Source organism: Stenotrophomonas sp. PE591, assembly GCF_018320795.1.
GTDB classification, from domain to species: Bacteria; Pseudomonadota; Gammaproteobacteria; order Xanthomonadales; family Xanthomonadaceae; genus Stenotrophomonas; species Stenotrophomonas maltophilia.
Genome location: NZ_JAAOKO010000011.1, coordinates 57672 through 113151 on the forward strand (window position 1 = coordinate 57672; position 55480 = coordinate 113151).

51 protein-coding genes and 1 pseudogene (1 of these 52 running past the window's edge) are annotated in these 55480 nt (G+C 65.6%); 25 read left to right on the forward strand and 27 right to left on the reverse strand.

The window, feature by feature from the left end; all coding sequences use genetic code 11:
- Nucleotides 1–308: 308 nt before the first annotated feature.
- Together JLDANKMP_RS19855 and JLDANKMP_RS19860 are read left to right on the forward strand one after the other, a co-directional pair.
- Entirely contained in the window at nt 309–2627 is a 2319-nt protein-coding gene (locus JLDANKMP_RS19855) for a TonB-dependent receptor (RefSeq protein ID WP_212561924.1), read from the forward strand.
- Between the two features lie 121 nt (nt 2628–2748).
- Nucleotides 2749–3135, forward strand: a complete 387-nt coding sequence (locus JLDANKMP_RS19860; RefSeq protein WP_212561925.1) for a hypothetical protein — start codon at nt 2749–2751, stop codon at nt 3133–3135.
- A 196-nt stretch (nt 3136–3331) separates the two neighbouring features.
- On the opposite strand, the gene JLDANKMP_RS19865 is transcribed toward JLDANKMP_RS19860, so the two are convergent.
- Nucleotides 3332–4831 (reverse strand): YifB family Mg chelatase-like AAA ATPase, encoded by a 1500-nt coding sequence (locus tag JLDANKMP_RS19865; protein WP_012481486.1) that lies wholly within the window; start codon nt 4829–4831, stop codon nt 3332–3334.
- 262 nt (nt 4832–5093) lie between these two features.
- On the opposite strand from JLDANKMP_RS19865, the gene JLDANKMP_RS19870 reads away from it, so the two are divergent.
- Nucleotides 5094–5852, forward strand: a complete 759-nt coding sequence (locus JLDANKMP_RS19870; RefSeq protein ID WP_212561926.1) for a carbon-nitrogen hydrolase family protein — start codon at nt 5094–5096, stop codon at nt 5850–5852.
- A 99-nt stretch (nt 5853–5951) separates the two neighbouring features.
- On the opposite strand, the gene JLDANKMP_RS19875 is transcribed toward JLDANKMP_RS19870, so the two are convergent.
- The 4 genes from JLDANKMP_RS19875 to JLDANKMP_RS19890 all read right to left on the reverse strand — a co-directional run bounded on the left by JLDANKMP_RS19875 (nt 5952) and on the right by JLDANKMP_RS19890 (nt 10453).
- Nucleotides 5952–8651, reverse strand: coding sequence for an XVIPCD domain-containing protein (locus JLDANKMP_RS19875; protein WP_212561927.1), 2700 nt, complete (start codon nt 8649–8651; stop codon nt 5952–5954).
- Between the two features lie 41 nt (nt 8652–8692).
- Complete coding sequence (locus JLDANKMP_RS19880) at nt 8693–9355, reverse strand: DUF1629 domain-containing protein (RefSeq protein WP_212561928.1); 663 nt, start codon at nt 9353–9355, stop codon at nt 8693–8695.
- A gap of 100 nt (nt 9356–9455) precedes the next feature.
- Entirely contained in the window at nt 9456–10007 is a 552-nt protein-coding gene (locus JLDANKMP_RS19885; protein ID WP_249337018.1) for a cold-shock protein, read from the reverse strand.
- Nucleotides 10008–10096: 89 nt separating this feature from the next.
- Nucleotides 10097–10453: a hypothetical protein gene (locus JLDANKMP_RS19890; protein WP_212561930.1), complete on the reverse strand. Its 357-nt coding sequence runs from the start codon at nt 10451–10453 to the stop codon at nt 10097–10099.
- 630 nt (nt 10454–11083) lie between these two features.
- Here JLDANKMP_RS19890 and JLDANKMP_RS19895 point away from each other — a divergent pair.
- The 5 genes from JLDANKMP_RS19895 (at nt 11084) to JLDANKMP_RS19915 (ending at nt 14752) form a co-directional block, all read left to right on the forward strand.
- Complete coding sequence (locus JLDANKMP_RS19895; RefSeq protein ID WP_212561931.1) at nt 11084–11686, forward strand: DUF998 domain-containing protein; 603 nt, start codon at nt 11084–11086, stop codon at nt 11684–11686.
- 55 nt (nt 11687–11741) lie between these two features.
- Entirely contained in the window at nt 11742–12107 is a 366-nt protein-coding gene (locus JLDANKMP_RS19900; protein ID WP_099605010.1) for a hypothetical protein, read from the forward strand.
- A gap of 965 nt (nt 12108–13072) precedes the next feature.
- Nucleotides 13073–13525 carry a hypothetical protein gene (locus JLDANKMP_RS19905; RefSeq protein ID WP_123959156.1) on the forward strand — a complete coding sequence of 151 codons (453 nt, stop codon included), beginning with the start codon at nt 13073–13075 and terminating at the stop codon, nt 13523–13525.
- Nucleotides 13525–14043 carry a hypothetical protein gene (locus JLDANKMP_RS19910; protein ID WP_099605007.1) on the forward strand — a complete coding sequence of 173 codons (519 nt, stop codon included), beginning with the start codon at nt 13525–13527 and terminating at the stop codon, nt 14041–14043. The genes JLDANKMP_RS19905 and JLDANKMP_RS19910 overlap by 1 nt, the downstream gene beginning before the upstream one ends.
- Before the next feature lie 262 nt (nt 14044–14305).
- Nucleotides 14306–14752, forward strand: coding sequence for a DUF4279 domain-containing protein (locus JLDANKMP_RS19915; protein WP_212561932.1), 447 nt, complete (start codon nt 14306–14308; stop codon nt 14750–14752).
- Here JLDANKMP_RS19915 and arr read toward each other — a convergent pair.
- Nucleotides 14745–15179: an NAD(+)--rifampin ADP-ribosyltransferase gene (gene arr, locus JLDANKMP_RS19920; protein WP_212561933.1), complete on the reverse strand. Its 435-nt coding sequence runs from the start codon at nt 15177–15179 to the stop codon at nt 14745–14747. The two genes, JLDANKMP_RS19915 and arr, sit on opposite strands and share 8 nt — an antisense overlap.
- 126 nt (nt 15180–15305) lie before the next feature.
- Nucleotides 15306–15557: an accessory factor UbiK family protein gene (locus tag JLDANKMP_RS19925; protein ID WP_005411375.1), complete on the reverse strand. Its 252-nt coding sequence runs from the start codon at nt 15555–15557 to the stop codon at nt 15306–15308.
- A 155-nt stretch (nt 15558–15712) separates the two neighbouring features.
- Here JLDANKMP_RS19925 and JLDANKMP_RS19930 point away from each other — a divergent pair, with 155 nt between their 5' ends.
- On the forward strand, nt 15713–16051 hold the full coding sequence (locus JLDANKMP_RS19930; RefSeq protein ID WP_005411374.1) for a P-II family nitrogen regulator: 339 nt from the start codon (nt 15713–15715) through the stop codon (nt 16049–16051).
- A gap of 137 nt (nt 16052–16188) precedes the next feature.
- Here JLDANKMP_RS19930 and JLDANKMP_RS19935 read toward each other — a convergent pair whose 3' ends face one another.
- Nucleotides 16189–16836, reverse strand: coding sequence for a hypothetical protein (locus JLDANKMP_RS19935; RefSeq protein WP_249337019.1), 648 nt, complete (start codon nt 16834–16836; stop codon nt 16189–16191).
- 117 nt (nt 16837–16953) lie between these two features.
- Nucleotides 16954–17613: an RIO1 family regulatory kinase/ATPase gene (locus tag JLDANKMP_RS19940; protein ID WP_212561934.1), complete on the reverse strand. Its 660-nt coding sequence runs from the start codon at nt 17611–17613 to the stop codon at nt 16954–16956.
- 435 nt (nt 17614–18048) lie between these two features.
- Here JLDANKMP_RS19940 and JLDANKMP_RS19945 point away from each other — a divergent pair, with 435 nt between their 5' ends.
- On the forward strand, nt 18049–18954 hold the full coding sequence (locus JLDANKMP_RS19945; RefSeq protein ID WP_024957655.1) for an aspartyl/asparaginyl beta-hydroxylase domain-containing protein: 906 nt from the start codon (nt 18049–18051) through the stop codon (nt 18952–18954).
- Between the two features lie 118 nt (nt 18955–19072).
- Here the strand turns inward: JLDANKMP_RS19945 and speE are convergent, their stop codons facing one another.
- Nucleotides 19073–19924 (reverse strand): polyamine aminopropyltransferase, encoded by an 852-nt coding sequence (speE, locus tag JLDANKMP_RS19950; RefSeq protein ID WP_049480036.1) that lies wholly within the window; start codon nt 19922–19924, stop codon nt 19073–19075.
- 191 nt (nt 19925–20115) lie between these two features.
- Here speE and speA point away from each other — a divergent pair, with 191 nt between their 5' ends.
- Both speA and JLDANKMP_RS19960 read left to right on the forward strand, forming a co-directional pair.
- Entirely contained in the window at nt 20116–22005 is a 1890-nt protein-coding gene (gene speA, locus JLDANKMP_RS19955; protein WP_033834863.1) for an arginine decarboxylase, read from the forward strand.
- 37 nt (nt 22006–22042) lie between these two features.
- Nucleotides 22043–22363, forward strand: coding sequence for a DUF6122 family protein (locus tag JLDANKMP_RS19960; protein WP_005411369.1), 321 nt, complete (start codon nt 22043–22045; stop codon nt 22361–22363).
- Between the two features lie 727 nt (nt 22364–23090).
- On the opposite strand, the gene JLDANKMP_RS19965 is transcribed toward JLDANKMP_RS19960, so the two are convergent.
- Genes JLDANKMP_RS19965 through JLDANKMP_RS19975 form a run of 3 tightly spaced genes read right to left on the reverse strand, consistent with a single transcriptional unit; the run spans nt 23091 to nt 25356 of the window.
- Entirely contained in the window at nt 23091–24410 is a 1320-nt protein-coding gene (locus JLDANKMP_RS19965; RefSeq protein WP_212561935.1) for a HAMP domain-containing sensor histidine kinase, read from the reverse strand.
- Nucleotides 24407–25066 carry a response regulator transcription factor gene (locus tag JLDANKMP_RS19970; RefSeq protein ID WP_212561936.1) on the reverse strand — a complete coding sequence of 220 codons (660 nt, stop codon included), beginning with the start codon at nt 25064–25066 and terminating at the stop codon, nt 24407–24409. Before JLDANKMP_RS19970 ends, JLDANKMP_RS19965 begins: the two co-directional genes overlap by 4 nt.
- Complete coding sequence (locus JLDANKMP_RS19975; RefSeq protein WP_012481470.1) at nt 25066–25356, reverse strand: PepSY domain-containing protein; 291 nt, start codon at nt 25354–25356, stop codon at nt 25066–25068. Before JLDANKMP_RS19975 ends, JLDANKMP_RS19970 begins: the two co-directional genes overlap by 1 nt.
- Before the next feature lie 157 nt (nt 25357–25513).
- On the opposite strand from JLDANKMP_RS19975, the gene JLDANKMP_RS19980 reads away from it, so the two are divergent.
- Nucleotides 25514–25948 (forward strand): PepSY domain-containing protein, encoded by a 435-nt coding sequence (locus JLDANKMP_RS19980; RefSeq protein WP_212561937.1) that lies wholly within the window; start codon nt 25514–25516, stop codon nt 25946–25948.
- 153 nt (nt 25949–26101) lie between these two features.
- Here JLDANKMP_RS19980 and JLDANKMP_RS19985 read toward each other — a convergent pair whose 3' ends face one another.
- The 3 genes from JLDANKMP_RS19985 to JLDANKMP_RS19995 all read right to left on the reverse strand — a co-directional run bounded on the left by JLDANKMP_RS19985 (nt 26102) and on the right by JLDANKMP_RS19995 (nt 28425).
- Nucleotides 26102–26584 (reverse strand): hypothetical protein, encoded by a 483-nt coding sequence (locus tag JLDANKMP_RS19985; protein WP_005411364.1) that lies wholly within the window; start codon nt 26582–26584, stop codon nt 26102–26104.
- A 126-nt stretch (nt 26585–26710) separates the two neighbouring features.
- Nucleotides 26711–27919, reverse strand: a complete 1209-nt coding sequence (locus JLDANKMP_RS19990) for an FAD-dependent oxidoreductase (protein WP_212561938.1) — start codon at nt 27917–27919, stop codon at nt 26711–26713.
- 11 nt (nt 27920–27930) lie between these two features.
- Nucleotides 27931–28425: a lipocalin family protein gene (locus JLDANKMP_RS19995; protein ID WP_212561939.1), complete on the reverse strand. Its 495-nt coding sequence runs from the start codon at nt 28423–28425 to the stop codon at nt 27931–27933.
- Between the two features lie 182 nt (nt 28426–28607).
- On the opposite strand from JLDANKMP_RS19995, the gene JLDANKMP_RS20000 reads away from it, so the two are divergent.
- Nucleotides 28608–28856: a hypothetical protein gene (locus JLDANKMP_RS20000; RefSeq protein ID WP_005414723.1), complete on the forward strand. Its 249-nt coding sequence runs from the start codon at nt 28608–28610 to the stop codon at nt 28854–28856.
- Nucleotides 28857–29194: 338 nt separating this feature from the next.
- The gene (locus JLDANKMP_RS20005) at nt 29195–31624 is read left to right on the forward strand and encodes a DUF3772 domain-containing protein (protein WP_050426961.1); all 2430 of its coding nucleotides are present in this window, start codon (nt 29195–29197) and stop codon (nt 31622–31624) included.
- Between the two features lie 35 nt (nt 31625–31659).
- Here JLDANKMP_RS20005 and JLDANKMP_RS20010 read toward each other — a convergent pair whose 3' ends face one another.
- Nucleotides 31660–33765 (reverse strand): phosphoglycerol transferase I, encoded by a 2106-nt coding sequence (locus JLDANKMP_RS20010; protein WP_212561940.1) that lies wholly within the window; start codon nt 33763–33765, stop codon nt 31660–31662.
- Between the two features lie 244 nt (nt 33766–34009).
- Nucleotides 34010–35665: pseudogene (locus tag JLDANKMP_RS20015) on the reverse strand (AarF/UbiB family protein); the annotation flags it as partial.
- A gap of 198 nt (nt 35666–35863) precedes the next feature.
- Between JLDANKMP_RS20015 and JLDANKMP_RS20020 the strand changes: the two are divergent.
- Entirely contained in the window at nt 35864–36790 is a 927-nt protein-coding gene (locus tag JLDANKMP_RS20020; protein WP_212561941.1) for a DUF808 domain-containing protein, read from the forward strand.
- Nucleotides 36791–36897: 107 nt separating this feature from the next.
- Here the strand turns inward: JLDANKMP_RS20020 and JLDANKMP_RS20025 are convergent, their stop codons facing one another.
- Nucleotides 36898–38436 (reverse strand): GGDEF domain-containing protein, encoded by a 1539-nt coding sequence (locus tag JLDANKMP_RS20025; protein ID WP_212561942.1) that lies wholly within the window; start codon nt 38434–38436, stop codon nt 36898–36900.
- A 106-nt stretch (nt 38437–38542) separates the two neighbouring features.
- On the opposite strand from JLDANKMP_RS20025, the gene JLDANKMP_RS20030 reads away from it, so the two are divergent.
- From JLDANKMP_RS20030 to JLDANKMP_RS20040, 3 genes are all read left to right on the forward strand, one after another.
- Nucleotides 38543–39178 carry an NAD-dependent dehydratase gene (locus tag JLDANKMP_RS20030; protein ID WP_212561943.1) on the forward strand — a complete coding sequence of 212 codons (636 nt, stop codon included), beginning with the start codon at nt 38543–38545 and terminating at the stop codon, nt 39176–39178.
- Complete coding sequence (locus JLDANKMP_RS20035) at nt 39178–39885, forward strand: YafY family protein (RefSeq protein WP_212561944.1); 708 nt, start codon at nt 39178–39180, stop codon at nt 39883–39885. The genes JLDANKMP_RS20030 and JLDANKMP_RS20035 overlap by 1 nt, the downstream gene beginning before the upstream one ends.
- A gap of 194 nt (nt 39886–40079) precedes the next feature.
- Nucleotides 40080–40466 carry a VOC family protein gene (locus tag JLDANKMP_RS20040; protein ID WP_212561945.1) on the forward strand — a complete coding sequence of 129 codons (387 nt, stop codon included), beginning with the start codon at nt 40080–40082 and terminating at the stop codon, nt 40464–40466.
- Nucleotides 40467–40502: 36 nt separating this feature from the next.
- On the opposite strand, the gene JLDANKMP_RS20045 is transcribed toward JLDANKMP_RS20040, so the two are convergent.
- From JLDANKMP_RS20045 to pdhA, 5 genes are all read right to left on the reverse strand, one after another.
- The gene (locus tag JLDANKMP_RS20045) at nt 40503–41453 is read right to left on the reverse strand and encodes a hypothetical protein (RefSeq protein WP_212561946.1); all 951 of its coding nucleotides are present in this window, start codon (nt 41451–41453) and stop codon (nt 40503–40505) included.
- Between the two features lie 269 nt (nt 41454–41722).
- Nucleotides 41723–43114, reverse strand: coding sequence for a dihydrolipoamide acetyltransferase family protein (locus JLDANKMP_RS20050; protein ID WP_005411350.1), 1392 nt, complete (start codon nt 43112–43114; stop codon nt 41723–41725).
- Entirely contained in the window at nt 43111–43464 is a 354-nt protein-coding gene (locus tag JLDANKMP_RS20055; protein ID WP_212561947.1) for an SH3 domain-containing protein, read from the reverse strand. Before JLDANKMP_RS20055 ends, JLDANKMP_RS20050 begins: the two co-directional genes overlap by 4 nt.
- Before the next feature lies 1 nt (nt 43465).
- Complete coding sequence (locus JLDANKMP_RS20060; RefSeq protein WP_005414714.1) at nt 43466–44533, reverse strand: alpha-ketoacid dehydrogenase subunit beta; 1068 nt, start codon at nt 44531–44533, stop codon at nt 43466–43468.
- On the reverse strand, nt 44526–45608 hold the full coding sequence (pdhA, locus tag JLDANKMP_RS20065; RefSeq protein WP_005411347.1) for a pyruvate dehydrogenase (acetyl-transferring) E1 component subunit alpha: 1083 nt from the start codon (nt 45606–45608) through the stop codon (nt 44526–44528). Before pdhA ends, JLDANKMP_RS20060 begins: the two co-directional genes overlap by 8 nt.
- 335 nt (nt 45609–45943) lie before the next feature.
- On the opposite strand from pdhA, the gene JLDANKMP_RS20070 reads away from it, so the two are divergent.
- The 4 genes from JLDANKMP_RS20070 to JLDANKMP_RS20085 all read left to right on the forward strand — a co-directional run bounded on the left by JLDANKMP_RS20070 (nt 45944) and on the right by JLDANKMP_RS20085 (nt 50606).
- On the forward strand, nt 45944–46819 hold the full coding sequence (locus tag JLDANKMP_RS20070; protein WP_005414712.1) for a tryptophan 2,3-dioxygenase family protein: 876 nt from the start codon (nt 45944–45946) through the stop codon (nt 46817–46819).
- Nucleotides 46820–47000: 181 nt separating this feature from the next.
- Nucleotides 47001–48500 carry an oligopeptide:H+ symporter gene (locus JLDANKMP_RS20075; protein WP_109337540.1) on the forward strand — a complete coding sequence of 500 codons (1500 nt, stop codon included), beginning with the start codon at nt 47001–47003 and terminating at the stop codon, nt 48498–48500.
- 19 nt (nt 48501–48519) lie between these two features.
- Entirely contained in the window at nt 48520–49125 is a 606-nt protein-coding gene (locus tag JLDANKMP_RS20080; RefSeq protein WP_212561948.1) for a thioredoxin family protein, read from the forward strand.
- A 341-nt stretch (nt 49126–49466) separates the two neighbouring features.
- The gene (locus tag JLDANKMP_RS20085; RefSeq protein WP_212561949.1) at nt 49467–50606 is read left to right on the forward strand and encodes a hypothetical protein; all 1140 of its coding nucleotides are present in this window, start codon (nt 49467–49469) and stop codon (nt 50604–50606) included.
- A gap of 31 nt (nt 50607–50637) precedes the next feature.
- Here JLDANKMP_RS20085 and JLDANKMP_RS20090 read toward each other — a convergent pair whose 3' ends face one another.
- Both JLDANKMP_RS20090 and JLDANKMP_RS20095 read right to left on the reverse strand, forming a co-directional pair.
- Complete coding sequence (locus JLDANKMP_RS20090; RefSeq protein WP_212561950.1) at nt 50638–51693, reverse strand: PDDEXK nuclease domain-containing protein; 1056 nt, start codon at nt 51691–51693, stop codon at nt 50638–50640.
- A gap of 375 nt (nt 51694–52068) precedes the next feature.
- A complete protein-coding gene (locus JLDANKMP_RS20095) occupies nt 52069–52563 on the reverse strand; it encodes a MarR family winged helix-turn-helix transcriptional regulator (RefSeq protein ID WP_043034279.1) in 495 nt (164 codons plus the stop codon).
- Between the two features lie 129 nt (nt 52564–52692).
- On the opposite strand from JLDANKMP_RS20095, the gene hppD reads away from it, so the two are divergent.
- Together hppD and hmgA are read left to right on the forward strand one after the other, a co-directional pair.
- Nucleotides 52693–53805 (forward strand): 4-hydroxyphenylpyruvate dioxygenase, encoded by a 1113-nt coding sequence (gene hppD / locus JLDANKMP_RS20100; RefSeq protein ID WP_005411340.1) that lies wholly within the window; start codon nt 52693–52695, stop codon nt 53803–53805.
- An 85-nt stretch (nt 53806–53890) separates the two neighbouring features.
- Complete coding sequence (gene hmgA / locus JLDANKMP_RS20105) at nt 53891–55189, forward strand: homogentisate 1,2-dioxygenase (RefSeq protein ID WP_212561951.1); 1299 nt, start codon at nt 53891–53893, stop codon at nt 55187–55189.
- Nucleotides 55190–55273: 84 nt separating this feature from the next.
- Here hmgA and JLDANKMP_RS20110 read toward each other — a convergent pair whose 3' ends face one another.
- On the reverse strand, nt 55274–55480 hold the end of the coding sequence (locus JLDANKMP_RS20110) for a hypothetical protein (protein WP_212561952.1). The gene runs 330 nt beyond the window's last position; the window shows 207 of its 537 coding nt (coding positions 331–537); its start codon lies off the right edge, out of view; its stop codon occupies nt 55274–55276.

Consider the following 55480-nt stretch of genomic DNA (forward strand, 5'->3'; position numbering starts at 1 on the left):
AAGCGCCGACCAAGCTCGGCCCCCACCACGCCGAAGCTATACCCACGTATAACCCACCCATCCCTATCGCCATCGGCGCTGTACCACCGCGCAATGGCGAATGCGGCAGACCGATGCAAGAATTTCGCACGTCGAAATCACGCCATCGAATTCTGAGGCAGATGATCGTCTTCCTCTGCAACTGACCGGCGCGCACTGCGCCGTCACTCCCTCAACGCAATCGCATCGCCAGCCAGGGCGCCGACACCGGTGCTGCAACGCGCTGGGCGTGCGCCTGCGCCGCTCTCTCCTGCACCCTGGATCTGCCCATGAACACCCCACCCACGACGCGCCTCGCCCTGGCCATCATCGCGGCCATCACCGCACCTGCGTACGCCGCAGACACGCACGACGCCGCGCTCGACACGCCCACCACGCTCAACGCCCTGCAGGTGATCGCCACACCGCGCGGCGCGGCCGTTGCACCGACCCAGGTGGTCGGCCCCAACCGTTACATCATCAAGGCAGACGACCTCGACGCGATGGTCACCGGCAACAACGGCCTGGCGATGCTGAAGCAGGTGCCCGGTGCCAGCTACACCGCTACCGACGGGCTGGGCCTGGATATCTCGGCGACCAGCCTGTTCGTGCGCGGCTTCCGCATGAACGAAATGGGCATCACCTTCGAAGGCGTGCCGCTGAACGACAACGGCTTCCTCTCGCTCACCGGCACCAGCGTGGTGAACGTGGGCGTGCCCGATGGCATCGGCGCGATCACGGTCAGCCCCGGTGGCGCACCGGTCAGCGTGTTCTCCAGCAGCGTCAACGGCGGCAGCCTGGAATACCGCCTGCGCGAGCTGCAGGACACGCCCAGCCTGCGCGTGAAGCAGGGCGTGGGCAGCAACAGCACGCTGGTCACCACCGTATCCGGGCAGAGCGGCCAGCTCGGCGAGCATGGCCCGAAAGTGCTGGTCGACCTGCAGCGTGTGTCCGCCGACAAGTACCAGGGCGAGGGCACGCAGAACTTCCTGCGCGGCGACCTGAAGCTCCAGCAGGACGTCGCCTGGGGCGATTTCACCGTGTTCCTGTCAGACAGCGAGGCCAAGGTCTGGGGCTACAACAACATCTCCTTCGACATGATCCGCAAGCTGGGCTGGAAGGCCGACATCTTCTACCCGGACTACGCTTGGGCGTATTACGTGGCCTCGCCGGAGAATGCGGACAAGTCCTGCGGCGCCTACACCTGCGGTGAGCTGTCCGAACTGATTCCGTACGACACCGGTCAGATCACCCGTGACCGGGTGTCTTCGATCAGCCATCGCTTCCAGATCAGTCCGGCGCTGAGCGGCAACGTGCAGTTGTACAACGCCAACAGCCACACCCAGGCCACGCTGACCGACCCGACCGTACCGTCGCCCAACGGCGCGCCGTTCTCCGAACAGGTGCAGACACCGCGCCTCAACCGGCTGGGCGGCATGCTCAACCTGCAGTTCGAGGCGGGCGCGCACACCTTCACCGCCGGCTTCTGGCAGGAGAAGAGCAAGGCCGCAGCCAAGACCGAGTGGTACCAGCAGCCGCTGCTGGGCGAGGGCCTACCACTGAAGGCCACCGGTCCGTTCGATGTGTATGGCCCCGCGTTCAAGACCGACAACGCGTCGAGCTGGGTCACCCGCTCGCGCCAGTTCTACCTGCAGGACGACATCGTGCTGAACGACACACTGAAGCTGGGCGTTGGCTTCAAGGCCGTGGACTTCCGCACCAGCGGTGGCGGCCTCGGTGACGCCAAGGATCGTCCGGTGAACGGCACGCTGCGCGCGAAGAGCAACTTCCTGCCGCATGTCTCGTTGTTCTGGAGCCCGACCGAATCCACCGATGCCTTCATCGACCTGGCCAACACCATGAACGGCTATCGCGTTGCCCAGCGCGGCAACATCGGCTACACCGCCTCGGCATGGACCATCACCGACCAGGAAGAGTTCGACCGCGTGGCGGGCACGCTCCGCCCGGAGAAGAACTGGAACCTCACCGTGGGCGCGTCGCATCGCTTCGATCGGCTGACGATCACCGGCGATGTGTTCTACAACGACATCCGCAACCGACTGCTGTCGGCGGCCATCGGCACTCAGTTCGCACAGATCAACACCGTGCGGTTGATGCCGAAGATGCACGTGATCGGTGCCGACCTCGGCATCACCGCCGACCTGACCGACCACCTGCAGTTCTACCAGGGCGTGGCTGTGGCCCGTTCCTACTACGACAGTGACTTCGTGGTGGGCGACACGGTGTACCCGATCAAGGGCAACGCCCAGCCGGGTTACCCGCAGATCTCGCTGGTCAGCGACCTGTCGGCGCATTTCGGCGATTGGCGTTTTGGTGCCACCAGCACCTCCTACCTGCGCCAGCCCTTCACCTACGAGAACGACATCCGCGTGCCGACGTTCTGGCAGGTCAATACCTATGCCGCCTACCGCTTCGGTACGGACAGCGCGGTGCCCGGCCTGGAGCTGCGGCTGGACGTGAGCAACCTGTTCAACCGCCACAACATCGGCACCGCCACCATCGCCGGCTCGTCGTTCTCGGGGGATTACCAGACCCTGCAGCGCAGCGCGCCACGGCAGCTGATGTTCAGTACCTCGATGACGTTCTGAGGCAACGAAGGCCGGGGTCAGAGCCCTTTGCACGGCAAAGGGCTCTGACCCCAAAACCCGCCCGGAAGCCCGCCTTGCGCAAACAACAGGGATTTTCTGGCAACGACGCAAGGTTCCCACAATGTTGCTGGGTCATCCTGTTGGCATGGCACAGCACAACCCGCGAACCCTGCTGTTCGGCATCCGGGGCCCAGGACGGCCCCGGCAGGCGCTGTCCGTGGCGCCTGTGATCGACCTGCAGGCCGAGTACCAGTTCTGGCACGTCTACGAGCGCGTGGTCCGTCCGTTGCCCGGTGGGGGGCTGCGGCTGGCCTGGCTGGTGTGCCAGAAGGTGTACCGGGACCGGTGGCAGCACCCGGAGGACAGCGACGAGGCGGCGTTGTCGCGGGTGCTGTTTGGCGGGAACATGACGGCTGACCGGGCGTCGGAGCTGGCGGAGCTCCATGCGCTGGTCAGCCGTCGGGTGGCGCTGCTGGCGAAGCGTGGGCGGGTGGATTCCGCTGCGTGATGCGCGGGGGCGGCATTAGCGCCGCCAGGCGGCCATGACCCGCTCCGGCACCATCGCACCATCCGTCGCCATGACCCGCTCCTGGTAGAGTCGACTGTTAGTCGACTGCTCTTCGCGTCGGCCCACCAGGAGACCGCGCTTCGCGCGCGAGTCGACTAACAGTCGACTCTACCAACGACCACTCGGGACGGTGCTTCTAGGGCTTTCCCCGGTCCAGCTGCCGGTAGCCAATGGCCTCAGCCAGATGCGCTGTCTGGATCACCTCGCAACCCGCCAGATCAGCAATCGTGCGCGCCACCCGCAGAATCCGGTGCATCGCACGTGCCGAAAGCTGCAGACGCTCGATGGCCTGCTCCAACAGATCCTGATCGGCCTCGCTCAGCTTCGTGCACGCCCGCAGCGCCGCTGGCGGCAGATGCGCATTGAGCGCGCCACGCGCCTGCTGCCGGGCGTGGGCGGCTTCCACCCGTGCGCGTACCGCAGCACTGGGCTCACCCAGCGGCGTGCTCTCCCGCAGCTCCACCGCGTCCATCCGCGTCACGCCGATATGCAGATCGATGCGGTCCAGCAACGGGCCAGACACCCGCGCGCGGTAGCGATTGATCCGTTCGTCGCTGCACAGGCAGCGGTTGCTGCGGTCACCGGCCCAGCCGCACGGGCAGGGATTCATCGCGGCCACCAGTTGGAACCGCGCGGGGTACTGCACGCTGCGTGCCGCGCGGGCGATGCGGATGTGGCCGGACTCCAGTGGCTCGCGCAGGGTCTCCAGCGCGCTGCGGTTCCACTCTGGAAGCTCATCAAGGAAGAGGACTCCATGGTGGGCCAGTGATATCTCACCGGGGCAGGGCGGGTTGCCCCCACCTACCAGCGCCGCCGCACTGGCACTGTGATGCGGTGCCCGAAAGGGCCGCTGCCGCCACCGTCGCGGGTCCAGTCCTTCGCCACTCACCGATGCAATCGCGGCCAGCTGCAGCGCCTCAGTCTCTTCGGTATCCGGCAACAGGCTGGGCAGGCGCGAAGCCAGCAGTGTCTTGCCGCAGCCAGGACTGCCGATCAACAACAGATGGTGCCCACCGGCGGCAGCCACTTCCAATGCGCGTCGTGCATGCGCCTGCCCGCGCACGTCGGCCAGATCGGGTAGTGGCAACGGTGTCGTGTCCACGCGTTCCACGGGCGGCAACAGGCGCGGATTGCCCAACCCGGCGCAGCACTCCAGCAGCGTACGCGCTACACGCACATCGGCGTGCTCGGCCAAAGCTGCCTCTGCGGCATTCCCTGGCGGTACCACCAGAATGCGCCCGGCTTCGGCCGCCGCAATCGCGGCCGGCAGTGCACCGGCCACCGGCCGCAGCTCGCCGGTCAGCCCCAGCTCGCCCAGAAACTCGTATTGAAGCAGCGACTGTGGATCGACCTGGCCGCTGGCCGCAAGAATGCCCAAGGCAATCGCCAGGTCGTAGCGCCCACCTTCCTTGGGCAGGTCGGCGGGCGCCAGATTCAACGTGATGCGCCGCTGTGGAAAGTCGAAGCGTGCGCAGAGCAGGGCGGCACGCACGCGCTCGCGGGATTCGCGCACGCTGGTTTCGGCCAGGCCCACGATCTGGGTGACAGGCAGGCCGCCAGAGAGATGCACTTCCACCCGCACCAGCGGGGCATCGACCCCGGCGCGGGCACGGCTGTGGACCAGCGCCAGGCTCATGTGTGGTTTCCTGCGGATGGATGTTTGATGGTGCGGCAGGCATTCGGCACGGCGCCATCGGGCATTGCGGGTGAAACGGCTAGGGGGATTCCGGTCAAGGGCGATCCTTCGCTCTGAATAGTCATCGCTGCGCATCAGGAGTCGCCTCGCTGAAGCGTCAAAATCGCGCCTCGATCCCCGATGGATGCACTCAACCGGCGGTTGCATAATCAGCGTACGAGGCGGTTCTTGCTTCAGCCTGCGTCTGAGTAGAGAGGATGGAATGAAGATTGTTGCAGCACAGATGCGATCAGCTCCTGGCGACATCGATGGCAATATCGAACGGCACGTGCACTTCATTGAACGGGCCGTCTCGTGTGGCGGTGCGGCGGTCTTCTTTCCGGAGATGTCGCTGACCGGCTATGAGCCACGGTTGGCCGAACAGCTGGCAATGACCCCAGATGACGCGCATCTGGAGGTATTCCAGTCTCTGAGCGATCGGCACCAGATTCTGGTCGCAGTCGGCGGGCCGTATCGCGGCAACGATGGGCCGGAGATCGGCATGTTCGTCTTCCGCAGCGGTCAGGCACCGGCTGTCTACACCAAGCAGATGCTGCATGCCGACGAACTGCCTTATTTCAAGGCAGGAACCACGTCCCTGTCAGTAACCCTTGGAGAGGAAATTCTTGTCCCCGCCATCTGCTTCGAGTCGCTACAGATGGAAAGTGCATTGCGGGCCAAGGACGCGGGAGCGACGGTCTACGTTGCCAGTGTTGCAAAGAACATGATCGGTATGGAGCGGGCTCACCGCCACTACGCAACAGTCGCGCGGGAGCTTGGGATGAACGTGTTGGTATGCAACGGCGTGGGCCATGCCGATGGATTCGAGATGACGGGAGGGTCTGCAGCCTGGGACAACAGTGGTGCACTCAGATGCAGCGCCGGAACTGGAGACGAGGCATTGGTGGTGTATGACCTCGCAGATCAGAGCGGTAGTGCCGTGACACTCCCAGCAATGGGCACGCTCGGGAGTGCGGGCTAACGCCCGGAAGGCTTGAGATGTTCGGAGGGAGCATTCGCCTGATTCCGGCCAGGCAGGAACCCTGGCGTTCTCATGAAGAACCCAAGCGTCACGTTGCCATCAACCCAACCGCGGCCCCTGCCGGCTCTCTTCCTGCTGCCGTTCCTGCGCTTGCGCCAGCTGCTGCGACTGCTCCCGGTCCTGAGCGCCGAGGCTCCGGTTGGCCGCTGCATACTGCTGCTCCGGTGCGACCGCCAGGGCCTCCTGTGTTGGCATCTGCACCCGGTTGGCGGCGGGGTCCGATGACGCGCCCGGTCCTGAGCGCGTCACGAACAGCGTGGAGCCCGCAGCATGGGCTTCGGTGGCTTCGCTCAGTGCCATGTCTACTTTGTCGCTGGGCTTGAACCCGGCGTCTGCCGCAAGCCGGTAGGCGCTGGCCAGCAGGCGGTCGCTGTTCTGGTCCCACGGCTTGTTGTTCTTCTCATCCAGCATGGCTACCGACGAGCGCAGCTGCTCCAGCAACCCACTGCCATCTGGGCGCAGGGCCGTGCCGTGGCGCCGGTCTACGTCAGCGTCGTGCTGCGTGGCAGGCCTGGAAGTGTGTGGCGGCGATGCACTCGGTGCGGGCTCAGGTGAAGTTGGCGCGCGCGGCAGGGCATCCGCGGGCTGCTGCTCCGCAGTCGAGCGCTGCACGTGTGCCTGGGCAATCTCCTGTGGCGTGGTGACGCAGACGATCTGCATGCGCTCGTCATCTTTCCCGGCCAGTGTGGCCAGCGAGCCATCCTTCTGTACCTGCAGCATGAACGTACCGAAGTCGGGCACGGCGCGAGCGTGATCCTGGGCAACGGCGGCTACGGCGTCATCAATCTCTTCGGCACTGCGCACAATGCCGGCACTACGGTAGGCGTCCACCACCTGACTGCGCAGGCCGTATTCGGTTGGCGTGGGGTTGGCCCGGGCGATGTCGGCCATGGACGTCAGCTCCTGTACGCCGGCCTGCTGGCTCTGGCGCGTACGATTGAGCTCCTCGACGATGCTGCCCTCGGCCGGGTTGGTGCCATACACCCAACCCGGCGTTTGCCACTGCCCGTTGGCATCCTGCGTGTACTTCTCGCCGTTGGAAGCGCGCAGGGGCTGCGTCTGGGTCAGCGCGTTGGTGATCACCTCCGGTACCGGCTCAATGGTGGCGAACTCGTGCCAGTTGTACTGGTTGAACGCCACCTGGTAACGGGCGGCAAGCGCCTCCGGCGTGTTCAAGGCGTTCTGGGCAATGATGCGCTGCGATTCCCGTTCCAGTTGGCCCGATTTTTCCGGGCCGACAGGCACGCTGTAGTCAAAAGGGACGCGTCCATCAATCATCGCGTGGATGGAGAGGTTCCATTCGCCGTTGTGCGGATTGCGCACGTAGTGGCGGTTGGTTTCAAACGGCTCGCGCGGCGGCGCGCTCTCGCCGCCTGCATCAAGCTTGAAGGGGTTCTGCGGCTTGGGCAGGTTGGCCATGCCCAGTGAATATGAGTCGTTGGCGGCCTTGTAGTTCAGCTCATCCAGCAGCCGGCCACCGGCGACCATGGTGGTCTCGCGGTAGCTTCCGTCGGGTTGCGGCGTGCGCACGCTGCGGCTCCAAGTGGCCTTGGCATCTTCCGGATCGCGGCTCCATTCGTTGCCGCTGCGGTCCACCTGGGTGTAAACCGCTTTCTTGTCCTGGTACTGCGCCCAGTACTCACCGCCGAAGCCACCGGCCACGCCGCCCAGCAGCCCGGTAGCCAGCGCACCTGGCCCAGTCCACGATCCGGTGAACAATCCGTACCCCGCGCCCAGCAGGAAGCCGCCACCGAAGCCGCCTGCAGTGCGCCCCACGAAGTGGGTGGCCGCAGATTTTGCGCCGGCGTTGTTGCCTTCGCTGTGCAACTCGGCCACGCGGTGGCCGGTGATGGCGAAGTCCACCGCCAGTGCGGCAACACCCGCAGCCCCGAGTACGCGTGCGCCGGTAATCTGTCCCCGCGCGGTGGCAGCTTCGGCGGCGCCTTCCGCAGCGCCAGCGCGCCCAGCAGAGCCGGCCAGTTCCGGAGCGGTGGTTGCCGGGCCAGGGCGCACGATGGTCAGTGGCATCTCCGGGTTGAACGCCGTACGCACGCGGGCCGCGGTGTGCTCGCTCAGCGGCAGGCGGCCGCCCTGGTTGGCCTCCTGGATTGCGGTGCCCAACGATGCGCGGCCCCCCCAGCGCTCGCTCAGGGTGGAGTTGCCGGATTGGTCGATGGCATCCAGCGCCGCCGTCACGTTGGCTTCGGAGTGGATGACGCCGCGCCAGCGCAACTCGGACGGGTTGAGGGTCTTCAGTTCCGCAATCTGCGCGGCGTGGGTGCGCTGGTAGCCGTCCAGATCGGCGAAGAAGGTGCGGATCCTGGCGTTGGCTTCGGCCGGGGTCATGTTCTCCGGCGTGTTGGTGACCAGGTCGCCGTTGAGGATGCCGGCGCGAAGCGTGAACTCCAGGTTCTGGATGCGGGCAGCCATACGCTCGGCGGCGGCAGCGCGCACATCCGGCGCAGAATCCTTCGCCAACAGCGCTCGGCCATCGTAGGTTTCTGCGAGGTCGTCGAGAACGAACTTCAGTTGATCCGAGTACGCACTCAACGGGCCGCCCGAGTGCGGCGATATACCCAACCGGGTTGCCAGCGCGGGGTTCGCGGGCAGGTTGAGGATGTTGTCGGAACCGTGGAGCGTGAAATGACCACTCCTGGCAAGCGACTTCAGCAGCTGGCTTTGTTCGAACGCATTCTGTTCGATCAGATGGTGTCCCTGGAAAACCGGTGTGTCGGCCATGCGCACCACCTCATTCAAGAATCCGTTTGAAGGCGCTCGTCCTAGAGATCGGCTACGTCGCGCAGCCGTACGCCGGAGAAGTTGGCGGCATTCAATGCATCAAAAATCGCGCGGTCGCAGATGGGCGGTGCGCCCATACGATCCTGGCGGAAGATATGGGCATCGCCCACAACGTCCTGTTTGAACACCAGGCTGGCGCCGCCGACAAGGCTGTAAAGCTTCTCGTCCTCGCCGGTCTGATAATTGTGGTCGAGCTTGATTCTCACGCGGGACGAGGCTTCATCCAGAGCGTCGAGCCTGCGCAGCACATTGCCCAGGTAGTACTGAGGCCCGGGGCTGCCGTCGGCAAGGCTGAAGTCGCAGGCCACAAAGGCAAACGCCTGGGGGTCCATCTGCTCAAATAGCTGCTTCAACGGCTCCGACACAATCCAGATGCCAGCGAGCTCTTCCAGATCGCGTGGCATTGCGCCCTTCTCGGGCACATGAACCAGGTGGGGGCGCTCCGGATACTGGCCTGGCGTTCCATCAGGACGCGAGATGACATTCATCCCCGGATCGATCAGCTTGTCTTCGTTGGCGATCTCTATACCGGGTACCCCGCCGTTGCTCAGCAAGCCTGCGTCGATCAGGAAGAATTCGCCCTTGTGGGATGCGGCTTCGGCTGAAACTTCAGTGGCGGTCGATTCGGTCACGGGGGCTTCCATCATGGATGCGGGGGCAGAACGGGAAAAACCGTTGAGCCGATGCTAGCGGGGCTTCTGCGCAGCCACAAGTTGCGCCGAAACGGTGCCGAGGGCACGTGATTCACGCGGCTCTTTTGGAATTTCGGAACAATGCCGAGGATGATGCAGCCATTCCTTCCACTGCCTGCAATGGTCTGCTGGATAGGCGGAATGACGAGGGAGATTCCAGCCGAGGGTGGCCTGGGTCCCTGAACACGCAGCGCTGGTCATCAGGCACCGACCTGTCAAGGCGCCCAAGCCGTGCCTCAACCCACGAAGGCCCCGCACTTTCCACCAGCAACCGCCCCTGGCTCTGGTGCAGATCCAGCCAACGCTCGAAGCTGGTGCGCAGACGCTCGATGTCCGGCGCCCGCCACCGTGCATCGGTAGGCATGCGGATCAGCACGCGCGAGGGCGCGTTCTCCACGTCCATCACCAGCACGCCCTTGCACCGGATCTCGAAGGACGTCGCCCCGGCATGGCGCGCGTGCAGTTCAAAGCCCTCGTGGGCCTTCGCGGTCACAAAGCCAAGCGCATCACTGTGCAGCAAGCGGTAATCGGCCGGCTGCAGCTTCTGGTAGGCCCACACCTGATCGCCCGCAGGGTCGGGCCACCCCATCCACACCGCCGCCATGATCGAGGCGCACACCGCCGCAGCGGCAAGGCCGTGGTTCTTCATTTGTCACCCCAGACACAGGTAGAAACGTACGCGCCAAAACGCGCTCAGTCCTTGGGCCGTATCCGTTCGTGGATGAACGCGGTAAGCGCCAGATCGGCCATCACCAGCCCCTCCATCATCCGGTCGCCCACGTACTGCTCAGGCTCACCGTTCTGGCGCGTGCGTTCGGCCGCCAGCAGGATCTCCTGCACGATGCGCTGGCCGGTGAGCGCGCAGTCGGCGTCGGACAACGCCATCTGCCGGCTGCGCAGGTGATGCCGCTCGGGCCAGGCCTGGCCGTCGGCCGCCGCGCCCGCACCGATGGCGTGCAGGATGGCGATGAGGCTGTTGGGATCCAGGGCAGGGGCGGCCGAGGGCGCTTTCTGGACCGGGCGCGGGGGAGGGGAGTGCGGCGTGGTCATGGCAGGCTCCGTGCAAGCAGGCAGAAGCCGCCACCGATAAAGGTGGCGGGCAGAGCGTGGCTCGAAAACCGGTTGCTAGACAAAGCCGGCGGGCACGAGGCCCCCACGCCCCGCCCGCCATAGCCGGCAGACGGATTGCCAGCCGGCACCACGCGCGGTGGTGCCGGCTGGCAAGCGCAAACTTACGTCTAGCAATCCGGGTTTTCGAGTCCCGACCACCGATGCACGGTGGCGCAGTAACGATTACCTGCTGTTGTTCGGAATGCCAACGGGTAGGGGTCAATGCCGCCAAAACCCGAGACGCTTTTGGCATTGTCGCATAGCCCAGGATGCGGCGAGAGCCTTGGCGTGCTTGGCGCAGCGGCACTTCTGGAACGGAGTCGTCAGAACCTTCGGTCAGAGATGTAGGGTGCGGCAAATGCGACAGCATTGGTCCGACGGTCGCTGATGGATGCCGCGTATTTCGCCTCCATGCGTGAGTGACTTTCTGCCTATTGACCCCGTGGGGCGTCACGCAGAATCTGACTACCGTTGTAGTCACCAGGAACTGTCCTGCCCGCAGCAGGAAGGTTCTGCGGCGTTTGAACGGACTCCACCCACTGGCGCAGGCCGCTACAAGGATCACTGGACGTGTTACGCCGCAATCGACTTCTTCTGTCTGCGGGTCTGCTCCCGCTTCCGTGGTTCCTGTTCTGGACCAGCGTTGCTGCCCTGTTCGCGCCGGGTTACAACCCGCTTGCCCAGCACGCCAGCGAGCTGCTGCAGGCGCCAACGCTTGCAAGCATCTGCGGCAGGATTGCGGCTATCGGCTCCGGTATGGGCTTCGTGGCGTTCTCAATCGGGGTATGGCGGGAGTCCGGTCGACGGATTGCCGTGGGTGCGATCTGCTGGATGATCTTTGGCATCTCCATGCTGACCAACGGGCTCTGGCCCATGGGCCATCCGATGCACGGCTTCTATACCATCGGTATCGCAAACATCATTGCACCGGCGATGTCGCACATCGAATTGAGCGCATGGTCTGCCAACCGACGGGCGTACGCCGTGACCGCTGTGGTGAGCATCGGGGGCATCGTCTATCTCTGGTTGAACGTGGTGGGGGCGGATCCGGAGGGGTACAGGGGGCTGACACAGCGCCTGTTCTCGTCGATCAACTCGCTGTGGCCATTCCTGGTTGCGCTGTACTTGGTGCGAAGGGGGGCAAGCGCGCTGAAGGCGCAGCCTGCGCTTTGAGGGAAAGGCATGCAGGCACATGGACGACTATTAAGCGTGCGGAGTTGAGAAGAGGATGAGGATTTTTCGTCGCCAACTGATCTACGTTCAGGTGCACCAGGACCATTTTATTGCGCGCTTGGTCGGTGGAGACAGGACCATCCGCCGCCAGTGTCACGCCCTTGGCAATCGCGCGGGTCCGATCAAGGACTTCTCGATTATCGGGCCCCTGCTCAAGGCGATCTTCTCGGAACTCCTGCCTGGGTTCTCTTTCGTCAAGCCCTGGGGGCTTCTGCACTTTGATCCGGTGGAGTATCCGATCACGAAGGAAGAGCTGGCCGGATTCCAGAAGGCTGCCATGCGAAGCGGTGTGAGCTTCTGCTTTCTATCCACGTGGGAGCAGCGGCATGAAGACAAGGATTTGTTGGAAATGTTCAAGTAGGGCCGACTCGGAAGTTCTTTCAGCGTCAGGCCGCTTCGTGATTGGGCGTGGTTGAGATACTGCGAGCGTCCGCTCCTGGCCGCTAGAAGACCTGCTGGCCCCGACGTCGCGATCAGAATGCTAGCGTCCGCTTTCGACCAAAGGCGGACGTGCATCTGCTGAGGTCTTCAGCACTACTTCTCGGTCTAGGTATACGCCGGCTTGTTTGCCTGACGGGACCAACCTAAGATCGAGCTATATTAAAGGTAAGGCGCGCTATACGGTGCTTGTGGGCAAATCGTATAGCCGGACCCACGGGTCCGCCTTTTGGGTAGTGGCGGCTATGGAGGATCAATGGGCTCACTTGAGGCACGGATACATCAAGGTCGCTATGACACAGAAAGGGAACTGCTCAATCTGCGCACCAATGCTCTCGCAAAAGATCGGCCCGACATTGTTGACGCAGTGAATCAGCGACTCAAGAGATTTCATCCAAAAATCTATCAGCGCCTAGTCGGTCCGCTCCGTGACAGAAGGCGTGATTCAAAGTTCAAGTGCTATTGCAACAACCCCAGAAGCTTGAGTGACGTTTGCAAAGACATCATTGCCAGAAGTGTCCATCCTCATTGCCTCACCTGCGATGACTGCTGGCAAGAAGACTTATGTGTTGCATGGGGGTACTACGGCTGGTCAACTAGGATCATAAGCAGGGCGGAATGGGATCTACTCTGCGACGAGCGAGCACAATACAAGTTCGTCGAATAGCTGCCTAAGACTCATTCAAGCCTGCGCAACTTCGTGAAGCGACCCAGTTCAGGCGTTGAATGATCGCTTCTGGCTGCTGGGAGATGTGGGAAATTGATTAGGGAGAGGCATGTCTTTTGTTGAGAAATTCTGATGCCGATCTGAGCACGTCGGGACAGGCAGGTGCACGTGCTTATTCGGGGGCGATTAAGCGAGGCTGCATTGGCGATTGGGAGAGTATGTTGAAGAAGAAATATGAGGTTGACGGTACGTGGTACCACGGCGGGGCATTGTCATCTATTCAACAGATTGCGGCGAATAAGATCGATACGAAGCTCGGCGGGGGGGAACTGGGACAAGGCTTCTACATAGGTAATTACGGACATGAGGCCAGTGCGTGGGCGCGGCACGTCGCAAAAGATCAGAAGCCGTCCGTAGTCGAGCTGAAGGTGAGCAGCTTTGGGGCCTCAGGCCTGACGAAGCGAGAGCTGAGCTGGTTGCTCGCTAAGGAATGCTCGATCAAGATTGCGAAGGCGGATAGGCGGCGAACGCACGTTTTTGGAGTTGATGTCGTGGCCGCGCCGATCGTTGGAAAGAACTTTAAGGATACGCCGACCCAGTTGAAATGGGAGGGCGCGAAATCCGCCTCGTTTCTGAATTCGCTACAGGTCAGTAAAAGGATAACCAAACTTTGATGAGTAGCGCGAACCGGGTTTTCTATTTGATACCAAAGCGCCGCGGCTATGGAGAGGATGTGGATTTGTTTCTGCCTCGCGATCTGGTCGCTCAAGAAAGCGGGGAGATATTGCCCTCGCTCGGCTTCGGTGTCTTCGCATTTCTGCGTAGCGAGCGCCATCGCGGCAAACCACGGCATCTGTCGTTTCCGGCGGTGTTCGGGTTTGGTGAAGATTCGCTGGTGGTCGAGCTGAAACTCCAGTCTGACTATCTAAAAGCGGGTACAGGAAGTGGTAGCCGATTCTCGTTCGTCCAAGACGAGGAAACTCGGGGATTCGATATCGATGCGTCATTTGTCGCTCGTAAATTTCCACCGAATTTTCGGCTCGCCGGCACGGCGGCGAGCCTCGCCGGCTACAACCTCTGGGCGTTGATCCCGGAAAGCCGGGAATACCTCGAAGCGCTTTGGATAGAACGGGAATTCTATTTGACTGGACATGGGGCCATGGACGACGGCCGCGATTCCTTGAGCGGCTAGTCACGTTGGCATATGAGTGAGCCTCGTTCCCCCATGACGCTGCTGTCTATGATTCAAGCCCGGATCGAGCGACGCGTTGAATCCATGCACGTCGAGTACGACTGTCTGCTTCCAAACTCTTGGTGTGGCCGCGGGCTTGCTTGCTTTTTTCTGAGCGGACATGCTCGTGAACGATGCGTATTTCTGCTTCTGGCCGATAGCTGAACTGGCGTCGATAAGACGTACAGATTGGAAGAGATTCCGAAGGGACAACTGGATTCCCATGTCAGCATTCGATCATTCCCTGGTAACCCTCCGATTCTTCGGAGACGGCCTCCTGCCCGAAGAAGTCAGTGCCTTGCTCGGAGCGACTCCAGCCGCATCGCATCACAAGGGCCAGGAACTCAGAGGCAGCCGATCAGGCACCGTGCGTATCGCCAGGACTGGAAGCTGGCAACTTGATGCGGAGCGTCGTGAGCCTGAAGATCTGGACGCTCAGATCTTCGAGATCCTCGATCAACTCACCGGCGATCTCGCCGTATGGCAGGCTCTGGCACGCTTCCGGCCTGATCTGTTCTGTGGCCTTTTCATGGGCAGCAGCAATGATGGTGTCTCGCTTTCGCCTCGCGCGCTGCTCGCCTTGGGTGAGCGCGGCATTGAGCTCGGGCTGGACATCTATGAAGCCGATGAAGAAGTGCGCAACGCCCAGCGCCAGCATGCCATCAGTTGATGATCTCCCCACTCCCCGAAGCAACGAACGCCTTCAACTGCCGAACGAACTCCGCGTCGTAGGCTTCCCACTCCGCAATCTCCCCAACCACCCGCAACGGCTGCGCACTCCGATACGACCGCGTCGGGTTCCCGGGAAACTTCTTGTTGGTCACATTCGGATCGTCTTCAAACGGCCCGGTCGGCTCCACCACATATACGCGCGGCCGTCCTTCGCCCCTGGCCATCTCCGCAGCCAACCCGGCGCCCTTGGCAATCGTGGTGAAGTAGATGTGGTTCATCACTACGCTGTCGCGATAGTTGGAGCGGAAGCCCGCGCTCAGCAGCTCGCCCACCGCCAGATCAGCGCGGGTGCCGTGATAGAACGGCCCGGCGACCTGGTCGCAGGTGTCATGCGAAACGGGTGTCCATTCGGTGTCCTGTGCCATCGGCACTGCCCCTCTCTGCCCTGCCGGATCGACAGGCCGGCGAGTCTAGGGCGTCCGGTGGGCCTTGCTGCAAGGGCCCATCCGGGAAATAATCTGTAAACGGGAGGCGCAGTCCGCCTCCTTTTTTCATTCTGCGGCGCCGCGCCCTTCCAGCTCGCGCACGGCGGTTTCCAGCGCATCCAGCTTTTCGCGGGTCTTCAGCAGCACGGCGCGCTGCACTTCGAACTCCTCGCGGGTGACCAGGTCGAGCTTGGCCAGGCCGGCCTGCAGCGCGCTCTTGAAGGTGGCCTGCAGTTCCTCGCGCGATTCGCGCAGGCCCGGCGGCACCAGGTCGCTGAGGCGACGGGCGAGGTCATCGATTTGATTCAGGTCGATCATGGGGTGCTCCGTGGGGGTGGGCCCGTGCATCCGGCGCGGGCAGGCCATTCGGGCACAAGGATACTGCTGGCACCCACTGCCCGGACAGGCCGCAGCGGCTTCGCACGGGCCGCGTTCAGGCGCTATCCTCCACGCCGGAAGACAGGAGATAGACGATGAAGATGGTCATGGCGGTGATCAAGCCGTTCAAGCTCGACGACGTGCGCGAAGCGCTGGCCGAGCGTGGGGTCACTGGGATCACGGTGACGGAAGTGAAGGGCTTTGGTCGCCAGAAGGGCCACACCGAGCTGTACCGTGGCGCGGAGTATGTGGTCGATTTCCTGCCGAAGGTGAAGCTGGAAGTGGCGGTGACCGATGACCAGGTGGAGGCCGTGGTTGAGGCCATCGTGAAGGCCGCCGGCACCGGGAAGATTGGTGACGGCAAGGTGTTTGTGTACGACCTGGGCAGTGTGGTGCGTATTCGTACCGGTGAGTTGGACGCGGACGCGTTGTAAGGGGGGGGCTGGACCGCTGCGCAGTCTGAGCGACGGGATGCTTGCCCCCTCTGTTGTAGAGTCGAGCAAGCTCGACTCCACAACCGGGATCGGGCGGAGCGAACACCCGTGTTCGACGAAGTACCCTCCCAGTGTGATCAACCCGGCGGAATGAGGGAGGGCGACCGCCACTCCGGCAGACCGAGCGCGCGGCGGGTGCGCGTCACGGTGGCGGCGATCTCTGCCTCGAAGCCGCCATCACGTTGCAGCAGCGGCATGAGTTCGGCACAGCGTTGCTTCAGCACATCGACCCATGGCGCTGGGTGGGTCTCCGTAGCGGCCAGTGCCAAGTGCCTGCGACCCTCGTCGTAAGCGCCCGCCAGCCCGGCAGTGATGCCCGCATGGATGTGTTCGCGGATGCCCGGTTTGGGGTGGCGGTTCATCAATGCACGCACATGCCCCGGGGTGGGGAAACGGTCACGCAGGGCCAGTACCTCGGCGGCGGCCTGCTCGGCCAGTGCCTGTGCGGCCGAGGCAAACTCGGCGGTTTCGGTGAAGCGTTCGAATCCGGCAACGCGGCCGCCCACGTCGAAGGACAGGTAATCCTTTTCTTCCCAGAGCCAGCAGGCGCCGACATTGAGGTAGCTGCCCCTGTCCCATGCCGAAGGCTGGAACTCGACCACCCCGACCCACCAGCCCTGGTCGTCAAGCCAAGTGCGCGAACGGCCCTTCTGCACGCAGCCCAAGGGGCGCAGTATGGATCTTGCGGCGGCAGTCAGCAGGCGGGTGTGTTCAGGTGTCGGCATCCCCAGCATCCTTGCGAGTGGCGTGCCGACGAGTATTGCAGAGCACATCGGGCGTGTGGCCCGGGGCAAATGCAGGGGCAAACAGCAGTCGCGCAAGCAATGCAGGGCGAACAGCGCTTACCGCCGCTTGGCCCACTTGTAGAACCGCTTCCAGCCCTGCCGCACGGCCGCGACCCAGCCCGGGTCGGCCACCAGTGCAGCCTGCGCGGCGCTCGGCGCCTGGCCGGTCACGCGCTGACGGATCTTCAGCAGGTTCTTCATGTCGCTGCGGCTCAGTTGCCGGCTCAGCGGGTTGCGGCGCAGCCAGCGTGGAGCGCGCCAGGCCGAGGTGAAATCCAGCAGCACCGGCACGCCGCCACTGACCACCACGTTGGTGCCATGCAGGTCGTTGTGGGTGATGCCGGCGGCGTGCAAGCGGCTGAGCGCGTGCTGCAGCTGCTCGAACACCTCATTGCCGACGGCCTGTGCGGTGCTCAGGGTCTGGCCGGGGATGAACTCCATGCCCAGCGCCAGGCCACCGAGGGTGCCGAGCAGCGCGGGGGCGTGCTTCCAGCCGCCGAGGCGCTGCAGCATGCGGGCCTCGCGACGCACCATCAGTCGCGCGATCAGCGAAACGGGCGTGCCGCGGTAGCGGGAATAGTCCTTGATGACTGCCTCGCGCCCGTCCAGGCAGGTGCGATAGACGTCGGGGGCCAGGAAGCGTTCGCCGCGCTTGAGCAGCAGCGGGGTGGCGGCCTCATCGCCGCAGGAGGAGGGGGGCAGAGCAGGAAGATACATGTCGGGGTCTCGGACGACCCGGTGGGTGGCGCAAAGCGTCAAGCGAACCGGTGTTACAGGGAGTTACTAAGTTTTCGTTAATTTTAGTACTCGCCAGTTCGCTATTCCACGATTTGTCGGAGAAATGTCAGGGGCGTGGCTGGAACAGTTCGTCGCGCTCAATCGGACAATTATGTCTCACTTGGTCGACGGTTCTTTCCGAATCAATAGGTTGGGCGTCGCATCGGTTCGTTCATCCGCGGCCCGCTGAACGTCGCGCACGTCCGGCTTGACCCCGACGCACGGCCTGCCGACCATAAGCTGTTAATTCGCGACATCGGCGGCCGCACCCTTCGGCACGTCCCCGTTCCCTGCCGCGTTCCTTACCGATGCTGGCCACCAGGCCGTGCATCGCCCCGATTCCCGTTCCGGCCGCGGCTGGAGGAAAGTGCTTTGATCATCAAAATCGTCATTGCAGCGCTGTTCGTCGCCTGCGTGCTGTACATCCACTTCCGTGGCAAGGTCCGCGCGCGCTGGTCGCGCCAGCTGCTGGACCACTCCAGTTTCATGGCCCCGATCAACGTGGTCATGTACATGTTCTCGAAGGTGCCGACCACGCCGTTCCTGGACCCGGCCAAGGAGTTCCCGCAGCTGGAGCCGCTGCGCCAGAACTGGCAGATGATCCGCGATGAGGCGCTGGCGCTGCGCGATGCGCAGAAGATCGCCGCGTCCAGCACGTTCAATGATGCCGGTTTCAATTCGTTCTTCCGCCGTGGCTGGAAGCGCTTCTACCTGAAGTGGTACGGCCCGTCGCACCCGTCGGCGAAAGCGATGTGCCCCAAGACCACGGCGTTGCTGGAGTCCCTACCGGACGTGCGTGCGGCGATGTTCGCGCAGCTGCCGTCGGGCAGCGAGCTGCGTCCGCACCGCGATCCGTTCGCCGGTTCGCTGCGCCTGCACCTGGGCCTGGCCACGCCGAACAACGACGGCTGCTACATCGAAGTGGACGGCATCAAGAAGAGCTGGCGCGACGGCGAGTGGATGATGTTCGACGAGACCTACATCCACCACGCGCACAACGAGACGCCCGATGACCGCGTGATCCTGTTCTGCGACATCGCCCGCCCGCTGCGCTTCGGCCTGCCGGGGCTGTTCAACCGCGCGGTGGCGGCCACGCTGCTGGCCGGCGGTGCATCGCCGAACCTGCCGGGTGACCCGACCGGTGGCGTCAACAAGGCGTTCGGCAGCGTCTACAAGGTGCGCCTGAAGGCCAAGGCACTGCGCGAGCGCAGCGTGGTGGCCTACCAGCTGATCAAGTGGGGCCTGGTGGTGGCGGTGATTGCCGGTATCTGGGCGCTCTGATCGTTGCATGAGGTTGCCGGCCAGCGGCCGGCACTACCGGAACATGAAAAAACCCGCGCTGTCGCCAGCGCGGGTTTTTCTTTTGCATGGGTGGGTGCCGACCGTTGGTCGGCACGCATTACTTCAGTGCCGCCTGCACGAACGGCGGGGTCACCAGCACGCCGGTGTGCAGCGCGGCGGTGTAGTACAGGGTGTTGAAGGTCTTGGCAGCCGAGTCGGCCTGGCGGAAGTCGAAGCTGCTGTCGCCCTTGCGCGCCATGGTCACGCTCCACCAGCCGGTGGGGTAGCACGGCTGCGGGAACGGCAGGGTCTTGAACGAGCCGAAGCCGGCCTTGCCCATCTCGGTGCGCATTTCGTTGATCAGCTCCAGCTGCATCAGCGGCGACTCGGACTGCTGCACCAGGATGCCGTCGTCCTTCAGGGCCTTGAAGCAGCTCTCGTAGAAGGCTTTGTTGAACAGGCCTTCACCCGGGCCGACCGGGTCGGTCGAGTCCACGATCACCACGTCCACGCTGCCGGCCGGGCAGTTGGCCATGTAGGCCACACCGTCGTCGAACAGCAGCTCGGCGCGGGCGTCGTCGTTGGAATCGCACAGTTCCGGGAAGTGCTTGCGCGCCATCACCGTGACCTGCTCGTCGATATCGCACTGGGTCACGCTCTCCACGCCCTTGTGCTTGAGCACTTCGCGCAGGGTGCCGCAGTCGCCGCCACCGATGATCACCACGCGCTTGGGTGCGGCGTGGGTGAACAGCACCGGGTGGCTGATCATCTCGTGGTAGAAGAAGTTGTCCTTGCTGGTCAGCATGATGGCCCCGTCGATGGTCATCAGGTTGCCCCAGTCGGTGGTCTGGAAGATCTCGATCTTCTGGAACGGCGACTGCACCTCGTCCAGCTTGCCGGTGATGCGGTAGCCGATGGCCGAGCCGGTGCGCTCGAAGTGTTCGATGTACCAGTTGTTGCTGTCAGTCATTGGAAAACAGTCCTGTTCGGAGGGGTGGAGCCGGGCTGGCGGGCGGGGCCGCGTGGCACAGATGCCACATCCGGACGGATCGGTCCGTTCAGGTTGGAACCTGTCACGGGCGCGGGCGCGCATGATAACGAACCTGTGGGCATATAGGCGTTATCATGCCCCCCCTTTTATTGCCAACAAGGCCGACTGAAATGACCGATTGGTCCCTCGACCAAGCCCGCAAGACCTACTCGATCCCGCATTGGGCGGACGGTTACTTCGACGTGGATCAGGCCGGGCACATGGTGGTGAGACCGACCGGGGCCGACGGCCCGGTGGTGTCGCTGCCCAAGGTGGTCGATGCGGCGCGCGCGGCCGGTGCCAAGCTGCCGCTGCTGGTGCGCTTCCCGGACATCCTCGGCCAGCGCCTGGGCAAGCTGCAGGCGGCCTTCGCCCAGGCCCAGCAGGACTGGGAGTACAGCGGTGGCTACACCGCGGTGTACCCGATCAAGGTCAACCAGACCCGCGGCGTGGCCGGCACCCTGGCCAGCCACCACGGCGAGGGCTTCGGCCTGGAAGCGGGCAGCAAGCCCGAGCTGATGGCCGTGCTGGCGCTGTCGCGCCCGGGTGGCCTGATCGTCTGCAACGGCTACAAGGACCGCGAGTACATCCGCCTGGCCCTGATCGGCCGCAAGCTGGGCCTGCAGACCTTCATCGTCATCGAGAAGCCGTCCGAGCTGAAGCTGGTGCTGGAAGAGTCCAAGGCGCTGGACGTGAAGCCGGGCCTGGGCGTGCGCATGCGCCTGGCCTCGCTGGGCGCCGGCAAGTGGCAGAACAGCGGTGGTGACAAGGCCAAGTTCGGCCTGTCGCCGCGCCAGCTGCTGGATCTGTGGAAGTCGCTGCGTGACACCGAGTACGCCGACTGCCTGAACCTGCTGCACTTCCACATGGGCTCGCAGATCTCCAACGTGCGCGACATCGCCAACGGCATGCGCGAAGCCACCCGCTACTTCGTGGAGCTGTCGCGCCTGGGCGCGAAGATCACCCACGTCGATGTGGGCGGTGGCCTGGGCGTGGACTATGAAGGCACCCGTTCGCGCAGCTTCTGCTCGATCAACTACGGCCTGCATTCCTACGCCAGCAACATCGTGCAGCCGCTGGCCAACGCGTGCGAGGAGTTCGGCCTGACCCCGCCGCGCATCGTGACCGAGTGCGGCCGCGCGATGACCGCGCACCACGCGGTGCTGATCGCCAATGTGTCGGAAGTGGAAGAAGCGCAGGAAGGCCGCGTGCCGGACCAGCACGACGACGAACCGGCGGCGATCCGTCACCTGCGCGAGATCCACGACGAGCTGGACGTGCGGCCGGCGGTGGAACTGTTCCAGGAAGCGCAGCATTTCCACGCCGAAGGCCTGGCCAGCTACGCGCTGGGCCAGATCGACCTGCCGCAGCGTGCGCGTATCGACGACCTGTTCTACGCCATCGCCCACGGCGTGCGTGCGCGCCTGAGCTATGACGAGAAGAGCCACCGCCCGGTGCTGGACGAACTGAACGAGCGCCTGGTCGACAAGTACTTCGTCAACTTCAGCGTGTTCGAATCGATCCCCGACGTGTGGGCGATCGACCAGGTGTTCCCGATCGTGCCGATCGAGCGCCTGGACGAAACCCCGGACCGCCGCGGCATCATCGCCGACATGACCTGCGACTCGGACGGCATGGTGGAAACCTATGTCGAGAACGAGAGCCTGGACAGCTCGCTGCCGCTGCACAGGATGAAGCCGGGCGAGAGCTACCGCATCGGCTTCTTCATGGTCGGCGCCTACCAGGAAATCCTGGGCGACATCCATAACCTGTTCGGCGATACCGACGCGGTGGAAGTGCTGGCCGATGCCGATGGCTACGCGATCACCCAGCAGCGCCGTGGTGACACCACCGACGTGATGCTGGATTACGTGGGTTACCGCCTGGACGAACTGCGTGCGACCTATGCGCAGCGCGTGGCCGAGGCCCAGCTGTCGCCGGAACGCGCGCAGGAGCTGTCGGAGGCGCTGGAAGCCGGCCTGACCGGTTACACCTACCTGTCCGACGAACCGCTGGTCTGATGGACGGCGCCGGGTTTGCCCGGCGCTACCGTTGCCGATGAGCGCACGCGCGATCTTCCATCTGTTCCTGCATGCCGCCGTGCCAGCGTTGCTGGCATGGCTGTTCTGGCGCAAGCGCTTTGCTTCGGCGTGGCTGCTGATGCTGCTGGGCTGGATCATCGATCTGGACCACCTGCTGGCCGATCCGATCTATGCACCGAACCGCTGCAGCATCGGTTTCCACCCGCTGCACACCGCACCGGCCATCGCGGTCTATGCCGGGCTGTGCGTGCCGAAGAAAACGCGGTTGTTCGGTATCGGTTTGATCATCCACATCGTGCTGGACGCGATTGATTGCTGGTGGATGCATCACCGTTGATGCTTGGTGCGTGTCGACCAAGGTCGACACCTACCGGGTGTACGGCGACCGGTCGAATTGGCGCTTGGTAGAGCCGGCCGCTGGCCGGCTTCCGCTGGGCGTTTCCGGTGACCACGTGGTTGCCGGCCAGCGGCCGGCACTCCCCATCGTTAGGTTGGCCAATGTCGACACCTGCCGGGTGTACGGCGACCGGCCGGATTGGCGCTCGGTAGAGCCGGCCGCTGGCCGGCTTCCGCAGGGCGTTCCCGGTGACTACGTGGTTGCCGGCCAGCGGCCGGCACTACCCACCGTGAGGTTGGCCAATGTGGACACCTACCGGGTGCACGGCGACCGGTCGGATTGGCGCTTGGTAGAGCCGGCCGCTGGCCGGCTTCCCCAAGGCGTTCCCGGTGACTACGTGGTTGCCGGCCAGCGGCCGGCACTACCCATCGTGAGGTTGGCCGATGTTGACACCTACCGGGTGTGCGGCGACCGGTCGGATTGGCGCTTGGTAGAGCCGGCCGCTGGCCGGCTTCCCCAAGGCGTTCCCGGTGACTACGTGGTTGCCGGCCAGCGGCCGGCACTACCCATCGTGAGGTTGGCCGATGTTGACACCTACCGGGTGTGCGGCGACCGGTCGGATTGGCGCTTGGTAGAGCCGGCCGCTGGCCGGCTTCCGCAGGGCGTTTCCGGTGACCACGTGGTTGCCGGCCAGCGGCCGGCACTACCCACCGTTAGGTTGGCCGCTTCACGCCACCGGCAACCACAACGTTGCGCGCAGGCCGGGCTGCGCATTGTCCAGCGCCAGGCGCCCGCCATAACTGGCGGCGATATCGCCCACGATGGCCAACCCCAATCCACTGCTGCCCTCGCGCTCATCCAGGCGTACACCACGCTGTGTGACCTGTGACAGCGCATCCGCCGCCAGGCCAGGGCCGTCATCACGCACTTCGATGCGTAACTGCCCGTCGTGGGCTTCCGCTTCGACAGTGACCTGCTGTTGCGCCCACCGCCCGGCGTTGTCCAACAGGTTGCCCAGCATCTCTTCCAGATCCGCACTGGCGCCGGCGAACTGCAGCGCCGGATCGATGCCTGCCGCCGTGAACGCGATGCCACGTTCGCCATGCACGCGTGCCATCAGCCGGCACATCGTCTGTGCGACGGCCGCCACGTCGGTGCGCTGGCGATGGTCGGCAGCCAGTCCTGCAGCCAGGTAACGATCGACACTGGCCTGCATGCGGGCGCTCTGCTCACGAACGGTCGCCCGCCAGTCCGCGCCGTCGCCGTCGGCTTCGGTGGCCAGCACGCTCAGCGGGGTTTTCAGCGCATGCGCCAGATCCTGTGCGCTGGTCCGAGCGCGCGCGACCATGCGTTGCTGGTGGTCCAGCAGCGCATTGAGTTCTTCACCCAGCGGTGCGACTTCCGCGCCCAGTTCCTGTGTCTCGATGCGCTGCGCGTCGCCGCGGCGCACCCGTTCCAGCTGTGCACCGAGGCGATGCAGCGGACGCAATCCGAAGTGCACCTGGCTGGCGAGCACCGCCAGCCACGCCGTGACCAGCACGCCCAGGGCGATGGCGGTGCGCTTTCGGAACGCGGCCACATCCGCATCCAGCGCGCTGCGGTCGGTGGCAACCACGGCCACGAACGGTGCGCTGGCGCGCGGCAGGCGCACCTGTTGCACGCGTGCACGCAGGGATTGCTGTAGTGGCCCGGCCAGATTGCGCGTGGCCGCACCTGTGGCCATGGCCGGCAGGGTTTCATCCCACAGCGAGCGCGACTGCAGCAGCACGCGGCCATCGGCACCGGCAATCTGCCAATAGGCACCGGAGAACACGCGCTGGAAGCGCGCGTCATTCGGTTCCTGGCGCAGGCGCAGCTGTCCTTCGGGGTCCACTTCGGCCTGCGCCAGCAGGGTCAGCATGTCCTGCTGCAGTTCGTGGTCGAGGCGGTCACGCGCGCTGCGCTTGAACAGTTCGCCCAGCAGCGCGCTGGCCAGCAGCGAAACCAGCAGCAGGCCGGCGCCACCAGCCAGCAGCAGGCGCCGCCGCAGCGAGGGTTGCCGGCTCACGACGCGGCCAGCCGCCAGCCTTGGCCGCGCACGGTCTGGATCAGATCGATGCCGAGCTTGCGGCGCACGCGTCCGAGCAGCACGTCCAGCGCATTGGAGTCCGGGTCGTGGCCACCGTCGAACACCTGTTCGCCCAGGCGGTCGCGGCCGATCACCTGGCCGCTGTGGTGGATGAAGTAACTGAGCAGGCGGAACTCCTGCGGGCTGAGCGACAGCGGTTGGCTGTCCAGCTCGAAACGGCCAGCGTTGACGTCCAGCTGCAGCGGCCCGCAGTGCAGGCGCGGGCTGGCGTGGCCATGGCTGCGGCGGATCAGGGCGCGCAGGCGCAGCACCAGTTCGTCGGCCTGGAACGGTTTGGTGAGGTAATCGTCGGCGCCGGCGTCGAAGCCGGCCAGCTTGTCGTGCCAGCGCCCGCGTGCGGTCAGCACCAGCACCGGGAAGCTGCGGCCGTTGCCGCGCCAGCGCTCGATCACGCTCAATCCGTCCAGCCCGGGCAGGCCCAGGTCGACGATGGCCGCCTGCAGGTCTTCGATCTGGCCGATCTCCTCGGCCTGGCGGCCGTCGGCGACCACGTGCACCACGTAGCCGGCCTGTTCCAGCAGGGGCACCAGGCGCTGTGCCAGTGCGGCATCGTCTTCGGCCAACAGGATGCGCATCAGTCGTCCAGCTCCGTCTTCAGCAGCCTTCCGCTGCGCGCATCATAGTCCAGCTCCACCACCACGCCGTCGCCGCGCAGGATCTCCACTTCGTAGACGCCGTCGTCCAGCTCCACTTCCAGCAGTTGGCCCGGAAAGCGCTTGAGCGCATCGCGCACCACGCTTTCCAATGGCACGTAGCGGCCCTGCTGCACGGCGCGGCGCGCGACCTGCTGCGCCGGGTCCTGTGCGGGCGCGGCGGCGGTCGGGGCGCTGGCCAGGGCCAGCAGCAGGGGCAGGGTGGAGAGCATCGGGGCGCGGGGAGGACTGTAGGACCAGGCGTGAGTGTGGCGGAGGTGACTAACAGCTGGCTAACAGTGCCGGCTAAGGCGCTGTTAACCACGGGGTGCATTGTGGCGTTGCCGGGATGGTCCGGCCACGAACACGAACACGAACAGGAGAACCCCCATGTTGAAGTCACTCACCCTCGCCACTGTTGCCCTGCTGGCCGTCGCGCCGGCTGTACAGGCTGCGCCGCTGGGCATGGCCCAGGTTGAACAGACCCTGCGCGAGGCCGGCTACACCCAGATCCACGAGATCGAACGCGATGATGGCCTGTGGGAGGCTGACGTGAGCCGCGCCGATGGCCGCTTCAGCGAGGTCTACGTGGACCCGAAGACCGGCGAGATCTTCGATGAGCACAGCAGCCGCGCGCTGTTGACCACCGAGCAGCTGCTGGCACGGGCACAGGCGCATGGCCTGCGCGAGATCCATTCGCTGGAACGCGATGGTGCGACCTGGTCGCTGGAAGCCCGCAATGCCCGCAACCAGAAGGTGGAGGTGCGCCTGAGCGGTTATGACGGCCGCATCCTGCACAGCGAGCGCGATGGCTGGCTGGATTGATTCGCGTGCGGGTAGGTGCCGGCCGCTGGCCGGCACGGAATGCAGAGCGTGTCGACCAAGATCGACACCCACCGGCACATGCAAGGTCGACACCTACCAAGCGTACGCAGCGATAGTGGCCGACCTTGGTCGGCCCAGGCCCGACGCGGGGCGTTACCAGCCAAACGGCGGCGGGTAATCCCAATAGCCCGGGCCGCGGCCGTAGTAGCCGCCGTACGGGCCGAAGAAGCCCGGGCCCTTGCCTTCGCTCACGTGGATGTTGACGTTGACCCCGTGGGTCTTGCCCTCATCGGTGGTGTAGTTCTTGCTCAGGTTCAGCGTGGCGGCGTTGTAGTGGCTGTTGCCACCGTTCTTGGAATAGCCGATGCCGGTGGTGAAGCTGCCGGATACCTTGACCTTGTCGTCGGTGACGTCGGCGATCTTCGCATCGTCGTGTACGCGCGGGCCGCTCTTGTCACCGTAGTACGTGCCCGGCGGATCCTGCTGCAGGGCCGGGTCGTTGAGGTAGCGCATCGGCGCCTGCGGCAGCGTCAGGTCCAGGCCGGCAGCCTGCGGCGCGGTGGCGCCGGCGGCGGACTGGGCCAGCACGGTTCCCGGCAGGGCCAGGCACAGCAGCAGGGTCAGGGGGCGGATCATGACGGCGCTCCAGCGGACAGGTGGCCGCGCAACACGCGGCGGTACAGGCCGACGCTAGCAGGGGCTGCTTGAATGATGCCTGTCGGCGCCCGCTCGCGGTAGAGCCAGGCCGTGCCTGGCTGCAGGCTACAACCGCCCGAACCCGAACAGCCCCGCCAGCGGATGCGCCCGCCGCTCGATCCCGGCCCGCAGCAGCTGCGCGCCGATCATCGAATAGGTGATGCCGTTGCCGCCGTAGGCCATGGCGAAGTGCACCCGCGGCCCCCACTGATCGTGCGGGCCGAAGAACGGCAGGCCGTCCGCCGTTTCGGCGAAGGTGCCGGCCCAGGAAAACGCCGGCACCGGGTCCAGCCGTGGGAACCAATGCAGCAGCTGCTTCATCAGCTTGTCGGCCTTGCTCTCAACGCGCCGGTCGCGGCGGGCGGGGATGTCGATGGCATCGTCCAGCCCGCCCACCAGCAGGCGACGGTCGCCGGTGGCGCGCAGGTACAGGTAGGGGCGGGCGCTCTCCCACACCATGGTGGTGCGCAGCCGGCCGAGCACGTCCGCATCGACGGGATCGGTGATGAAGGCGTAGCTGCTGCGGTTGCGTGCGACCCGTTGCTTGAGCCAGCGCTGGTTGGCATAGCCCATGGCCAGCACCACGTGGCGTGCGCGGATGGTGGCACCGTCTTCGGTACGGGCGGTCACCCCGCGCGCGGTGGCGTCGAGGCTGTGCAGCACCGTGCGGTCATGCACGTGGCCGCCGCGCCGACGCAGGCGCCGCAGCAGTGCATAGGTCAGCCGATACGGATCGACCCGCGCCGCCTGGCGCGTGAGCAGGGCACCACCGGCGTCCACCTCGAAGCGTTCCTGCAGTGCCTCCGGGCCCAGCCAGCGGGCATCCAGGCCGATGCTGCGCCGCGCCTCACCTTCGGCCATCAAGCGCGGAACGTCGCGATGGCGGCTGGCCAGGTACAGGCTGTCCATGCGCTGGAAATCCACGTCCTTCAACCCGCGTGCCACGTCGCCCAGCGCTGGGATTGCTTCCGCACACGCCCGGTAGGCAAGCGCCGCGGCGTCCTGGCCATAGCGCTGGGCCAGTTCCAGCAGGTGGGTGTCGATCTCGTACTGCAGCAGCGCGGTGCTGGCAGCGGTGCTGCCCCAGCCGATGTCACGCTGCTCGATCACCGCCACGTCGTGGCCATGCCCGGACAGCTCGTCGGCAATCAGCGCACCGGTGATGCCGCCGCCGACCACCAGCACGTCGCAGCGCAGATCCCTCTCCAGCGGTGGGAAGGCGTGGATCAGGCCGTTGCGCACCGCCCACCAGGGGTAGCCACTCTTCAGGTCCATGAGTGGGCGGCTCAGGCTGTGGGGCGACCGGTGTGCGGGGTGTGGATCAGTTCGGACAGATCGAAGCCCTGCAGGCGGGCGGTAGCCAGATAATGATCCTGCACGGTGGCGTCCAGCTGCGGTTCGCGGGCCAGCAGCCACAGGTACTTGCGGTCCGGGCTGCCGACCAGCGCCACGCTGTAGTCCGGATCGACCTGGATCACCCAGTAGTCGCCCTTGGCGAACGGCAACCAGCGCAGGCCCTTGGGCAGGAAGCTCACCTCCAGGCGCGCGCTGTCGTTGTCGATGGCACAGGCCTCGCCGGTGGCTTCCTCGACGTCGCCGTCCATGCGGCAGCGGTTGGTGACGCCGACGTTGCCGTTGTCGAGCAGGGTGTAGTGCGCCGACACGTCGGTGCAGCCTTCCGGCTCGTGGCGCATCGGCAGGCGTGCGATTTCGTACCAGGTGCCCAGGTAGCGGGGCAGCTTGAGGTCGGCGACGGTCTTCAGCGGCGGGTGGTCGGTCATCGGCGATCGTGGCAGGGGTGGGCCTCCACGATGCCGATGGCCTTGCCATGGGCGGGTGAAGCCCGGGCGATGGCCGTGTCCAGAACGTTCCGTCGCCGCTGCGGCGTGTCCGTTGTCACCGGCGTGGCGGTATGCTGCCGCCAGCGCCGTGTTTTCCTGATCCAACCGAGGTGGAGGTGCCGATGTACCAGGTAATCCTGTTGAAGAGTGAATCCGCGTTCGCACGCGAGCAGTGGCCGCAGGTCGATGACCTGGTCGACTACGAGGGCGTCAGCTACAGCCTGCGTGCCGGCCCGCGCCAGCCGCTGCCCACCGACCACGACTGGCACCCGGTGGCGGTGTACGCGCCCGATGAGATCACCGAGGAAGAGTTCCAGGACTGGTACGCGCTGCAGCAGCCGGCCGTCGAAGAGCTGCGCCTGAAGTACTGACTTCGCCGGCGTGGCGTGGCGTGCGTGCGCGCGGAAACGTGGGCGGGGCGAATCGACGGGGTAGAGTCGACTGTTAGTCGACTATCGCGCGCAGCGCGGGCTTTGCACAGCGTCCAGCGAAGAGCAGTCGACTAACAGTCGACTCTACCCCGTCGGTTCGCCCGGCCACGATCACCCCGCCGCAATCGCCAGGCCGTTATCGCCCCGTCGTGACCACCCCGCGCCATCACCCCGTCGAAGCTCCCATCGCGGTGGCTGTGGTCCTCTGCCCCACCATCCGGCCTTTACCGCCTGTGCCGTATAGTCGCGCGCAGGCGCGGTGGTCCGCGCGAAACGGTGTGGCTGGCGTGTCTTCTTTCCTGCGATCGATCCGTGCACGGGGGCCTTGGCTGGCCCTGCTGCTGTGCACTGCCTTCCTGCTGTCCGCACCGGTACTGGCCCAGGATGAGGACCCCACGCCGAAGCAGCAACTGGCGGACATCGATTCCAGGCTGAAGGAGGTCGAGCGCAAGCGGGGCGATGCAGAGGCCATCGAGACACTGGCGATGCTGTCCGAGAATGCCTCGCAGGCCCGGCGCGATGCCGAAGCGCTGGAGAAGGCGTTGCAGCCGCAGCTGGATCGGATCAGCGAACAGCTGGCGCAGCTGGGCACGCCTGCGGAAGGCACCACCGAACCGCCGGAACTGGCCGCGCAACGACGCACCATCACCAAACAGCGCGACGGCCTGGCCGCGTCGGTAGCGCAGGCCAAGGCCAGTGCCGTGCGTGCCCAGCAGCTGGCAGCCGACATCGACCAGCAGCGCACTGCGCAACGCGCCGAAGACATGGGGAAGAAGGTCGCCTCGCCGTTGTCTCCGGCGCTGTGGAGCAAGGTGGCCGAGCGCCTGCCGATCGATATCGCACGCGTTGCGCCGTTGGCCGAGCAGGGGCGCGATACGTTTGTTGCTGGTGTCCGGGCCAATGGCTGGGGCACGCCGTTGCTGGGCCTGCTGGCCGCGCTGGTGATGATGTTCCCGCTGCGGCTGTGGCTGCGCAGGCTGGGGCGGCGCTTTGCGGCGTCCGAGCGTGCGCCGGATGGTCGCCTGCGCCGCTCCGGCCTGGCCATGTGGTTGTTGCTGGTCGGTACGCTGCTGCCCGGCTATGCCGTGGTGGTGCTGATGGCAGCGCTCGATGCGATCGATGCCATCGCGCCGCGCCTGCAGGTGGTGGCCGACGGCCTGGAGACGGCCACCTTCCGCGCCGCCTTCATCGCGGCGCTCAGCGCGTGCATGCTGGTACCCAAGCGTCCGTCGTGGCGGTTGCTGAATCTGGATGACACCGCCGCACTCAAGCTGCGCAAGTATGCGTGGGGCGCGGCGGCGCTGGCCTGGCTGAGCACGGTGCTGGTCGCCCTCGATCAGGCCACGCGTACCAGCGACGTCACCACGGTGGCGCTGGACGGCCTGATTGCGCTGACCTACCTCGGCCTGATCATGGCCATGCTGGTGACCCTGGCACGCCTGCATCGCCGGCAGACCGCCGAGGCCGAGGCCAAGCTGGAGGCACAGGCCGATGGCGTGGGCGCGGCCACGCCGGTGCGTCGCAGCAGCTGGCTGGTACTGGCCCGGGTAGCGGGCAACATCGCGGTGGTGGCGGCCATCATTGCCACATTGCTGGGCTACCTGAACTTCGCCAAGTTCGTGAACCAGCAGTTGATCGGCGGCAGCATCGTGGTGCTGGCCGCGACGTTGCTGTTCAAGTTCGTCGATGACCTGAGCACCTGGATGCTCAACGCCGACAGCAAGGTTGGCCAGACCATCCTGCTCAGCACCGGCCTGAGCGTATCGCGGCTGGAGCAGGCCGGCGTGCTGCTGTCGGCGGCGCTGCGTACCGTGGTCGTGCTGCTCACGCTGCTTGCCCTGGTGGCGCCGTTCGGCAACATCGGCGCGGTGGTGGAGCGCTTCACTTCACTGTTCACGACCGGATTCGATATCGGGGGCACCAAGCTGGCACCGGCGGGAATCGTGTTGGCGGTACTGGCGCTGCTGGCCGGCCTGGCGATCACCCAGCTGGTACAGCGCTGGTTGACCGACACCTACCTGCCCAAGACCGAGCTGGACCTGGGCGCACGCAACTCGGTCAGTACCGTTGCCCGTTACGTGGGCATCATCATCGCGGTGATCTGGGCGCTGAGCGCGATGGGCCTGCAGCTGAGCAAGCTGGCGTTGCTGGTCAGTGCGCTGTCAGTGGGTATCGGTTTCGGCCTGCAGGTGATTACCCAGAACTTCGTCTCCGGCCTGATCCTGCTGGCCGAGCGCCCGGTGAAGATCGGCGACTGGGTGAAGCTGGGCGACCAGGAGGGCGACATCCGCCGCATCAGCCTGCGTTCGACCGAGATCCAGGTGGGCGACAAGTCGACGCTGATCGTGCCCAACTCCGAGCTGGTCACCAAGACCGTGCGCAACATGACGATGGGCAACAATCAGGGCCGCATCCAGATCCAGTTCGCGGTGCCGCCCAGCACCGATGTCGGCAACCTGCGGCAGGCGTTGCTGGATGCGTACACCGCGCATACCAACGTGCTGAAGCAGCCGGCGCCGACGGTCTACATCGACAGCATTGCCGGTGGCCAGATCACCATCAACAGCTTCGCGTACGTGGCCAGCCCGCGACAGGTCTACGCCACCCGCAGCGATCTGTACTTCAGCCTGCTGCAGATACTGGCGGAGCGGAACATTCCGCTGTCGACCCCGACCGATATCCACATCACCCGCGATCCGCAGGAGTAGGGGGTGTTCTGCAGGGCGCAGCCCTGCAAAGAACCCTACCCCCGCGGTCGGCCGTGCGAGGGCACCAGTGCGAACGTGTCCACCGCCAGCTTCTCGGCATGATTCAACCACGCGCGGATCTCCAGATCATCCACTTCGTGGTCCAGCCCGAACGACACGTTGATCTTGCCGTTGGCATCGGGCTGCACCCACTGCTGGGCCAGCACCACCTTGCGCTGCGAGGACACCGCCTCGATCCAGAAGCCACGATCCGGCCGCGTGCTCGCCACCAGCTGCAGCATGTACTGGCCGGCGCGGGTGCGGCGACCCTTCTGGGTGATCATGTGCGCCTGGCGCACGCTCGGGCGCGGGCCCTGGAATGCGTCCAGCGGTGCGTCCACGGCAATGCCGCCACGCAGGTCGTTGTCGCGGTACAGCTTGATGCCGTTGTCACGGTTGACCAGCAGGGCGCACCAGTCGCCATCGGCCGAGCCGTCCTCGAACGCGGTGCAGCGGTCGACATAGGCCAGGGTGTTGTCCGGGTCGGCATCATCAAACTGGCGCGAGGTGTTTTCCAGATACACGGACTTCAGGCCCCAGTCCTTGTCGTACTCCAGCAGCACCGGCGGTTGCACGTGCTGCAGGCCGACCACTACCTGGTCGTCGCCATCGATCTTCAGCTCGCGGGTCGGCTCACCCAGCCACAGCGAGCGGGCGAAGGCGAGGTACTGCGGGTAATCTCGGCCGCCATCACGCTGGGTGGCCACGCTGGCGCTGGGCGCGCGCTGGGTATCGATCAGTGAACGGCCAAAGCCCATCGTCTTCAGGTTCGGGTCCAGCAGGCTGAGCAGGGTCGCACCCGAATCCAGGGTGGTGCCGGCGTCGGCGCTGAGCTGCTGCGGGGCAATGCCATCGCCCAGGAAAAGCAGCAGGTTCTCGCGCTTCTGCCGGGTCAGGATGTGGGTCAGATCGTTGGGCATCGCCAGGTGGTCGGAGGCGATCACGATCAGCGTGTCCTTGCCGTACGGGCTGGCCTGGATGCGTTCGACCAGCTGCGAGATCAGCCGGTCGCTGCACTTGAGCGCGTTGAGCATGTTGATGTTGCCGTACTGGCTCTGGTAGCGCTCGCCCTTGCACGACACCGGCAGGTGGCCCGCCGGGTGATGGGTGTCCATGGTGAGCGTGGTGAGCATGAACGGCGAGCCGGCGCGCGAGAGCTGTTCGAAGCGCTGGTAGGCGGTATCCAGCAGCACGTCGTCGTGCACGCCCCAGGCGGAGTAGTGAATGCGGCCGATCTTTTTCTGCTGCTTGAACCAGGCGAGGTCATGCACTTCGTCAAAGCCGTGGCTGGCGAGGAACTGGCCCTTGCCGGCGAACTGGCCGTTGGCCCCGCCCAGGTAATGGTTGGTATAGCCCTGCTGCTTCAGGTAGTCGCCCAGGCACACTGCCTTGGGCAGGAAGCTGCCCATCCGGTCCATGCTGTTCTCATCGCCCTGCGAGGTGGTCAGCGGCACGCCGCACATCGACGACACCAGGCCGGCGATGGTCCAGCCGCTGCCCTCGGCCGAGGCCAGGTTGCGCACGTCCAGCGACTCGGACGCCAGCCGGTTGAGATTGGGCATCAGGCCCGGGAACACGTTTTCGTCCAGGTAGGTGCGCTCCAGGCTCTCGCCGTAGATCCAGACGATGTTGCGCGGGCGCTGCAGCGGCTGCGTCGGTACCTGGTATTCGGGGGCGATGCGGGCGAAGTCGACCGGGCGCAGCTGCTGGTACAGGCGTTGGCCGTCGCGGGCCAGCGGGCTGATCATGATCGTGGTCACCCACACGGCCGCGAAGCCCGCGAACAGCGCGCCACCGTGGCCGGGCCGGCGCCAGCGCTTCACCCGCGTGGCGAACAGCGGCAGCAGCGAGACCAGCGCCAGCACGATGAAGCCGGCGATGTAGCCCTTGAAGTCGGAGACTCCGGCGCCTTCCATGTCGGCGCCGAGGTGGTACAGCGTGGCGGCGTTGAGCCCATCACCGGACAGCTTGTCGATCAGCCACCATGCGCTGAGCGTGAGCAGCAGCAGCGAGAACGCACTGGCCTTCCACCACACCCATTTGCCGGACGCGAGGAACAACCAGCACAGCAGCAACAACGACAGCAGCAGTATCCAGAGCATAGGCAGCTTCGGCAGTGACGGGGTGGTGGTGATGGACGTCGTACCGACGCGTGTCCATCCGACCGGCGCTGCCGCAAGCACATGCATGTGACAGGCCGATGACCCGATAGTGCATGCACGAACCTGACTGAAATGTTTGTTGAAATGACGCGCGCGAAATCGCGCTCAGAAGGTAAAACGAGCGTGAAAGGCTCCGTTGGATTACATTAAAAACCGTATGAATACGGGTGTTTTCGCAGATTCGCTAGCGATGCCCGCGCTCTTCGCGTGCCCGCGCGCGACGATCGAACAGCAATGCACTGGTCACGATGCCAAGGCCGAGCACTACGCCGATGAACAACAGAATCAGGGCGATGAGCGGGTAGCCGAACAGGTGCCAGCCGGTGTCGATCTTCATCATCATCGCGGCGGCCATGATCAATGCCGCGCTGATGATGCCGGCCGCCACGCGGTTGGCGATCTTCTGCAGGTTCTCCATCAGCCGCGATTCTTCCAGGCCCGTCACCTTCATCTGCAGACGGTTCTCGGCCAGCAGCGCCATGATGTCCGACAGCTTGCGCGGCCCATCGCGCAGCAGCTGCTGCAGCTCCATCGCCTCGCTGGCGATGTTGGCTGCGGACAGTGATTTTTTCAGGCGCGCACGCATCACGTGCTGCAGCTGGCGTTCGACGATGCGGCGGGTATCCAGGTCCGGTGCCAGCAACCGGCATACGGTTTCCAGGTTGAGCAGCGCCTTGCCGAGCAGGCTCAGTTCCGGCGGGGTACGCAGGCCGCAGGCGGTGGCGATGCGCACCATGTCCAGCACCACGCGGCCTTCGGAGAAACTGCCGCTGGCGGCGTAGCGCGCGATCAGCTGGCCGGTCTCGCGCAGGTAGCGCTCTTCGTCGAAGGCCTCCAGCCGCGTGCTGATGCTGATCAGATCGTCGGCTACTTCCTCGCCACGGCCATCGACTGCGGCGAACAGGATCTTCAGCAGCCGCTCGCGCAGGCGCGGCGGCATGTGCGCGACCATGCCCAGGTCGAAGATCGCCAGCCGTCCATCGGGCATCACCCGCAGGTTGCCGGGGTGCGGGTCGGCGTGGATCTCGCCGTGCACGAAGATCTGGTCCAGGTAGCCGCGGATCAGCGCCGCCGCCAGCGGGTCCATCGATTGTTCGGTGCGGCGCACATCGGGAATTGCATCCACGCGCACGCCGGTGGCCAGTTCCATGGTCAGCACGCGCTGGCTGCTGTAGTCCCACAGCGGCTGCGGAATCCACAGGCGGCGGAACGGCTTCAGGTGTCGGCCGAAACGGGCCAGGTTCTCGGCCTCGGCGTGGTAGTCCAGCTCCTGCATCAGGGTCTTTGCGAACTCGTTGAGCCAGTCGCGCAGGCGCACGCGGCGGCCCACCTGGGTCAGGTGGTCGGCGGCCAGCGCGAAGCTGCGCAGCGCCTCCAGGTCCGAGCGAAGTTGTGCAGCCACTTCAGGCTTCTGCACTTTCACTGCCACCTGGCGTCCGTCGTGCAGCACCGCGCGATGCACCTGCGCGATCGAGGCACAGCCCAGCGGTTCGGGATCGAATGAGGCGAACAGCTTGTTCACCGGTGCGCCCAGCTCCTGCTCGACGATCGCATGGATGCGCTCGACCGGAATCTCGGCCACCTTTTCCTGCATGCGCTCCAGGGCTGTGGCGAACTCCACCGGCACCATGTCCGGGCGCGTGGACAGCATCTGGCCCAGCTTGACGAAGGTCGGGCCCAGCGCTTCCAGATCGCTGACGAACTGTTCCGGGTTGCCGTCCGCGGGAACGTCGGCTGGATTGCCTGCGGCATCCAGGTTCATGCCCGAGAACACCCCTGAATGGCGATAGCGCATCAGCAGGCGCAGGATCTGGCTGCGCCGGTTCATGCCTTTGACCAGCGGAGGATTGCCATTGGCGGTGGGCGGATTGCTCAAGCGGAACTCCCATGCGACGAAGACAGGTAGCGCCGGCCACGGGCCGGCGATGTCCGGATTCCGCAGTGTCGCCGGGGGGCGGTGGGCACGCGGTGAATCCGACGTCTTCCGCAGTCCACACCGGATCGGTCAGAATCCGCTCATTCCCTCTCTGGACTTCCCATGGCCGGTGCCAGCCTGTTCGCCCTGCTCGACGATATCGCCACCCTCCTCGACGATGTCTCGGTCCTGACCAAGGTCGCGGCGAAGAAAACCGCCGGCGTGCTGGGCGACGACCTGGCGCTGAACGCGCAGCAGGTCACCGGGGTCAACGCCAACCGCGAACTGCCGGTGGTGTGGGCGGTGGCCAAGGGCTCGCTGGTCAACAAGGTGATCCTGGTGCCCGCAGCATTGGCGATCAGTGCGCTGGAGGCCTGGCTGCACAGCCGCGGCTGGAACGTGCCGCTGATCGTGCCGCTGATGATGATCGGCGGCGCGTTCCTGTGCTTTGAGGGCGTTGAGAAGCTGGCGCACCGGTTCCTGCACTCAGCCGAGGACGACGCCGAGCATCAGGCCGAGCGGCGCAAGGCGCTGGCCGACGCGCAGGTGGACATGGTGGCGTGGGAGAAGGACAAGGTGAAAGGCGCGATCCGCACCGACTTCATCCTCTCGGCCGAGATCATCGTACTGACCCTGGGCGTGGTCGCCACCGCATCATTCACCAACCAGCTGGTCACGCTGGCCGTGGTTGCACTGGCGATGACGGTCTTCGTCTATGGGCTGGTGGCGGGCATCGTGAAGCTTGATGACGTCGGCCTGTACCTGTCGCGCAAGGGTGGGGCCGTGGCCGCCTTCGGTCGCGGCCTGGTGGCTTTGGCACCGTGGCTGATGAAGTTCCTGTCGGTGGCCGGCACCATTGCCATGTTCCTGGTGGGCGGAGGCATCCTGGTGCACAACGTGCCGGCGCTGCACCACGCAGTACAGGCGATGGGCGGCGAGGGGCAGTGGGGCTGGCTGGTCAGCGCGGTGGGTAACATGGTGGTCGGCATCATCGCCGGCGCCATCGTGCTCGCGGCGGTGACCGGGTTCCAGAAGCTGCGCGGCAAGTAATCACCGGCGGGTCGCAAGGTAGAGGCCGACCTTGGTCGGCGCTTTGTTTTCTGCGTGTGCCAACCAAGGTTGGCACCTACCAAAGCGGTTCGCGACGGGCCGGACGGTCAGCCCGCCTGCACGCGGTTCTTGCCCTGTCGCTTGGCCGCATACAACGCGTCATCCGCACGGCGCAGCAAAGCCTCGGTATCGTCGCCCGGCTGCCATTGCGCCAGCCCGGCGCTGAAGTGCACCGGCACGCGCCGGTCCTGCACGGTCAGCACGCGGTGCGCCAGTGAGCGTTGCAGGCGCTGCACGGTGGCCATGCTGTCGGCACCCTGGGTTTCCGGCAGCACCAGCACGAACTCGTCGCCACCCAGCCGTGCGATGCCGTCAGTGGCGCGCAGCAACAGCCTGCAAACGGCCACCAGGTGCTGCAGCAACGCATCGCCGCCGGCGTGGCCGTGCGCCTCGTTGGTCAGGTGGAAATCATCCAGGTCGATCACCGCCACGCCCAGCGGTGAGTTGTTGCGCGCAGCACGCGCCAGTTCACGCTGCAGCAGTTCGTCCAGGCCGCGGCGGTTCAGCGCCTGGGTCAGCGGATCGATGCGCGCCAGGTCACCGGCGGCACGCAGTTCCTGCTCCAGCTCGGCAATGCGCTGTTCGGCGCGTTCCACTTCCTGCCGCGCATTGGCCAGGTGATCGCGGGCCTGCGCAGCCTGCTGCTGTACCTTGCCGGTGTCGCGCATCACGTCCTGCAGCAGCTGGCTGAGGTCGGCGATGCTACGCGCCTCGCGCAGCTGCAGTGCGTAGCTGCCGATGCGGTCGTGGTATTCGCCGGTGCTGGTGGCCATGCCATCCATGCGCTCGATGAACTCGCCCATCAACCCGCGCATCGCCGCCTTCGAATCGTCGATGCCCTGGCGCAGCAGGCCCTGCTTGTAGATCACTTCGCGCAGTTCGGCACGGGTGCGCTCGACTGCCTCGGCTTCCAGCGGCCCGTCCAGCAGCTGGCGCACCGCCGCGATCTGGCCCTGCAGCCAACTGCGGTCGTCCAGCAGCTCGCTCACGTTTTCCAACAGCAGCGCGAACAGTTCCAGCAGCAGCGCCTGCTGCTCCTGCCAGCTCTCGGCACGCACGCCGACCTGGTGCCCGAGTTCGCGCACGCCCTGTTCGATCGGCTCCAGTGCGGTACCCGGCTGCCACTGGCGCAGGCGCGTGGCCAGGGCCTGCGCTTGTTCGCGCAGATCCGGGTCGTGCTGCAGCAGGGCCACCACCGCGCCACCCAGCAGCAGCCGCAGCTGCTCGGACAGGCGCAGGCTTTCCGGCTGTCCGTCCGGCGAATGCTGTTCGATGGTGCGGATGTACTTGTCGATCAGCTGCCGCATCGCGCGCCCGTAACGCGGCCAATCGGCACTGGCCTGCGCCGACTGCAGGCGGTCGCCCATGTCACCCAGTTCGCCGGGCAGGGTGGCCATGCCGTTGGCGAAGGCGGCCAGCAGCGGTTCCGGCGCGTCGGCGCCGGCGAACAGCTGCTGCAGTGCCACGCCACCACCGCCCTGCAGTACCACGCGGTCGCCCAGCCCATCGTCCACCACCGCGCGCACGCGTGCCGGCGGCCCAAGGGCGGTACCGGGGGCAGGGCGGTGGTCGGGCTGGTCCGTCATGGAGCGAATCCTGGGGGCTGGCAGGGACTGGTTCCAGCATATCGGCGCGGCCGCCGACGGCTTGAACGGCTAGGATGGGCGACAGGATGCCGCAGTGGAGGTGGTGATGCGCGTGATGTTGCTGGGGGCAACCGGCCTGGTCGGCGGGCTGACCCTGTCCCGGCTGCTGGACGACCCGCGCTGCAGCACCGTGGTGGCACCCACCCGCCGCCCGTTGGGCATGACCCACGGGAAGCTGGAGAACCCGGTGCTGGCCTTCGATGCGTTGCCGGCCGCACCGGAGTGGGCGCGCGTGGACGCGGTCATCTGCGCGCTCGGCAGCACCATTGCCCAGGCCGGCAGCCGCGAGGCTTTCCACCGCATCGATCATGACTACCCGCTGGCGTTCGCGCGGCTCGCACAGGCACAGGGTGCGCAGACTTATGTGCTGAATTCCGCGGCCGGTGCCAACCCGCAGTCGTCGATCTTCTACAGCCGGGTGAAGGGTGAATTGGAACGTGACCTTCGTGCGCTGGGCTTCCATTCGTTGACCCTGGTCCGCCCAGGGCTGATCGGGGGCGAGCGCAACGAGGTGCGTCGTGGCGAGCGCCTGGCCCTGACGGTGTTGGGTGCATTGGGGCCGGTGTTGCCACGGGCGTGGCGGATCAACCCGGCCAGCGAAATCGCCAAGGCTCTGGTCGAGGCCGCGCTGGCCCCGCAACCGGGTGAGCACGTGGTGGCATCGAGCGCACTGGTTGGCTGATGTCACGTGCGCTGCGCCTGACCCAGTTGCTGCAGCTGCTGCGCCGCCATCGGCGGCCGGTGGCCGGGCAGACGCTGGCCGAAGCGCTGGGCATCAGCCTGCGCACGCTGTACCGCGATATCGAGACCCTGCGTGAGCAGGGCGCTGACCTGCGTGGCGAGGCCGGCGTTGGCTATCAGCTGGCGCCGAGCGACACCCTGCCACCGATGACCCTGCCGCCGGCCGAGATCGATGCGCTGGTGCTCGGTCTGCGCTGGGTCGCCGCGCGCACCGAGCCGGCGCTGGCCGAGGCGGCGCGTGATGCACTGGCGCGTATCGCGCATGTGTTGCCTGCGGCGCGCCGCGAGGCCTTGCGTGACAGTGGCCTGCGCGTGGGCCCTTCGCGCGCTGGGAGCAAGGTTCCCCCCGCGCGCCTGCAGGCCGTGCGTGAAGCTGTGGGTTCGCAGCAGCGATTGAAGTTCGGCTACGAAGACGCGCAGGGCCAGCGTACCGAGCGCACCGTCTGGCCGTTCGCGCTGGGCTACTTCGATGAAGTGCCGATGCTGGCGGCGTGGTGTGAGCGCCGCGAGGATTTCCGTCATTTCCGGCTGGACCGCATCCGCCAGGTGCGTGTGCTGGAGGATCACTACCTCGTGCCACGCGCCACCCTGCTGCGACGGTGGCAGAAGGCACAGGGCATTGCACCGGACTGGCTGGACCGTTCGTAGCCACAGCAACAGCGGGGAGCGGGCGGCGGGGTAGAGTCGACTGTTAGTCGACTATCGCGCGCAGCGCGGGATTTTAAGCAGGCTGAAGGAAGAGCAGTCGACTAACAGTCGACTCCACCAACAGTCGACTCTACTGACAGAATCTGTCAGCAGGCCCATACCACCATGATCGCTCCCAACAACGGAGCTTCCCCATGTTCAAGCCCAGCACCCTGCTGCAGTACGTGCGCGACGTCGCCGCCAGCGCCACTTTCTACAGCGGCATTCTCGGCAAGCCGCCGGTCGAGCAGTCGCCCGGCTTTGCGCTGTTCCTGCTCGGTGATGGCGCCGCGTTCGGCCTGTGGCAGCGCGATGACGTGCAGCCGCCGGTGTCCGCGCAGGCCGGCGCGGCGGAACTGGCGATGGTGGTCGCCAACCCCGTCGCCGTGCAGCAGACGCACGATGCGTGGCGCGCTCTTGGTGTGGAGATCCTGCAGGCGCCGGTGACGCTGGAGTTCGGCCACACCTTCGTCGGCGCAGATCCTGATGGCCACCGCCTGCGTGTGTACAGCCGCGCCGAGGGGTTGGTGGCGCGGAGTTGATTCAGGGAGGGAGCCGGTACGTGCCGGCTCCTGGAACTACCCTTGCTTCTGCGCTGCTTCGATGACGATTGAAAATGTCTCGTCGTCTTCCGAATTCCATGCAATGGCCAGCTGGGCCAGTTCTCCGACCACATCGCGCTCGGGATTGCATCGCCTGAGCTCCTTGATGAACTGTCGGACCTGGCGTGGCTTTAATTCACTGCCCGGATAGTTGAAGAGATTGAGCGCAGCATCTGAAGAGACGTCCAAGAGGTCGGGTGCGAGGATGGAATACGCTTTGATGTAGCGGGAGAGCGGAATATCCGACAGGAAGTTCTCCGCTGCACACATGATGGACGCGTCATGTGGCGGGTTCCGGAGGAACTCCCTCATGACCGCAAGGACGACTTCTACTGACGGTGGTTTCGTCAGTGGCCTGTAGAAGTGGTTGGCGTATGCACGGTCACCTTCGTGGGTGACCGCAGCATCCGATAGCGTTGCCAGTGTTGAGATCCAGACGTCAGCGTCCAGCGGCGTAGCCGGTTCGGCGTCTCCTTGTTGATCGGTCCTGGGGATGACCGCCCGGACGAGGGGCTCGCCGTTGCGCCATGACTGCAGGCGGGAGTCGATAATTGCGTACACCTGCTCCTGTTTGTCCCACATGGCGTTCGGCGAAGGCATGGCGTCTTGAGGGAACAACGAGAAGAAGTCCGACAAGTAGGGTGCGGCCATGCAGAAGTAGCGAACGGTGAACTCCAGCAATTCCGGGTCGAACGCAGCGCCGGGGACTTCGTCCTGGAAGGCAGCTTCGATGCATGCCAGGGCATCTGCCGGCGAGGGGGCGGCTGCTACCGTAGAGCCGACTGATGCGTCAAGGAACGCGCGATTTCGGGCGAGCCAGCGCAGGAAGATGATGCCAAGGACCCAGTTCGTGTCTGACGGGTCCTCATTCCTCGTCAACCGTAGGAAGAATGGAGAGGCGCGGAAAAAATCATTGCCCGCCTTCATGAATTCTTCGAGTGTGGGTGGTGTCTCAAGCACGGAAGTTCGACGTCTGCAGAGAGGCTCAATGCTATCGAGCTGCTATTGGGAATCCATTCAACTATTCTCAAAGTACTCCGTTGCGCTTTCGACCGACGGTCGGAGAGCCCAGTGGATCCACGCAATGCGTGGATGGAGCGCGACGGAGCAGGCACAAAAAAACGCCGGGCAATGCCCGGCGTTTTCTCCAAGTCATGTGCCAACCAACGGTTGGCACCTACCGGTCAGGTGGCCGATCAGCTGGCCAGTGCCAGGTCGTCCATCATCGCGCGCAGGAAGCGTGCTGCTTCGCCACCGGTGGCCGCGCGGTGGTCGAAGGTGACCGACAGCGGGATCACCTTGTGCGCTTCCACGCCGCCCATCACCGGGGTCATCTGGTGGCGGGCACGGCCGGCACCGACGATGGCCACGCACGGCGGCACCACGACCGGGGTCGCGTAGCGGCCGGCGAACATGCCGAAGTTGGACAGCGAGATGGTGTAGCCACTCAGTTCCGAGGCGGCGATGGAGCGCGATTCCACCTGCTCGCGCAGGCGGTTGACACCTTCGCGGATGCCGCGTGCGTCGAGCATGTCGGCATTGCGCAACGCCGGCACGAACAGGCCGTCGTCGGTGTCCACGGCGATGCCGATGTCCACCTGTGCGTGCAGGGTGCGGGTCAGCGCTTCACCGTCGAACCAGGCGTTCATCGCCGGCACCTTCTGCGCGGCGACCACGATCGAACGCACCAGGCGCGCGGTGACGTCGTTGCCCGGCAGCCAGGCGTGGATGTCGGCGTCGTCGTTCAGCGTGGTCGGCACCACCTTGCTGTGCGCATCGGCCATCACGCGGGCCATGTTGCGGCGCACGCCCTTCAGCGGTTCCGGCTGGCCCTTGGCGACCACGCCCGGCGGCTGGGTGCGCATCGGCTTGCCGGCAGCAGACAGCGGGGTGCGGGCTTCGCTCTGCACCGGGGCAGACACCTGCGCCGGGGCCGGCGCGGCATAGGCAGCAGCGGCAACCGGTGCCGGAGCAGCGCCGAGCTTGGCGGTGCCGTTGGCGGCAGCCTGCTTAACGTCGGCCATGGTGACCGCGCCATCGGTGCCGGTAGCGGCCACGCGGCTCAGGTCCACGCCCAGCTTGCGCGCCATCGCACGCACGGCCGGCACGGCCTTGACGCCACCGACGGCCAGCGCCTGTTCGGCATGCACGGCGTTGGAGCTCTGCATGGCGCCGACCACGGTACCGGCGTCGTCACGCTCGGCGGCGGCCGGCTTGGCTTCCTCCGCAGCGACCGGCGCAGCCGGCAGCGGCGGCGGGGTCGGTGCGGCAGCCGGCGCGGCCGGTGCGGCGTGACCATGGCTGTGGCCGGTGTCCTGGCCATCGGCACGCTGCGGCAGGTTCGGGTCCAGTTCGAAGCTGGCCAGCACCGAGCCGGTCGGGATGATGTCGCCGGCACCGCCGGACAGCTTCAGCACCTTGCCGGAGAACGGCGAGGGCACTTCCACCACGGCCTTGGCGGTCTCCATCGACACCAGCGGCTCGTCCAGCTTGATCACATCGCCTTCCTTGACGAACCACTCGACGATGGTCGCGTCCGGCAGGCCTTCGCCCAGGTCGGGCAGGTTGAAGTTCTTGGTCTGGCTCATTTGCAGTTCTCTTCCAGCAGTTCCAGTTCGCGGGCCGGCAGCCAACCCGTCGCGCCATTGGCGCGCTCGGACCACCACCACCCGCCGTGTTCGTGATGAAGCTTCACCATCTCGCCGTTTTCCACATCCAGCTCGCGGGCGTCGTAGTCGCACAGCGCTTCGGCGCGACCCTCGTCCAGCAGCTGCAACCAGGCGATGGGCGCCCATCCAGCGCGCCCATCGTTGGTGCGTACCCAGGCAAACGCCGGCCATTCCTCGTCACGGACACCTACTTCGACGATCTGGCCGGTGTGGAACCGGAGCGGGTTGGGATACTGGCTGCGGTAAGCCCCCAGAAGGCGGGCCCGCATGTCAGCCGGCCGCCACCGCGCGCTTGGCCGCAGCCACGATCCGCTCAACGCTCGGCAGGTACTTCATTTCCAGGCGGAACAGCGGAATGTGGGTGTCGTAGCCAGTGACGCGCTCGACCGGGGCCAGCAGGTCGTAGATCGATTCCTCGGCCAGGCGCGCGGCGATCTCGGCGCCGAAGCCCGCGGTTTTCGGGGCCTCCTGCACGATCACGCAGCGGCCGGTCTTGGCCACCGATTCGGCGATGGTGGCGAAGTCCAGCGGACGCAGCGTGGCCACGTCGATGACTTCGGCACTGATGCCTTCGCCGGCCAGCTTGTCGGCCGCTTCCAGCGCTTCCTTCACCTGCGCGCCCCAGGTCACCAGGGTCACGTCGGTGCCGTCGCGCAGCACGAAGCAGACGTCCAGCGGCAAGGCTTCGCCGTCGTTGACGACCACTTCCTTGTACTGGCGGTAGATGCGCTTGGGCTCCATGTAGATCACCGGATCCGGCTCACGGATCGCGGCCAGCAGCAGGCCGTAGGCGCGCTGCGGCGACGACGGCAGCACCACGCGCAGGCCCGGCACGTTGGTGAAGATCGCCTCGTTGGCTTCGCTGTGGTGTTCCGGCGCGCGGATGCCACCGCCCCACGGCACGCGCAGCACCATCGGGCAGTGCAGGCGACCACGCGTGCGGTAACGCAGGCGTGCGGCGTGGCAGACGATATGGTCGACCATCGGGTACATGAAGCCATCGAACTGGGCTTCGGCGACCGGCTTCATGCCCTGCGCGGCAAGACCAATCGTCAGGCCGGCGATGGTGGTTTCATCCAGCGGGGTGTCGAGGATGCGGTCCGAGCCGAAGCGCTGCTGCAGACCGGCAGTGGCGCGGAACACGCCGCCGTTGACGCCCACGTCTTCGCCCAGCACCAGCACCGACGGGTCGTGTTCCAGCTCCCAGGCCAGCGCCTGGGTGATGGCTTCGATGAGGGTGATCGGGGTGGTGGTCATGCTCTCTTCTCCGCGCGCGACCGCAGCGCTGTCGGCGGCGTTGGTGTGCGCGCCGGGCGCGCCGTTCTTGATCTCATCCATGGCGCTTCTCCAGGGCGATCGCCTGGGCACGCTGGGCCAGCAGGTCCGGCGGCGGATCGGCATACAGGAAGTCGAACATCGCCTCGACCGGCTGCACCGGCGTGTTGAGGTACAGGTTCACTTCCTCGTCCACGCGCGTGCCGCACTCGGCGACCCAGGCGGTTTCCTCTTCTTCGCTCCACACACCGGCGTTGATCAGGTACTTGCGCAGGCGCAGCATCGGCTCGCGCTGCCAGGCATCCTTCACTTCGGCGTCGTCGCGGTAGCGGCGCGCGTCATCGGCGGTGGTGTGGTCGGACAGGCGGTAGGTCATCAGTTCCAGCACGGTGCCGCCGTCGCCGGCCAGCGCACGTTCGCGCGCCTGCTCCATGGCCGCCAGCACCGCGATCAGGTCGTTGCCGTCCACCTGCAGGCAGTGCAGGCCACCGGCCAGGCCCTTCTGCGCCAGTGTTTCGGCACCGGTCTGGGCCGAACGCGGAACCGAGATGGCCCAACCGTTGTTGACGATGCACAGGATCAGCGGCAGCTTGTAGGCGCCGGCCGAATTCAGTGCTGCGTAGAAGTCGGTCTTGGAGCTGCCGCCGTCGCCGCACACGGCCACCGCGATCTGCGGTTCCTTGTTGAGCTTGAACTTCAGCGCCGCGCCTGCGGCATGCAGGCACTGGGTGGAGATCGGCACGCAGAACGGGAAGTCCTTGGCCGCGTTGCCGCCGTAATCGTTGCCGCGTTCGTCGCCGCCCCAGTACATCAGCACGTCGTGCGGGCGCACGCCACGCATGAACATCGCGCCATACTCGCGGTACGAAGGCGCGAACACGTCGTCCTTCTGCATCGCCGCGCCGATACCCACGTGCGCGGCTTCGTGGCCCAGGCAGGCGGCATAGGTGCCGAGCTTGCCGGTGCGCTGCAGTGCGATGGATTTGCTGTCGAACGTACGTACGAACAGCATCTGCTTGAACAGCGGTACCAGGACCTTGGGATCGCGCAGCGACGCAGGCAGGTCATCGCGGACGAGTTTGCCGTCCGTATCCAGGTACTGCAGGTATTCGATCTTGAATTCAGCGGCAACCGTCATTGCGTACTGCACCTTCGACAGAGAAGTTACAAATGATATGAATCGCCATGTTAAGGAACGCGTACGGAATAGCCTTCCTGCGCCGCAACACGGGGATTCCCCGTTTTACCCCTGCCGGCGGGTGGGGGACCAATAACAACAACGTATTCAGTCGTTGCTGCAAAGCATCAGAATACGCCCCTGGCTGACCGCCAGTACAACGGCCTGGACGGTTCCACGCGCAGGCCTGGGATCGGCCGATGCTCCACGGCCAACCGCACGCCCCGGTATGGACCCGGCGGCTGCCAGCGCGGCGGCAACGCGCTACCCTTGCCGCCCCCGATCTGGTCCCGCCCATGTCCGTCGACAACAACCAACGCGATCTCGAAGCCGGCATCCACACCGACCTGCAGGGACGCCTCACCTACGGCGGCTACCTGCGGCTGGACCAGTTGCTCAGCGCGCAGCAGCCGCTGTCCAGCCCGCCGCACCATGACGAGATGCTCTTCATCATCCAGCACCAGACCTCGGAGCTGTGGCTGAAGCTGCTGGGCCATGAGCTGCGTGCCGCAATCGGCTTCCTGCAGCGCGATGAAGTCTGGCAGTGCCGCAAGGTGCTGGCGCGCAGCAAGCAGGTGCTGCGCCAGCTGACCGAGCAGTGGTCGGTGCTGGAAACCCTGACCCCGTCCGAATACATGGGCTTCCGCGACGTGCTGGGCCCGTCGTCGGGCTTCCAGTCGCTGCAGTACCGCTACATCGAGTTCCTGCTGGGCAACAAGAACGCGCAGATGCTGCAGGTGTTCGAGCACGACCCGGCCGGGCAGGCGCAGCTGCGCACCGTGCTGGAGGCGCCCAGCCTGTACGAGGAATTCCTGAAGTACCTGGCCCGCTTCGGCCATGCCGTGCCGGCGGTCTACGAGGCCCACGACTGGACCCAGCCGCACGTGGCCGACGACGCCCTGCAGCCGGTCTTCGAACGCATCTACCAGGACACCGACCGCTACTGGCGCGAGTACGCGCTGTGCGAGGACCTGGTGGACCTGGAGACCGCCTTCCAGCTGTGGCGCTTCCGCCACATGCGCACGGTGATGCGGGTGATCGGCTTCAAGCGCGGCACCGGTGGCTCGTCCGGCGTGGGCTTCCTGGCCAAGGCACTGGAGCTGACCTTCTTCCCTGAGCTGTTCCAGGTGCGCACCAGCCTGCAGGCCGCGCCCCCGGCCGAACAGGCCTGATCCGCATTCAGCTTGGATCCCGGCCGGCGGCTGGATCGTTTCAGATGCAAGTTCAGCGAGCAGGCTGGCACCTGCCTCAAACGGCGTGTATTTGACGTGAACGCCAGAAGTCGGTGATCCTCGCGCGTTGCTCCAACTGCACAGCGGACGTGCTCGTCATCCACCGAACCAGGAAACCCGCATGAGCGTAAACGCCACTGCGAACACCCCAGAGCCGGCGCTGCCGGACTTCAAGACCACGCTGGGCCACCCGCGCCCGTTGTGGATGCTGTTCATGACCGAGTTCTGGGAACGCTTTGCGTTCTACGGCATCCGCTGGGCCTTGGTGCTGTACATCGTCGCCCAGTTCTACAACGGCAGCGCTGCCGGTGAAGGCGACGCCAGCCGCATCTACGGCGCCTACCTGGCCCTGGTGTACGCCGCGGCGATCTTCGGTGGCTACGTGGCCGACCGGGTACTGGGCTACCAGCGCTCGATCCTGACCGGCGCGATCATCATGGCCGCCGGCCTGTTCATGATCTCGCTGCCGCAGGAGCACATCTTCAAGCTCGGCCTGGCCACGATCATCGTCGGCAACGGCCTGTTCAAGCCCAACATCTCGACCATGGTCGGCAAGCTGTACGGGCTGAAGGACGAGCGCCGCGATTCGGGCTTCACCATCTTCTACATGGGCATCAACATCGGCGCGATGATCGCCCCGGTGCTGACCGAGTACCTGGCCCGCAAGGTGTTCGGTACCGACGCGATGCCGTCCTACAAGGTCGTGTTCATCGCCTCGGGCGTGGGCATGCTGATCTCGCTGGTGTGGTTCTACATCGGTCGTGCCGGCCTGAAGGGCATCGGTGCACCGCCGGCCGGCGCTGAAGGTTTCGGCCGCATCATCATGGTGCTGGCCGGTGCCGTGGTCGCCATCCCGGTCGCGTACTTCCTGCTGGCCACCGGCGCCACCGCGCTGGCCTGGATCCTGGGTGCGATGTTCACCGCGCTGGCCATCCTGCTGCTGGTCGAGGGCATCCGCGAAGGCAAGGTGCAGCGCGACCGCGTGATCGCCATGCTGATCATCTTCGCCTTCAACGTGATGTTCTGGATGTTCTTCGAACAGGCCGGCAGCTCGTTCACCTTCCTGGCCGAGAACATCGTCAACCGCCAGTTCGGTGACTGGACCTTCCCGACCGCGTGGTTCCAGTCGGTCAACTCGGTGGCGATCATCACCCTGGCCCCGGTGATCGCCTGGATCTGGGTGGCCATGGGCCGCGCCAATCCGTCCATCCCGCGCAAGTTCGGCCTGGGCCTGCTGTTCAACGGCGCCGCCTTCGCGCTGCTGATGTTCGCCCTGTCGCAGATGGTCGTGGACGGCAAGATCCCGTTCTGGACCCTGTTCATGGTCTACGTCATCCAGTCGGTGGGTGAGCTGTGCCTGTCGCCGATCGGCCTGTCGATGGTGACCAAGCTGGCCCCGGTGCGCCTGGTCGGCTTCGGCATGGGCGGCTGGTTCCTGTCCACCGGCATCGGCAACAACCTGTCGGGCATCTTCGCTGGCGTGGTCAGTGGTGAAGGCGGCATGACGGTCGAGTCGGCCCTGAAGGGGTATACCTTCGGGTTCTGGGCCCTGATCGGCTCCGGCGTGGTGCTGTTCCTGATCGCCCCGCTGATCAACAAGCTGATGCACGGCGTCAAGTAATGATGGGAGGGTAGAAGGCATGCGTAGCAAGCTCGGTACTGCGGCAGTGGTGGTCTGTGCGGCGCTGATCGGCGCCTGTTCCCAACCGCAACCGCCTGCCACCGCCGAGCCCACGCAGCCCCTGGATACCCGACCCACCGAGCCACCGGTCGCCGACCCCAGCGAACCGGTGGCCTCGGGCAACACCCCGGTGGCGGCAGACATCGCCGCCATCGCCGGGCTCGGTGCGCAGTTCGACCCGGCCCGCAACCCCGCCGATGATCTGGCCACCGCCAAGGTGGAAGCCCAGCGGGGCAAGAAGCGCATCCTGCTGGAGGTCGGCAACGCCGCCTGCGAGCGCTGCCGGGCGCTGGACGATGTGGTGGAAGGCAACGGCGACCTGCGTCGCTTCCGCGATGCCCACTACGTGTGGGTGAAGGTCAACGCCAGCGACGAGCAGCCCAACACCGCCTTCTTCGCCCAGTTCCCGGTGATGGAGCGCGACTACCCATACCTGCTGGTACTCGATGCCGATGGCGGACTGCTGGTGTCGCAGGCCACCGGCGAACTGCGCAGGGGCGAAGCCTTCCAGCCGGCACGGGTGAGCGCGTTCCTGAAACAATGGGCACCTGACAAACCGGAATAGGGGTAGTGCCGGCCGCTGGCCGGCAGGGGGGGCCGACCGCTGACCGCCATCCCGGGTGGGTGCCGACCGCTGACCGCCAACCCCGGTGGGTGCCGACCGCTGACCGCCAACCCCGGTGGATGCCGACCGCTGACCGCCAACCCCGGTGGATGCCGACCGCTGACCGCCATCCCCGGTGGGTGCCGACCGTTGGTCGGCACAGAAGTGCATCCACGCATGGCGTGGATCTACTGTGGTTGCGGTCACATTCCCGGAATCGGCATCTCAATATCGCAACGCGCTCGCCGTTACCGGCAAGGACCTCAGTCGACATCCCGTCGATGCAACCTTCCGGAACGCCCATGCACAGCGACCACGCCGAACGACTGCCCGAACCCGCCAGTGAGTTGGCCGAGGGTGGAGCAGGCGAGGGCGTAACCCTGCCGCCGCAGGAGGCGCTGCTGGATGACACCGGAACCGGCGAGGCCACCGTCGACCTGGCACCGCCGCGCCATCGCCTGCCGCAGATCGCGCTGCCCGACAACGTGGTGCTGAAGGGGGCGGTGCAGAAGCTGGTCGAGCAGAAGTCCCGGCTTGATGCGCTGGCCGCCGACGGCCAGCTGGCCGGGCTGCTGCCACCGGAGTGGCAGGGGCACGGCGTGCGTGCGATCGAGCTGTCCACCTTCATCCAGGGCGTGCTGCCGTTCCTGCAACCTGGCGAACGTGGCGAAACCGCGCCCGCGCGCCTGCCGGTGCGCCACGTTCTGGGAGACGACAGCCGCTGGGGCCTGGACGATGTCGCCGAACCGAAATCGCTGGCCTGGTACCTGGCCAGCGACGAACGCGCCACCGCTGGCAGCAAGGACGTGGCCGAGGCCTATCTGGTGGGTGCGTTGGGACTGGTGTGGATGCAGGAAGGGCGCAGCCGCCCCGGCTTCCTGCGCGCGATGGGGCAGGACAGCCTGGCCGCGCGGGTGACCATGCTCGGCTACCCGCCGGCCAACGAACTGGCGCTGTACAGCGTCACCGCGCATGGGCAGCAACAGATCTGGTGCGTGCATGGCCGTCGTCGCATGCGCCCGCTGGTGGCGCCGTGGCTGAGCGTGCCGGTGCTGACCGCGTATGGCGTGCCGGCGCCGGCCGCGTGGCCGTCCAGTTTCCCGCCGGTGGAGGCCGTGGCCGAGCTGCTGGCGACCGCACGGCAGGGGCGCGCGCTGCCGGAAGTGGACCTGGCCAAGGCGGTGGCGAAGATCGCCGAGGACGCTGCCTCGGAAGCCTGGCAACCGGTCAGCCTGCTGCAGCTCAATACCTGGTCACCGCGTTGGCATTTCTTCCTGGGCACCTTCGTCGGCCTGCCGTCGCTGCTGCTGGTGGCGGCAGCGCTGGCGCTGCCGGGGGCGGTCGAAGCAGCCACGGTTGCGGCCTCGCTCGGCTTCGCCGGCGGTGCCATTGCAGCACTGGCAGTGCCGTGGATCCATGCGCGGCGCAAGCATCTGAGCTGAAGCATGGATGCCATCCGCGCGTGGCGTAGATCTACGGGAGGCCGGGCGCCGCGGTCTGCAGCTGCTGCCGCGCCCGCTCCATGGCAGTCTGCAATCTTTGCTTGAGGACCTCACGGGAGGGCAGCGTGGTCAGGTACTCCGCAACATGGATGCCTGAGCGATCCAGCTCCAGCAATTCAATCTGGCCCGCCTTCTTCCCTGTGCAGAGGATGATGCCCAACGGCGCCTGCTCGCCGTCCTCACGTTCGTACCGGTCCAGCCAGCGCAGATAGAGTTCCATCTGCCCCTTGTAGGCCGGCTTGAACTCGCCGATCTTCAACTCGATGGCAATTAGTCTGCGCAGGCGCCGGTTGTAGAACAGCAGGTCCAGGTGGAAGTCATCGCCGTCGATCTGGATGCGCTTCTGGCGGGCGACGAAACTGAAGCCCGTGCCAAGTTCAAGCAGGAAGCCCTGCATCTCGCGAAGGATCGCGGTTTCAAGGTCCTGCTCGTCCCAGCTCTCCTTGAGGCCAAGAAAGTCCAGTACGTAGGGATCACGCAGTATCAGACCTGGAGACAGCTGCTGGTTGCCGCGCAGTGCCGCCAACTCTTCGGCGATGGTCTGCTCTGGCTGACTGGAGAGTGCCGTGCGCTCATACAGCATCGAATCGACGCGCTGGCGCAGCGTACGTACACTCCAGCCCTCGGTGGCGGCCATCTGTGCATAGAAGTCGCGCTTGAGTGGGTCCGCCAGTGGGATCAGCGCGATGAAATGGGTCCAGCTCAATTGTCGTATCAGCGATACGACAATCTGCTCGTCTGCAAATGCGATGGAGAACTGCACCATCCGGCGCAGGCTCTTCTCACCGAAGGATGTGCCGAACTCGGCAGACAGCGCCTTGGCGATCCGGGTGAAGAGAACCTCGCCGTAACGCGCAGGCTGCCCCGCCATCTGGTCAACAGGGATGCGACGACCGATTCGCCAGTACAGCAGCGTCAACTCGGCGTTGATGGACCTGTGCATCCTGCTGCGCGCTGCGCAGATCAGCTCTCTGAGATCGGCCAGCAATTCCTGACCATGCGGCGACGTTGAACGCGAGTCATCCATGAGGGAGCCCGTTCGATGTGGATGGCCGGGCTGGTACCCGTTGAACGTTTACCGTCCGGCCGCACACGTGAGCAGTCCAATAGGAGAATTCACTGGATCAGCCCGTTCCGATACACCAGCCTGGCGGAAACGGGCCGTATCGGGCCAATGCGGAAATGCCGCTGGGCGAGGGCGACACTTCAGGGCGGGATCTGCGGAAGGTGAATGCGTCCGATGGCATCGTTTGCGGTCGGTCCGCAGTCCGCCAAAGAGCGGGTCCCGTCAGATCAAAGGGAGCGGACGACAATCGCCCAGCCACTGTTCCGCTACCGGCCGGGGTCGGCACCCGCGACTTGGGGCCCAAAACGACTTAATCCCCTCCGTCCCCTTTTTCTTTCAGACCCCTTCGCCCATCCGCTCCAGGCCTTCGCCGGCCAGGCGCAGGATCAGCTTCTCCAGCACCTGCTCTTCCTCTTCGCTCAGCACCGACATCAGCTTGCGGGTGATCTCGATCACCATCGGCGCGATGGTCTCGTACACCTCGAAGCCAGCTGCCGACAGCGCCAGCACCGAGCGGCGGCGGTCGTCGCCGTGGGTCTCGCGCTTGATGAAGCCGCGCTCCAGCAGGCGGGCCACGGCGCGGCTGACCGCCACCTTGTCCATTGCCGTGCGGTCGGAGACCTCGCTGGCCGAGGAGCCCGGGTACAGCGCCAGGATGGTGATCACCCGCCATTCGGGAATCGCCAGACCGTAACGATCGCCGTATAGCTTGGCGATGTTGCCGCTGACCCGGTTGGACAGCACGCTCAGCCGGTACGGCAGGAACTGTTCCAGGTCGAGCAGGACGTGCGAGGAACGCAGGCGGGTCGAAACGGGATCGGCGGGGCTCATGTTGCGGTGCACCTTGCTGGTGGTTTCAAGTGTAACTATAAGGGGTAGGTCCAGACCCTGCATTCTCGCCGGGTCCCTACCTGCCCGCACCTGGTTTGTACCGATGCGGTACCGATTCGGAGCCACGCCATGAATACCGCAGTCCCGACCGCCTCGCATCCCAACCCCGGCATGCAGGTCACCACCTTCGAGAACCCGATGGGCATCGACGGCTTCGAGTTCGTCGAATTCGCCGCCCCGGCCGGCCGTGGCCAGGAGCTGCACGAGTACTTCCGGAAGATGGGCTTCAGCGCCGTGCTCAAGCACAAGCAGCGTCCGATTACCGTCTATCGCCAGGGCGACGTCAACTTCCTGGTCAATGAGGACCCCGATTCGTTCGCCGCCGACTTCGCCGAGAAGCACGGTCCGTGCGCCTGCGGCTTCGCCATCCGCTTCAAGAAGCCGGGCCAGGAGGTCTACCAGACCGCGCTGGGCAACGGCGCCGAAGCCATCGCCTTCAAGCCGGACAGCAAGGCGGTCAGCGCGCCGGTCATCAAGGGCATCGGCGACTGCATGCTGTACCTGGTCGATCGCTACGGCAGCGCCGGCAGCATCTACGACGGCGACTACGAGCCGATCGCCGGTGCCGACCTGCACCCGGTGGGCTTCGGCCTGACCTTCATCGACCACCTGACCCACAACCTGTACTTCGGCAACATGCAGCAGTGGTCGGACTACTACGAGCGCCTGTTCAATTTCCGCGAGATCCGCTACTTCGACATCAAGGGCCTGAAGACCGGCCTGGTGTCCAAGGCGATGACCGCGCCGGATGGCATCGTGCGCATCCCGCTGAACGAATCGTCCGATCCGAAGAGCCAGATCAACGAGTACCTGGACGCGTACAAGGGCGAGGGCATCCAGCACATCGCCTGCTTCACCGAGAACATCTACGAGACCGTCGAAGCGATGCGCGCGCAGGGCGTGGACTTCCTCGATACGCCGGAGACCTACTTCGACGTGATCGACCAGCGCGTGCCGAACCACGGTGAAGACGTGCCGCGCCTGGCGAAGAACAAGATCCTGATCGATGCCGATCCGGAAACCCACCAGCGCAAGCTGCTGCAGATCTTCACCCAGAACTGCATCGGCCCGATCTTCTTCGAGATCATCCAGCGCAAGGGCAACGAAGGCTTCGGCGAAGGCAACTTCACCGCACTGTTCGAGAGCATCGAGCGCGACCAGATCCGCCGCGGCGTGCTGTAAGGTCTGCAGGCAATGTCGGCGTCCCGCCGGCATTGCCTGTCCGAATGGTCGTGCCGGCCGCTGGCCGGCAATCTCTGGAGTTCCCATGTCCCCCGCCATCACCGCCCGCGGCTACCAGTCCGGCTTCGGCAACGAATTCGCCACCGAGGCCGTTGCCGGCGCGCTGCCGGTCGGGCAGAACTCACCGCAGAAGGTGGCCCACGGCCTGTACGCCGAACAGTTGACCGGCACCGCCTTCACCGCGCCGCGTGGCAGCAACCGCCGCAGCTGGCTGTACCGGATCCGCCCGGCGGTGACCCATGGCGAGTTCACCCCGTTCGCGCAGTCGCAGCTGCAGTGTGATTTCGGCGCACAGCCGGCCTCGCCAAACCAGCTGCGCTGGAGCCCACTGCCGCTGCCGGAGCTGCCGACCGATTTTGTCGAAGGCCTGTACACAATGGGTGGCAACGGCTCGCCCGATGCGCATGCCGGCGTGGGCATCCACCTATACGCTGCCAACCGCGACATGGTCGGCCGCTACTTCTACGACGCCGACGGCGAGCTGCTGATCGTGCCGCAGCTGGGCGCGCTGCGCCTGCTGACCGAGCTGGGCGTGATCGAGATCGAGCCGCAGCAGATCGCGGTGATCCCGCGCGGCGTGCGCTTCCGCGTTGAACTGCCCGATGGCCCGAGCCGTGGCTACATCTGCGAGAACTACGGTGCGCTGCTGAAGCTGCCCGACCTCGGCCCGATCGGTTCCAACGGCCTGGCCAATCCGCGTGACTTCGAGACCCCGCATGCGGCGTTCGAGGATGTGGATGGCGATTTCGAGCTGATCGCCAAGTTCGAGGGCCGCCTGTGGCGTGCGCCGATCGACCATTCGCCGCTGGACGTGGTGGCCTGGCACGGCAACTACGCGCCGTACCGCTACGATCTGCGCCGCTTCAACACCATCGGTTCGATCAGCTACGATCACCCGGATCCGTCGATCTTCCTGGTGCTGCATTCGCCCAGCGACACCCCGGGCACCAGCAACATGGACTTTGCGATCTTCCCGCCGCGCTGGCTGGTGGCGCAGAACACGTTCCGTCCGCCGTGGTTCCACCGCAACATCGCCAGCGAGTTCATGGGCCTGGTGCATGGCGCCTACGATGCCAAGGCCGAAGGCTTCGTCCCGGGTGGCGCCTCGCTGCACAACTGCATGAGTGGTCACGGCCCGGACGCGCCGACCTTCGACAAGGCCTCCAGTGCCGATCTGTCCAAGGCCGATGTGATCAAGGACACGATGGCCTTCATGTTCGAGACCCGCGCAGTGATCCGCCCGACCGCACAGGCGCTGGCCGCCGGCCACCGCCAGGGCGATTACCAGCAGTGCTGGAACGGCCTGCGCAACAACTACCGCTGACCCTAAAAAGGGGACGGAGGGGATTAAGCCGCAATCAGCACACGTGTGCCTGAAACGACTTAATCCCCTCCGTCCCCTTTTTCTTCAGGCGACCTCGGCGAACGCGTCGCAATGCTCCAACGGCAACGCCTCCAGCAGGCGCTGCCGTACGCGCTGGCAATAGCCATCCGAAGTGAGCGTGGGCAGCAGCTGCATTGCCGACTGCAGTCGCTGCAGCACCTTGTCCTCCGCACGCGCTTGCTGCAGGTCGCGGAACAGCGCCGCCGCCTGTGGATGCCGCTGCATTTCCAG

Bases quoted from the DNA above. Each gene is read 5' to 3' on its own strand.
- JLDANKMP_RS19855 (WP_212561924.1), top strand. From the start codon at position 309: ATGAACACCCCACCCACGACGCGCCTCGCCCTGGCCATCATCGCGGCC.
- JLDANKMP_RS19860 (WP_212561925.1), top strand. From the start codon at position 2,749: ATGTTGCTGGGTCATCCTGTTGGCATGGCACAGCACAACCCGCGAACC.
- JLDANKMP_RS19865 (WP_012481486.1), bottom strand. From the start codon at position 4,831: ATGAGCCTGGCGCTGGTCCACAGCCGTGCCCGCGCCGGGGTCGATGCC.
- JLDANKMP_RS19870 (WP_212561926.1), top strand. From the start codon at position 5,094: ATGAAGATTGTTGCAGCACAGATGCGATCAGCTCCTGGCGACATCGAT.
- JLDANKMP_RS19875 (WP_212561927.1), bottom strand. From the start codon at position 8,651: ATGGCCGACACACCGGTTTTCCAGGGACACCATCTGATCGAACAGAAT.
- JLDANKMP_RS19880 (WP_212561928.1), bottom strand. From the start codon at position 9,355: ATGGAAGCCCCCGTGACCGAATCGACCGCCACTGAAGTTTCAGCCGAA.
- JLDANKMP_RS19885 (WP_249337018.1), bottom strand. From the start codon at position 10,007: ATGGCGGCGGTGTGGATGGGGTGGCCCGACCCTGCGGGCGATCAGGTG.
- JLDANKMP_RS19890 (WP_212561930.1), bottom strand. From the start codon at position 10,453: ATGACCACGCCGCACTCCCCTCCCCCGCGCCCGGTCCAGAAAGCGCCC.
- JLDANKMP_RS19900 (WP_099605010.1), top strand. From the start codon at position 11,742: ATGAGGATTTTTCGTCGCCAACTGATCTACGTTCAGGTGCACCAGGAC.
- JLDANKMP_RS19910 (WP_099605007.1), top strand. From the start codon at position 13,525: ATGAGTAGCGCGAACCGGGTTTTCTATTTGATACCAAAGCGCCGCGGC.
- JLDANKMP_RS19915 (WP_212561932.1), top strand. From the start codon at position 14,306: ATGTCAGCATTCGATCATTCCCTGGTAACCCTCCGATTCTTCGGAGAC.
- arr (WP_212561933.1), bottom strand. From the start codon at position 15,179: ATGGCACAGGACACCGAATGGACACCCGTTTCGCATGACACCTGCGAC.
- JLDANKMP_RS19925 (WP_005411375.1), bottom strand. From the start codon at position 15,557: ATGATCGACCTGAATCAAATCGATGACCTCGCCCGTCGCCTCAGCGAC.
- JLDANKMP_RS19930 (WP_005411374.1), top strand. From the start codon at position 15,713: ATGAAGATGGTCATGGCGGTGATCAAGCCGTTCAAGCTCGACGACGTG.
- JLDANKMP_RS19935 (WP_249337019.1), bottom strand. From the start codon at position 16,836: ATGCCGACACCTGAACACACCCGCCTGCTGACTGCCGCCGCAAGATCC.
- JLDANKMP_RS19940 (WP_212561934.1), bottom strand. From the start codon at position 17,613: ATGTATCTTCCTGCTCTGCCCCCCTCCTCCTGCGGCGATGAGGCCGCC.
- speE (WP_049480036.1), bottom strand. From the start codon at position 19,924: ATGACTGACAGCAACAACTGGTACATCGAACACTTCGAGCGCACCGGC.
- speA (WP_033834863.1), top strand. From the start codon at position 20,116: ATGACCGATTGGTCCCTCGACCAAGCCCGCAAGACCTACTCGATCCCG.
- JLDANKMP_RS19960 (WP_005411369.1), top strand. From the start codon at position 22,043: ATGAGCGCACGCGCGATCTTCCATCTGTTCCTGCATGCCGCCGTGCCA.
- JLDANKMP_RS19970 (WP_212561936.1), bottom strand. From the start codon at position 25,066: ATGCGCATCCTGTTGGCCGAAGACGATGCCGCACTGGCACAGCGCCTG.
- JLDANKMP_RS19975 (WP_012481470.1), bottom strand. From the start codon at position 25,356: ATGCTCTCCACCCTGCCCCTGCTGCTGGCCCTGGCCAGCGCCCCGACC.
- JLDANKMP_RS19980 (WP_212561937.1), top strand. From the start codon at position 25,514: ATGTTGAAGTCACTCACCCTCGCCACTGTTGCCCTGCTGGCCGTCGCG.
- JLDANKMP_RS19985 (WP_005411364.1), bottom strand. From the start codon at position 26,584: ATGATCCGCCCCCTGACCCTGCTGCTGTGCCTGGCCCTGCCGGGAACC.
- JLDANKMP_RS19990 (WP_212561938.1), bottom strand. From the start codon at position 27,919: ATGGACCTGAAGAGTGGCTACCCCTGGTGGGCGGTGCGCAACGGCCTG.
- JLDANKMP_RS19995 (WP_212561939.1), bottom strand. From the start codon at position 28,425: ATGACCGACCACCCGCCGCTGAAGACCGTCGCCGACCTCAAGCTGCCC.
- JLDANKMP_RS20000 (WP_005414723.1), top strand. From the start codon at position 28,608: ATGTACCAGGTAATCCTGTTGAAGAGTGAATCCGCGTTCGCACGCGAG.
- JLDANKMP_RS20010 (WP_212561940.1), bottom strand. From the start codon at position 33,765: ATGCTCTGGATACTGCTGCTGTCGTTGTTGCTGCTGTGCTGGTTGTTC.
- JLDANKMP_RS20020 (WP_212561941.1), top strand. From the start codon at position 35,864: ATGGCCGGTGCCAGCCTGTTCGCCCTGCTCGACGATATCGCCACCCTC.
- JLDANKMP_RS20025 (WP_212561942.1), bottom strand. From the start codon at position 38,436: ATGACGGACCAGCCCGACCACCGCCCTGCCCCCGGTACCGCCCTTGGG.
- JLDANKMP_RS20030 (WP_212561943.1), top strand. From the start codon at position 38,543: ATGCGCGTGATGTTGCTGGGGGCAACCGGCCTGGTCGGCGGGCTGACC.
- JLDANKMP_RS20035 (WP_212561944.1), top strand. From the start codon at position 39,178: ATGTCACGTGCGCTGCGCCTGACCCAGTTGCTGCAGCTGCTGCGCCGC.
- JLDANKMP_RS20040 (WP_212561945.1), top strand. From the start codon at position 40,080: ATGTTCAAGCCCAGCACCCTGCTGCAGTACGTGCGCGACGTCGCCGCC.
- JLDANKMP_RS20045 (WP_212561946.1), bottom strand. From the start codon at position 41,453: ATGAAGGCGGGCAATGATTTTTTCCGCGCCTCTCCATTCTTCCTACGG.
- JLDANKMP_RS20050 (WP_005411350.1), bottom strand. From the start codon at position 43,114: ATGAGCCAGACCAAGAACTTCAACCTGCCCGACCTGGGCGAAGGCCTG.
- JLDANKMP_RS20055 (WP_212561947.1), bottom strand. From the start codon at position 43,464: ATGCGGGCCCGCCTTCTGGGGGCTTACCGCAGCCAGTATCCCAACCCG.
- JLDANKMP_RS20060 (WP_005414714.1), bottom strand. From the start codon at position 44,533: ATGGATGAGATCAAGAACGGCGCGCCCGGCGCGCACACCAACGCCGCC.
- pdhA (WP_005411347.1), bottom strand. From the start codon at position 45,608: ATGACGGTTGCCGCTGAATTCAAGATCGAATACCTGCAGTACCTGGAT.
- JLDANKMP_RS20070 (WP_005414712.1), top strand. From the start codon at position 45,944: ATGTCCGTCGACAACAACCAACGCGATCTCGAAGCCGGCATCCACACC.
- JLDANKMP_RS20075 (WP_109337540.1), top strand. From the start codon at position 47,001: ATGAGCGTAAACGCCACTGCGAACACCCCAGAGCCGGCGCTGCCGGAC.
- JLDANKMP_RS20080 (WP_212561948.1), top strand. From the start codon at position 48,520: ATGCGTAGCAAGCTCGGTACTGCGGCAGTGGTGGTCTGTGCGGCGCTG.
- JLDANKMP_RS20085 (WP_212561949.1), top strand. From the start codon at position 49,467: ATGCACAGCGACCACGCCGAACGACTGCCCGAACCCGCCAGTGAGTTG.
- JLDANKMP_RS20090 (WP_212561950.1), bottom strand. From the start codon at position 51,693: ATGGATGACTCGCGTTCAACGTCGCCGCATGGTCAGGAATTGCTGGCC.
- JLDANKMP_RS20095 (WP_043034279.1), bottom strand. From the start codon at position 52,563: ATGAGCCCCGCCGATCCCGTTTCGACCCGCCTGCGTTCCTCGCACGTC.
- hppD (WP_005411340.1), top strand. From the start codon at position 52,693: ATGAATACCGCAGTCCCGACCGCCTCGCATCCCAACCCCGGCATGCAG.
- hmgA (WP_212561951.1), top strand. From the start codon at position 53,891: ATGTCCCCCGCCATCACCGCCCGCGGCTACCAGTCCGGCTTCGGCAAC.